This window comes from Roseovarius mucosus (assembly GCF_002080415.1).
Lineage (GTDB): Bacteria > Pseudomonadota > Alphaproteobacteria > Rhodobacterales > Rhodobacteraceae > Roseovarius > Roseovarius mucosus_A.
The window spans coordinates 1,226,986-1,281,516 of the sequence record NZ_CP020474.1 but is presented as its reverse complement, the minus strand read 5'-3'; the positions used below and the strand labels follow the sequence as shown (position 1 = coordinate 1,281,516).

The window sequence follows — 54,531 nt, the reverse complement described above, 5'->3', positions numbered from 1 at the left end:
GCAAAAGGATACTGTCCAGCTCTCCTTAAACGTGTCCGAATTGTGGCAAACCTGCGTCGCACTTGCTGGCGCAGCGTGCGCGCGCCTTGGTTTGCGCCCCGGCCCTTGCCCTGTTTCCCAAGGCGCAACATTACGCTGCGTCGCTTCCCTGGCTTGGCAACCAATACGTTATTTTTCCCCCTATCCCATAGGCAATGCGCCGGGTATCGAGTGGTTGTTTCGAGAGGCGATACAATTCGGCGTGCTGCCCCGCATGTGACCGGTGATCTGATGACCATTTGGCGGGACAGTTTGTGGTGAAAATGTGGCGTGATCTGGTCGCAGACGGACAAATTGGCTCAGGCGCATTGCGGCAAAACAAGGGCTATTGCCGGATGGCCTGTCGCTTTTGAACGGAAGTGTTGGAAGTGTAAAACACCCCTAAGTTGTATTTTTTTGGGGTTATTGACTTGGTTCTGGGCACGGTGCATCAACGTTTAAGTTAGCTTAATACTTAGTAAATCTGGAAACGACAGGCAGTGGGGGCATTGGCCGGTTGTATCCTTGGGGTAAGTTGCCCGACCGAAGTCATATGCGAAAAGTGACGCATTACGTGTGCCTAAGCCTGCCGAACTCTGGCGACAGTTACGCCATCTTTCGGACATAATTGCGGAGACGTGCCAGACGACCGGCGCATCCCGTGACAACGGGCCGGGCAGTATATGTGTAAACGGTTTTGGGGTTTCGAGATTCTGGGGAGTGCTGCCATGTCTTTGCGATCGGTTTCGGTGCCTTTGCACCGAGAGGACGCGAATTTGATTCAAAATCCGGCTGTCGGATTGAAATCGATTCAGGTCTACGGAAATTTTTTTAAACGCGTTCTGGACATCGTCATCGTCCTGCTTGCGGCTCCGGCCGTGATCTTGGTCGTGGCTGTGCTCAGCGTCTTGATTGCGCGCGATGGGGCCTCGCCCTTTTACGCGCAGAACCGGGTTGGCAAGAATGGCCGCATCTTCCGGATGTGGAAGCTGCGCAGCATGGTGCTGAATGCCGATGCTCAGCTTGAAAGCTATCTTGCCGCCAATCCTGCGCGCCGGCTGGAATGGGACGAGCATCAAAAGCTGCGCCATGATCCGCGCATCACCCGCATTGGTCGCCTCATCCGCAAAAGCTCGCTTGACGAGTTGCCGCAGCTTTGGAACGTGCTGATTGGGGATATGTCCATCGTCGGCCCGCGCCCGATGATGCCCTGCCAAACGCCGCTCTATCCCGGCCGCGACTATTACGCGCTGCGCCCCGGTATCACAGGCTTTTGGCAGATTTCCGTGCGGAACGAGAGCAGCTTTGCCGAACGCTCGGAATTCGATCGGAAATACTTGCGGGATCTGTCTTTCTGGACCGATCTGCGGGTGATGCTCTGCACGTTCCGCGTGGTGCTGACTGGAACAGGCTGCTAGGCGCTTGCGCCCATGGCCCGTGCGGAGATCCTCGTGCACGGGACAATCTGCCCCGGACTGGCACATTGATGCACCTTGCGGCCAAAATCCCGATCCGACGGTTTGAATTTGTTGAAATTTAGGGGTCTTGGCACTTAGGCTGACCCTGCCATCCGGCCTTTCCGGGCCGCGCCGCGCCCTGCGGCAAGACTGGCGAAACAGTCAAAGAGGTGCCCGGCGCGTCATGCCCAATGCCTTGGCCTATCTGATGCTGGCCGCTTGGCCGCTGATCACGCTGGTGATGTTCCGGCGCTGGCCCATTGAGCGCGCGCTGATCTGGTCCCTCTTGGGGGCCTATATGTTCCTGCCGCCGCCGCCTGCCGCCTTTGATTTCCCGCTCATGCCGCCCCTGACCAAGGAATCGCTGCCCAGCGTTGCCACGTTCGTCATTTGCCTCATCCACGCCAAGTCTCGCGCGCCGCTCTTGCCCCTGAGCCTGCCTGCCCGCGTCCTCATCGCGCTCTTCATCTTCAGCCCCATCGCCACGGTCCTTACTAATGGCGAGCCGGTCTTCTATTGGCGCATCGGCCTGCCCGCACTGGGCCTCAAGGACATGGTGGCCCTTGTCCTTTTGCAATCCATCCTGCTCTTGCCGTTTCTTTTGGCCCGGCAGCATCTGGCCACGCCCAAAGGTTTGCGCGAATTGGTCATGGCGCTGATGCTGGGCGGGCTGATCTATTCCCTGCCGATGCTTCTCGAGGTGCGCCTTTCACCGCAGCTTAACATCTGGATCTACGGCTATTTCCAACACAGTTTCGAACAGATGATGCGCTCGGGCGGGTTCCGCCCCATCGTTTTCATGTATCACGGTCTCTGGGTTGCCTTTTTCACTGTCATGGCCATAACCTGCGCCATCGCTCTGGCGCGCGAGGCCGATGTGCGGCGGCGCATCTTCTATCTTTTGGCGGCGCTCTACCTTGGGGCTGTGCTGGTGCTTTGTAAATCACTGGGCTCGCTCATGTATGGCGTCTACCTGGCACCGCTGGCACTCTTCCTGCCCACGCGGATGCAAATCCGCATCGCAGGGGTCATGGCGGTGGTGGCAATTTGCTATCCGGTGCTCAAGGGCGCAGGCCTGATCCCGGTCGACTGGATTCTTGAACAGGCCGCCAAGGTCGATCCCGACCGCGCCAATTCGCTGCGCTTCCGCTTGGATAACGAGGATATCCTGATGGAGCGCGCTCTGGAAAAGCCGCTTTTTGGCTGGGGCAGCTGGGGGCGCAACCATATCCTCAATCCCATCACCGGCGTGATCGAAACCGTAACTGACGGGCGCTGGATCATCCTGATCGGCATCTTCGGCTGGGTCGGGTATCTGGCCGAATTCGGCCTTGTCGCCCTGCCGGTCCTGATGCTTTGGGTCTATGCCCGCCGTCTGGGCGATGCCGCGCACATGCGCCTGATTGGCCCCGTCGCGCTTTTGCTGGCGATCAACCTGATTGACATGCTGCCCAATGCCACGCTCACGCCGCTTACATGGCTTTTTGCCGGGGCCGTGCTTGGGCTGGCCGAGGCCGCGCGCCATCAGCGCCCCGAGACATCCCGCCGCCGCCCTCTGGGCTGGCGCCCGATCATGTGAGACAGGCCCCATGACCCGCCCCCGCGTGCTGGCCATCGCCGAGGCCGCCAATCCCGAATGGGTCAGCGTGCCGCTGGTCGGCTGGTCACTGGCCACCGCCCTGCGCGAGGTGGCCGAGGTGCATATCGTCACCCAAATCCGCAACCGTGATGCGTTTTTGCGCGCGGGGCTGACCGAAGGCGTGGATTTCACCTCCATCGACTCCGAAGCGCTCGCGCGCCCGCTCTGGGCCTTGGGCGAGCGGTTGCGCATGGGGCAGGGCAAGGGCTGGACCACGCTGCAACTGATCAACGCCCTCAGCTATCCATGGTTCGAGCATCTGGTCTGGCGACAGTTCGGCGAGGCGATCCGCGCCGGGCGCTATGACATCGTCCACCGCATCACCCCCCTCAGCCCGACGATTTCCTCGTCCCTTTCTGCCAAATGCGCCCGCGCGGGCGTGCCCTTCGTCCTTGGGCCGCTCAATGGCGGCGTGCCATGGCCTGCAGGCTTTGATGCCGAGCGGCGGCGTGAACGTGAATACCTCAGCTATCTGCGCAGCGCCTACAAGGCGCTGCCGGGCCGCACCGCGACCCTGCGCCATAGCGCTGCGATCCTCGCAGGCTCTCGTCACACGATGGGCGAATTGCCCGGCTTTGCCCGTGCCAAAACCGTCTATCTGCCGGAAAACGCCATCGACCCGGCCCGCTTTTCCCGCATCGCCACACCGGCACCCGATGGTCCCCTGCGCGCGGCTTTCGTTGGGCGGCTGGTGCCCTACAAAGGTCCCGATATGCTGATCGAGGCTGCAGCCCCCCTGCTGCGCGCGGGGCGCCTGCATCTCGATCTGGTGGGTGACGGGCCCATGATGCCCGCCTTGCGCGCGCAGGCCGACGCCTTGGGCGTGGCCGCTCACATCACCTTTCACGGCTGGCTCGAACATGCCCATGTCCAGGACGTGCTGGCCACCTGTCATCTCTTCGCCTTTCCCTCGATCCGCGAATTCGGCGGCGGCGTGGTGCTCGAGGCGATGGCCCTGGCCGTGCCGCCCCTGATCGTCGATTACGCAGGCCCCGGCGAATTGGTCACCGCATCGCGCGGGGTCAAGGTGCCCTTGGGCAGCCGGGCCGAGATCATCGCAGGCTTTGCCGCGGCCCTGCAAAACCTCTCCCAAGACCGCGCCGCCCTCGCCGCCATGGGGCAGGCGGGCCGCGCTTGGGTGCTGGAACAGGCTACTTGGGCCGCCAAGGCCGGCCAAGTTCGCGCCGTCTATGATGCCCTGCTGGCCAAAGCCCCACTGCCCAAGGTCTTTGCCGCATGAGCGCCGCCGCCTATCGCCCAGAAATCGACGGGCTGCGCGCCATCGCGGTGCTGTCGGTGGTGCTCTATCACTTCGGGATGCCGGGCATCCCCGGCGGCTTTGTCGGGGTCGATATCTTCTTTGTCATCTCTGGCTTTCTGATCGGTGGCATCCTCTGGTCGGACCTGCGCGAAACGGGCCGCATCCGCCTTGCCCGCTTTTACCTGCGCCGCCTGCGCCGCTTGGCCCCTGCCTATTTCGCCATGGCGGCGGCCACATTGGTGATGGGCTGGCTCATTCTTTTGCCGTTCGAATACCGTGAATTCGGCAAGTCCCTCATCGCCGCCACCGTCTATCTCTCCAACATCCATTTCTACCGCGAAGCGGGCTATTTCGACGGCGCGTCCGAGGAAAAGTCGCTCTTGCACACATGGTCGCTGGCGGTTGAAGAACAGTTCTACATCGTTCTACCCTTCCTTCTTTTGGCCCTCGCCCGCTGGCGGCCCGCCCTGCCGATGATCCTTGCGGTCCTCGCCGCGCTCTCGCTCGCCGCTTGCCTCTGGCTCACGCCGCGCTCGCCCACGGCGGCGTTTTACCTCTTTCCCTTCCGCGCGTGGGAATTGCTGGCGGGCGTCTTGCTGGCCATCGCGGGCCAAGAACGAGGCTGGCGTTTCGCCCTTCACCCCGCGCTTTCCTGGGCTGGTCTGGCGCTGATCCTCGCCAGCATTACCCTGATCCGGGCCGAGGGCTTTCCCGGCTGGCAAGCGCTCTTGCCCGTGGCAGGCACGCTGCTCATCCTCGGGAATGGCCGCGATACCAACCCCGTCAACCGCGCGCTGATGCACCCTGCGCCGGTTTTCATCGGCCTCATCTCCTATTCGCTCTATCTCTGGCATTGGCCGGTTTTCGTTCTCTCGTCCTATTGGCGCGATGGCTATTCCGGCCCGATCGAAGCGGCTCTTTGGCTTTCGCTCGCCTTTGCCCTTGCCATCCTCTCGTGGCGCTATGTTGAACGCCCAGTGCGTCAGACACAGGGTGGCACCCGCGCGCTTGTATCGGGCACGGCGCTCGCGTCGCTGGCTCTCTTGGCGGTGGGCCTGCTCCTTTGGCGCGGTGATGGCCTGCCCACCCGCTTTGCCCCCGAATTGCGCACGCATATCGCCGCCTCTGGTAATTTCAATCAGGACTGGTCACGCTGCACCATCCCCGCCACCGGCCCGCTCGCGGGCGTGGAAACCTGCCCCATCGGCCCTGATGGGCCACCGCAAGTGCTGATCTGGGGCGATAGCCACCTGCGCGCCATGAAAGAGGGGCTAGAGGCCGCCGCCTTCGCCGCCAACCGCCCCGCGCTGATCCTGTGGCACGCGGGCTGCCCGCCGCTCTTTGACGTGGCCAAGACGGAAACCGCCGCTACCCCGGCGCAGGATGCCGCCTGCACCCGCGCCAATCAGACCATCCGCAGCGGCTTGACCCAAATTGAGAGCCTGCACACCCTGCTTCTGATAGGCCGCTGGTCCTATTACGCCGAAGGGCAGGGCGTCGGGCTGGACGCCCACAACCGCATCACCCTCACGCCCGAACCGGGCAGCCTCTTGCCCCAAGGCCCGCAACACACGCTTTTCAATGCCGCCCTCACCCGGACCCTTGCTGAACTCGCCCCGCAGTTTCCCCAAATCCACATCCTGCGCCAACCGCCCGAGGTGCCAGAGTACGATTCCCGCGCCGTGGCCCGCGCGCTCGTGCATGGCCGCATGAGCCCCGAAGACACAACCCGCCTCACCGTGCCCCGCGCCACGGCCCTTGCGCGCGCCGCCCATGCCGAGGCCCCGCTGATGGCCTTGGCGCAGTCTGGCGCGATCACCCTCATTGACCCGTGGCAGCGCCTCTGCGATGCCCGCACCTGCGGCGTGATGCAGGCGGGCCAAGCGTTCTATTTCGACAACAACCACCTCACCAACCGCGCCGCCATCGCGCTCAGCGATCTGTTCGCCCCCGTTTTCGAGGCCCCGCAATGACCGCCGCGATCCAAGAGGGCAAATGGGACGTGATCGTTATCGGCACCGGCATGGGCGGCGGCCTGATCGGGCGCAGGCTGGCCGAACGCGGCCTCAAGGTGCTTTTCGTCGAAAAGGGGCCCCAAGGCCACCGATCCGAGCGTCAGGGGCTCAATCCCGAAATCTTCGATCCCACCGCCCGCCAATTGCGGGGCTATTGGCCGGGGCCTATCCGCGCACAGATCAATGGCCGCGCATCGGAATTCTTCGGTCCCATCGGGGCCGGGGTGGGCGGGTCCTCGGTCTTCTACGCCGCCACGCTGGAACGCCCCGAGCGCCATGATCTTGAGGCGACAGAGACCCGCCCGCACCCCACCGGCGGTTGGCCCGGCGGCTTTGACGCGATGCGCGATTGGTATGCCGAGGCTGAAACCCTGCTGCATATCTGCGGCGATCCCGATCCGCTCTCGCCGGAACCGGTCACGCCCCTGCACCGCCCGCCGCCCCTCTCTGCCACGGATGCGGCGCTCATGCACAGCCTGCAATCGGAGGGGCTGCATCCCTATCGCCTCCATTCCGCGATCCGCCATCTGGCCGATTGCCATGAGTGTCTGGGTGTCAAATGCCCCAAACCCTGCAAGATGGATGGCCGCTCTGCCGGGGTGGAACCGGCCCTTGCCACTGGCAACGCGGCCCTCCTCGATCGTTGCACCGTGCGCCGCCTCTGCGGCACGGCCCACACCGTCACCCATATCGAGGTTACACGCGACGGCGAAACCTTCACGCTCACCGCGCCCCGGATCGTGTTGGCCGCAGGTGCGCTTGGCTCGCCCCGCTTGCTTCTGGCCTCCGCCTCCGAGCACTGGCCCGACGGCTGCGCCAATGGCTCGGGCCTCGTGGGCCGCAACCTCATGTTCCACCTCAACGAGATTTTTGCCCTCTGGCCGCCGCGCGGCACGCCCCAATCCGGCCCGACCAAAACGATCTCGCTCCGCGACTTCTATCACCGCGACGGGCAGCGCTTTGGCACGGTGCAGGCCATGGGCATCGCGGCGGGCTATGGCGAGATTGTGCATACTTTGAACGGCATGTTCGACCGCTCCGTGCTACGCCACATCCGTCCCTTGCGCCACCTCACCCGCCTGCCTGCGGCGCTCGCGGCGCGCATCCTGGGGCGGGCGCAGGTCTTTGTCGGGCTGATGGAGGATCTGGGATACCCCGAGAACCGCGTCACCTATGACCACAGGGCCCCCGATGCCATCGACATCAGCTATACGCTTCACCCCGAATTGCTCAGCCGCCGCCGCGCCTTTCGTCGCGCCCTGCGCGCGGGGCTGCGCGGGCATCGGCGGCTCTTTCTCACCCATACGCCAGAGTTGAACTTTGGCCATCCCTGCGGCACGCTGCGCTACGGCACCGATCCCGCGACCAGCGTTCTTGACCCCGAGTGCCGCGCGCATGGGGTGGACAATCTCTATGTCGTGGATGCGTCCTTCATGCCCTCGTCTATGGGGGTCAACCCAAGCCTGACCATCGCCGCCAATGCGCTGCGCGTGGCCGAGGGGATCGCGCAGCGCAGAAAGGCAGAGATATGAGGCTCTCGGATGGCATGGCGGTTGTCACCGGCGCAGGCGGCGGGCTAGGGCGCGCTCTGGCGCTCGAACTCGCGGCACGCGGTCAGCGCGTCGTGGCCCTTGGCCGCGCGCCCGAGGGGATTGCCGAGACCGCCGCGATGGACCCAAGCGGTCGGATCACGCCCCTCATCGCCGATGTCGCAGACCCGCAGGCGCTGCGCGCGGCCTTTGCCCAGATCACCCAAATCGCGCCGGTGACATTGCTGATCAACAACGCCGCCATCTATCCGCGCCGTGATTTTCTGGATGAAACACCCGAGAGTTTCGCGCAAACCATTGCGATCAATCTAGGCGGCACCGTCGCCTCTACCCGGCTTGCCTTGGACAGCATGGTCGAGACCGGCTTTGGCCGCATCCTCAACGTCTCGACCTTTGCCGATCTGTGGCCTTTGCCCGCCTCCTCGGCCTATGCGGTGTCCAAAGGGGCAGGGCGCATCCTGACGCGGGCGCTTGTGGCGGATCTTGCCGACCGCTTTCCGGGGATTGTCCTGACTGACTGGATGCCCGGCATGCTCGCCACCCGCATGGGCGTGCCCCATGGTCTTGACCCGGCGCAGGCGGCGCGCTGGGGGGCCGCGCTTGCGCTCTGGTATGACCCCACGCTCAATGGCGCAGTGTTCGAACAGGATCGCGAGATATTGCCGCCGCGGGGTCTCAAAGGCCGGATCAAGGATGCGCTCTTGTTGCGCCGCCGCACCGCACGCGTAATCCCTACCTGACCGTTACCGGCAATAGGGCCCGTTGCCATGTTTGGCCGTGTCGAAATGCAGATGGTCCAGATGGTGCCGGTCCGAATTCGGCCCCAGCACCGTGCCGAATGTTCCGCAGGCCTCGCCATGCACGCGCTTGAGAATGCGGCCCTTATGTCCGCTATTCCAATCCCGCAACACCGAAATTTCCGTGCCATCCTTCAGCAGCAACGCCGATACGTCGATGGCCTTGCCGCGCCCATGTTCGGAAATGCGTGCGCCGGGCTGGCTATTGCGCGTGCGGCAGACGTAATGCGCGGGCACCTGTAGCCCCGTCAAACCGCCGCCCATGCGCCCGACCGCCGGCTTGGCGCTCCGGTCCACCCATTTTCCCAACGCCCGCGCCGTCGGGCAATCCAGCGTCGCCGCTTGGCTCAGCCGCACGCCATGCACAGATTCAAGCCGCACCGCGCGCTCGATGCCACAGCCATTCACCTCATGAGGTTTGAACCCCGAGACAGACCCGATCAGCCCCGGATCACCACAAAGCCCGCCGCCCCGGCTGACCTCATCATTGTCGCTGCGCCCGCAACCCGAGGCGATCAGGCTCAGCCCCATCGCCATGCCCAGAACCGCCCGCCTCATGCCTTCTTGACCCGGCCAAAATCCGGCGCGGCGGTATCCTGCCCGGCTTCGATGATGCCCCGCCGAATGGCGCGGGTGCGGGTGAAATAGGCATGCAGATGCGCGCCGTCGCCAATGCGAATGGCGCGTTGCAGCGCAAACAACTCCTCGGTAAAGCGGCCCAGAATTTCCAATGTCGCCTCCTTGTTGTTGAGAAATACATCGCGCCACATGGTCGGATCAGACGCGGCAATCCGGGTGAAATCCCGGAACCCGGCAGCGGAATACTTGATCACTTCACTGTCCGTCACGCGGCGCAAATCGTCGGCCACACCGACCATCGTATAGGCAATCAGATGCGGCGCATGGCTTGTTACAGCCAGAACCAGATCGTGATGCTCGGCGTCCATCTCATCGGTGTTCGATCCAAGCGCCTGCCAGAACGCCTCCAGCCGCTCCACCGCTGCCCGGTCACTGCCAGCCTGCGGCACAATCAGGCACCAGCGATTGTCGAACAGCTCGGCAAAGCCCGCGCGCGGCCCCGAATGCTCGGTCCCTGCCAAGGGATGCGCAGGCACGAAATGCACGCCAGCCGGGATATGGGGCGCTACCGCCTCGATCACCGCCTTCTTCACCGATCCCACATCGCTGACCGTGGCACCGGGCTTGAGCGCCCCCGCGATGTCAGCGGCCACAGCCCCCATCGCGCCCACCGGCACGCAAAGCACCACCAGATCGGCACCCGTCGCCGCCTCTGCCGCGCTCTCGCAGACGCGATCACACAGCCCGATCTCGCGCGCCACTTCCCGCGTGTCAGATGAGCGCGCATAGCCCGTGATCTCGCCCACAACGCCCGCGCGGCGCATCGCATGCGCCATCGACGATGCAATCAGCCCCAGACCGATCAGCGCCACCCGGTCATAGATATGCGCCATCAGCGAACCCCCTTGAACAGGCCAATGACATGCGCCACCCGGCGACAGGCGGATTCCTCGCCCACCGTGATCCGCAACCCATTGGGAAAGCCATAGCCGCCCACCCGGCGCACGATGATCCCATCGGCGCGCAAAGCCGCATCACAGGCCGCCGCCTCGTCTTCGGACCCAAACCGCGCCAATACGAAATTGGCATGGCTCTCGTCCACCTCGACGCCGGTTTCTCGCAGCGCCTCGGTCAACCATGCGCGATTGCGCGCGGTGTCGCTGACCACTTTGGTCAACCACTCCTGATCGCGCATCGCCGCCTCTGCGGTGGCCAATTGCGTGGGCGACAGGTTAAAGGGCTGCCGGATACGGTTCAGCACTTCGATCATCGCCCCCTGCGCATAGCCCCAACCGATCCGCAGCCCGCCCAGACCATAGGCCTTGGAAAAGGTGCGCGTCATGATGACATTTTCGCGCGCCTCAACAAGGGCCACACCACCGTCATACCCATCGGCAAACTCGGTATAGGCCCCGTCCAGCACCAGAATGGCGCTCTCGGGCAGGCCCTCTGCCAACCGCGCCAACTCCGCCTCGGGCAGGATCGTGCCCGTGGGATTGCCGGGATTGGCGATAAAGACAATCCGCGTCCGCGCCGTGCAGGCGCTCAGGATCGCGTCCACATCCACCACACGGTCCCGCTCGGCCACACAGACCGGCGTGGCACCAACCGCATGCGCCAGAATGGGATACATGGCAAAGCCGTGCTCGGTATGGATCACCTCGTCGCCCGCCCCTGCATAGGCTTGGGCCACGAATTGCAACACCTCATCCGATCCCACGCCACAGATCACGCGCGCGGGGTCCAGCCCATGCACCTCGGCAATCGCGGCGCGCAAGTCGGCATGGTCGGTGCCGGGATAGCGGTGCAACGTCGCGGCAGAGCGGGCAAAGGCCGCCTTGGCCTTGTCCGAGGCCCCATAGGGGCTCTCATTCGCTGAGAGTTTCAGCGTCTCGGATTTGCCCGCGATCACGGCCTCCCCGCTCTTGTAAAGCGCGATTTCCATGATGCCCGGCTGCGGCGTGATCTTGGTCATGTCATTCCCCGTCTGTCGTCAGAGGTTCTAGCTTTGGTGCCCCGGCTTGACCAGCACCAAAAGAAAAAGGCCGCGGCGGTTCCCCGTCGCGGCCTCTTCGCTGAATTTCAGAACGCTTAGTTCTGCGCGTAGAATTCGATCACGAGGTTCGGTTCCATCATCACCGGATAAGGCACATCCGACAGGCCGGGCTGACGGACAAAGGTGGCCTTCATCTTGGAATGATCCGCCTCGATGTAATCGGGCACATCGCGCTCGGCCAGTTGCACGGCCTCAAGCAGAACAGTCATCTGCTTGGAACGGTCGCGAACCTCGATCACATCGCCCTCTTTCACACGGTAGGAGGGGATGTTGACCCGCTGGCCATTCACGGTGACATGGCCATGGTTCACGAACTGGCGTGCAGCAAACATGGTCACAACGAATTTGGCGCGGTAAACCACGGCATCCAGACGACGCTCCAGAAGGCCGATCAGGTTCTCGCCGGTGTCGCCCTTAAGACGCTCGGCCTCGGCATAGATGCGACGGAACTGCTTTTCGGTCAGGTCGCCGTAATAGCCCTTCAGTTTCTGCTTGGCGCGCAGCTGCAGGCCAAAGTCAGAAATCTTTGCCTTCCGGCGCTGACCGTGCTGGCCGGGGCCATATTCACGCTTGTTGACGGGGGATTTCGGGCGGCCCCAGATGTTTTCACCCATCCGGCGGTCAATTTTGTACTTGGCAGACGTGCGTTTGGTCACGGCTGATCTCCTTCACTTGAATCGAAGGGCGTTGTCCTCTGCGTCCCGGCACGTTCCGGTCAGCCGACAGGTCTCCCCTTGCAGGGTCCACCAACACCAATGAAGCCGCGCTTATACAGGCGCCCCAGCGGGTGTCAACAGGGGTCTTGCGCGTCCAAAGCCCGCCTCACCCCGCCTGCCGGATATGCGCCAGCAATGTCTCGGCATCCGACAGCTTGACCGGCACGCCCGCCGGATTGTCCTGCAACCCCGGCTCGGCAAAAAGAGCGGTGATGCTGCCATCCTCCACCAGCATGGAATAGCGCCAGCTGCGCTTGCCCATCCCTTGCCGCGAGCGATCCACAAGCATGCCGAGGCCTGCGGCGAAATCGCCATTGCCATCCGGCAGCATCATGGTCTTTTCGATCCCCTGCGCCTTGCCCCATTGAAACATGACAAAGGCATCGTTGACCGCAGTGCAGATCACCCGGTCAATCCCTGCGGCCAGAAAATCGTCATAAAGCCGCTCATAGCCGGGCAGGTGGCTTTCGGAACAGGCGGGCGTGAACGCGCCGGGCAGGCCAAAGACAACCACACGCTTGCCTGCAAAAATATCGGCAGTGCTCACATCCTTCCATTCAAACGGGTTGTCGCCCTCCAGCGCCGGATTGCGCACGCGGGTATGAAAGATGACATCAGGGACAGTTTTGGGGGTCACGTCGGGATCTCCGGTTCAGGCTTGAGCTATTGCCCGTCATAAACCACCCATGCCCGGGGTAAAGGTCGGAACGCAGCCAAAGCTGCGCCCGCGCGTTCATCTGGCCAAAAATACCTCGGGGGTCCGGGGGCAGCGCCCCCGCCCCTCAGGCCGCCTCATGCGCAAGGATCGCCGCCTCCGATCCGCTCAGACAGCGCCGGGCATAGCCCCCATAATGGTTGGGCTCATATTCGAGATTGGGATTGATCGCCAATAGCCGCGCGCGGTCACCTTCATCCAAGGTCGACAGCGCCGTGCTCGCGGGATGAAAGCTCTCGGTTTCCACGCCATTGGCCCAGATGATCTGATGGCGGGGTAAAAGCAGATGGATATAGGTCACCTCGCGCGATGCCAGATCGACCGCCACCGTGTCATTGTTGATCAGGTCCCGTGCCATCACCAGCACCTCGGGCGTGTTGAAAAGCGCGCGCGCCACATCGCCCCGCACCAGCATCCGGTGCTCGGGGCTGACCAGCAATTCGGCATCCGGCCGCCCAATCCCAAGCGCGCCGGCCCGCAACCGGATCGGCCGTAGCTTGGGCATGGCAAAAAGCCGCGCGCCGCTCATCCGGCGACTGCCGATCCATTGGATTTCCTCGGCCCCATTGTCGCGCGTCTGCACGTAGTCGCCCTCGCGCAACTCCTCGACAAGACGCGGGCCCTCGGGCGTCTCGATCCGCGTGCCGGGGGTGAAACAGATCACCCCCCCGCTTGCCGGTCCGGTAGATGCCCCGCGCATCCCCTCAAGCGAGTGATGCACGATCCACATCTCGCGCCCTCGCGGCGGAATCTCGTCATGAAACATCAAAAGCGGTGCCGCCTCGCTGCCCACTTCGATGATCGTGACCGTGTAACTGCGCGTGCCGTCGGTAACGACAAAGCCCAGATCCATCAGCGGTTCTTCCATCTCCGCCGGGATCAATTCGCGCGTGTTGTTCATCGCCGCGCCCACCAGACGCCGCACCATCCGTGCCGCACGTTTGCGGTTCACGGTTTCCCCATTCGCCCCTTCCAGGCGCAACAGTTGATTTGGCCCGTCGACCCGCACCGCATCGCCCCGCCAGGACCATGTTTGTCCTACCGAAAGCGACTGCACCGGTGCAGTCGACATCCCATCCAGTTCTGTTTGCGACCAGGAAATAACGAACGTGCCTCGAAAGCCCGTCCCCATAACCCTGACTGCCTGCCTCTTCGTTTCTTTTTTTATCGCTTATTATTATCGTTAAGGTAGCAAAGGCGAATCAGTCTGAAAAGCCCTTGATTGCATTTTTGTCAGAACCGAAGCCGGAACTGCACAGCGCCCAGAAATTGGCCTTCGCGCTGCTCGTCGAATTCCTCGCTCAGCCATGTCATTCCATAGAATAGCGACGCGCCGTTGTGGTTTTCCCAATGGATGCCCGCCCGCACGCGGGTGCGATCCTCGGTCAGGGTAACACCGCTGCGCGCGGGCAGGTAATCACTGTCATCGACATAGGCGATATCCGCGCCCAAAAGAAACGCCGTGCCCGCCTGTTCGGTCCTCACCACGCGGTAACGATGGCCGGTCACGGCATCCCGCACCAGCAATTCGCCGCGCCCAATGTCCCCAAAGGTGATGTCGGCCCCGGCCCGGATCAGATCCTCAACCCCAAGCCGCGCCTCGGCAAAGGGGCGCAACCGCGCGAACCCAAGCTCGAACTCACGGCTCGCCTCAAACACACCCGAAGGGCGGATCCCATCGTCGATCTGATTGCGCCTAACCCGGTTGCCAACGTCGCGCCCGCCCAGAAAGCCGTGCAAAAAGTCTTGAAAATCATCAAGCTGCGTCTGCGGCCCGGTCACGATCAGATCCGCCCCAAGCGCGTAATCCACCTGTGCTTTCTGAAAATGCGTATGCAGGCCAAAGCCAAGCGCGCCCACATAGGGCCGATCCAGCGCAGCGGGGCGGCTCAGGTTTTCGGGTGCGATGACCTCGCCGTGAAACCGGAATTCCAGCAGCTGTCCGATGCCCGAAGGCGCTTGGCCCTGCCATGTCGGCCCCCAAACCCGGCTCGACGTGATCGACCCGGTGCGCCAACGATCATCCGTGTCGCCCAGAACGTCATTGGTGAACAGCAGGCCATAGCCCAGACGTTGACGCCCCTCGGATTGCGCCGCGGCACTTGTGGTCAGGGCCGTCAGGCTCAGTATCGCGCTCAGGCTCACGCCAAGGGCGATGGTGAAAATCCGTGTCATCCGTCACGTTCCCCATTCTGCGCCCCCCGGCACGTTCTGAGTAGCAAAGCAATCCGTGGAATGACCAGCGAAACTTTCGCTTTTTCCGCCAAGCGTGGCGCAAATCCCATGGCCGCAGATGCGGTGGGCTCAGAGCGCGCGCATCCAGACTTGCAGATCATGCGCGCTCTCGCTTTCTGCGCCAATCTCCCGCCAGTTGAATGTGGCAATCGCTCCTGACAGCGGGGCATAGCCCCGTTTGCGCCAAAAAGCGTCAAGCGGCTGATATCCCTCGGGACGCGCCTGATGATCCTTGGGCCGCACAACCGAACAGAACGCCGCATATTCGCGCCCCAACTCTCGCGCCTGCGCCTCTCGCAGATCGAAAAACCGATGGCCAATGCCCTGCCCGCGATAGCTGGGCAGCAGCACGCTTTCGGCGCAGTAAAAGATCCGCTCCAAGGCGATGCCGCTCTCGGCAAAGGCCGCGCCGAAATCGCCTGCGTGATCTTCCATCGGCGCGCCCGTGGCGGCACCAATCAGCCGGTCGCCCTCATAGGCCCCCACCAGAATGGCATCGGCACTGTCGCGGTAAACCTGCAAATACCGCTCTTCATAGGCGGCATCGCCGTCATAGAGATAGGGGTAGGCGCGAAACACTTCGATCCGCAGGCGCGCCATATCCGGCAGCGCCTCACTCAGCGCCGCCCCCGTCAGCCGCGCGACCCGGATCATGCCGAAACCTGTTTCACCCAATCTGCAAGGTTGTAATAGGTCACGACGCGGGTGATCAGCCCATCCTTGAGCGTGAAAAACGACCCGGCGGGCAGGATATAGGTCTGGCCGTGTGCCTCTGGCAGGCCCGCATCGGTTTCCAGATAGGTGCCATTGACCACGAATTCCGCCGCCGCCCGTGTGCCGCCCTTGGCGTCAAAGATCACCATATCGGTCAACTCTTCGCGGTAACACCGGCTCATATGGTCGCAAAAGTCACGAAACAGGTCCTTGCCCGTCCGCACCTGCCCTTCGTTCACATGATGGCGCACATCATCGCTCAGACAGGCCAGCATCGCGGGCACATCGCCCCTGTTGAAGGCATCGAAATAGGCTTTGACGGTCTCGTTCATAAATCCTCCCGGGGGGTCCCCAACGGTCTTGCAAATGCCCGATGATCTGGTCTCGGGTCTGACGATAGCTATCCAACCGCGCCTCGCGCGTCTGTGCAAGGCCGGTCGGGTCCATGATCGGCCAATAAACGACATCGAGATGAAAAAAACGTGTCAGTTCCAGCGCCCGCCGCTGGCTGGCCGGGCTAAGTGCCACAATCAGGTCAAACGACGATAGATCGTCGCCCCATTGCTCCATCTGGTCAAAACTGCGGCTGCGGTGCCGCTCTAGCTCCACCCCCATCTCGCGGCAGACAGCGATACTGAACCCGTCGATCTCCATGTCATTCTTGACGCCGACCGATTGCACATAGGTCTCAGAGCCATAGAACTTTTTCATGATCCCCTCGGCCATGGGCGAGCGGACAGCGTTGTGATCGCAACAGAACAGCACCGACTGCGGCAGCGGTTCGTGCATTCGTCAGCCCCCGAAATGCAGCACGCAGATCAGCGTAAACAGGCGCCGCGCGGTGTCGTTGTCGATCTCGGCCTTGCCCTCCAAGCGTTCGGCCAACACCCGCGCGCCCTCGTTGTGAATCCCGCGCCGGGCCATGTCGATCGTTTCGATCTGGCTGGGGGGCATGTTCTTGACCGCGTCGAAATAGCTTTCGCAGATGGCCCAGTAATCCTTGACCACTTGCCGAAACGGGCTCAGCGACAGATGAAACTCGGCTGCGGGTTCGTCCGTGTCGGTGCGGATGTCAAACACCAGCCGCTTCTCGCGGATCGCCAGCCCCAGTCGATAGGGCCCCTCGGGCACAGCCCGGTCTTCGCGCATGGGCAGCGCAAAACTGTTTTCCTCAATAAGGTCATACATTGCCACCTTACGCTCCTGCTCGATTTCGGGCGTGGGCGGCGGAAGGTTGGCATCGTCCAACTCGATATGGCAAATCCGGCTCATGGGTCTTACTCGTGCTGCGTCCTAGTTTCGTCCCTAGCGCAGCGCGGCGGCTGGGGCAATCTCCGAGACCTCTTGACCTGTCGCTTGATGCGCGTGGCGTCACCCACTCGCCACGCCTGTCCGGAAATTGCCATGAAATCTTGGCATTTGATCACAATCTTGCCTTGTTGCCGTGGCAAATTGTTCCCAGATCGGCAATAATAATAAAAAGCAGGCTAAGCCGACCTTAAGACTATCCCGTTATAGTCGGGGAGAGCAGGTTTACCGGGGCGATTGAATGCTCGAGTTTGAGAATGTCAGCAAGTCCTTTTGGACAGGCACACAGCGCAAAGTCATCCTCGACCGGGTGTCGTTCCGCGTTGAGCTTGGCCATAGCCTTGGGATCCTCGCGCCCAATGGCACCGGCAAGACGACGCTGATCAACATGATGGCTGGGCTGGAAAAACCGGACGAGGGTGTGATCCGTCGTGGCTGCCGCATCTCCTTTCCTCTGGGCTTCATGGGGGGCGTTATCAATCGCCTCTCGGCGCTGGATAACTCGCGCTATATCGCGCGGCTCTACGGTCTCGATCCTGATTACATCGAGGCGTATTGCCGCTGGCTCTGTGGCTTGGGCGAATATTTCGACCAACCGCTCGGCACCTATTCTTCGGGCATGCGCGCGCGGTTCAGCTTCGCGCTCATGCTGGCCCTCGATTTCGATATCTATCTGATCGACGAGGGCATGCCCGGCTCGACCGATGTCGAGTTCAACCGCAAAGCTGGCGATATCCTTCAGGAACGCCTGCGCACCACCACCGTGATCATCGTCTCGCACGATCCCAAGGTGTTGGAGAAATTCGCCCGGTCCGCCGCAGTGCTGATGGGCGGTAAACTGTATATGTTCGACACCTTGGAAGAGGCAAAAGAGCTTTATGACTACGAAACCCAAGGCTAGAAAATTCCGCATCCGCCGGACTGCCGATCGCCTCGCGCCGCGCGTTGCCACCTCCGCTGACGCAGCCCCTGCGGCACCCGCCGCAGAGACACCCCCACCCCTGCAAGAGGGGCTGGTATCTTCGGCGCGCGAAACCGCGACCAGCCAGAATATCGACGATATCCGCCGCGAGGGTCTGACCGGGCGCGAATTGCGCATGGCCCGGCGTCTGGCGCAAAAATACGGGCTTGCCCCGACATCGGATTTCGACGCCGTGCGGCTCTTGCGCGCGCGCGGCATCGACCCGTTCCAGCGCGCTAATATCCTCGAACTTGTGGCCAGCGATGGGGGCGCCACCCCGCCACCGCCGCCGCCCACGGCTCGCGCCTCTGCGGCCACACCCCCGCCCGAAGGCCGGGTGCAATTGCCGCAAACCGTGCCCGTCGCGCGCCAAACCCTCCCCTCGACCGAGGTCAGCCCGGCCGACCGCCGCGCCAAGGAAATTCAAGAGATTCAGCGCGATATTGGCCGCCGCCGCCGCCGTCGCCTTTTGTTGCTCTTCTCGCGCCTTGCGGCGTTTGTTCTGCTGCCAACCATCGTGGTTGGCTATTATTTCTACGTGATCGCCACGCCGATGTATGCGACCAAATCCGCCTTTCTGATCCTCTCGGCGGATGGCGGCAGCAGCACGGGCGGTGGTCTTGGTGGCCTTATCCCCAGCCAATTCGCCACGGGTCAGGATGCCATCGCAACCCAAGAATATCTGGAATCCAAAGACGCGATGCTGCGCCTCGACGAGGAACTCGGCTTTCGCGCGCATTTCAGCGATCCCTTGATCGACCCGCTCCAACGGCTTGATCCCGATGCCAGCCACGAAACCGCCTATAAACTCTACCGCAAATACGTGAAACTCGGGTACGACCCGACCGAAGGCGTCATCCGGATGGAGGTTTCGACCGCCGATCCAACCCTCAGCGCCACGTTCTCGGAACGGCTCATCAAATATGCCGAAGAACGAGTGGACGACCTCAGCCGCCAGAAACGCGACGATGCGGTCAGCACCGCCGCCGACAGCCTCGAGCAGGCCAAGGCCGACCGCCGCGCCGCTCAGCAAATGCTGGTGGCCCTGCAAGAGGGCAGCATCCTTGATCCCGAGGGCGAGATTGCCAGCATCCGCAGCCTTGTGAACACTGTCGAACTCCAGCTTCAGGAAAAGGAACTGGCGCTTAATATTCAGCTCAACAACGCCCGCCCCAATCCCGCGCGCGTCGAGGCACTCCAGAGCGAGATCGAGATTCTCAGCGCCGAACTTGCCCGCCAGAAAAGCCGCCTGACCGAGGCCACCGCTGGCGAAAGCTCGCTCGCCTCCAAAACTGCCGCCATTCAGATGGCACAGGCCGACCTCGCCACCGCCGATCTCGTGCTGCAATCCGCACTCGAGGCAAAGCGCCAATCCGAGATCGAGGCCAACAAGCAGGTTCGCTATCTGACAGTCAGCGTGCGGCCCCTCGCATCGCAAGATTCCTCCTATCCGCGCGCCTTTGAGAATACGATACTGGCCTTCCTGATCTTTTCTGGTATCTACCTGCTCATCTCGCTTACAGCGTCCATTCTGCGTGAACAGGTGTCTTCCTGATATGAAACATATCGACCTCAACGGGTGGGCCATCGGCAATGACCGCCCCCTGACCCTCATCGCCGGGCCTTGCCAGCTCGAATCCGCCGATCACGCCCAGATGATCGCGGGCACCCTGCAAGAGGCCTGCGCCGCCCATGGCGCGGGGCTGATCTTCAAGGGCAGCTTTGACAAGGCGAACCGCACCTCGCTTTCGGGCAAGCGCGGTCTTGGGGTCGATGAAGGGCTCAAAGTGCTGCAATCGGTCAAGGATACGCTTGGCCTGCCGGTGCTGACCGATATCCACACCGCCGACCAATGCGCGCCGGTGGCCGAGGTGGCCGATGTGCTGCAAATCCCCGCGTTTCTCTGCCGCCAGACCGATCTTTTGATCGCAGCGGGCGAAACCGGCGCGGTGATCAATGTGAAAAAGGGCCAGTTTCTCGCCCCTTGGGACATGCCCAATGTCATCTCCAAGATCGAAAGCACCGGCAACACCCGCATCCTACTGACCGAACGCGGCACGTCTTTTGGCTATAACACGCTTGTCGCCGATATGCGCAGCCTGCCGCAGATGGCCGCAACCGGCTATCCGGTGGTGATGGATGCCACCCATTCGGTGCAACAGCCCGGCGGGCGCGGCGGCAGCAGCGGCGGGCAGCGCGAATTCGCCCCCGTCATGGCCCGTGCGGCGGTCGCCTTGGGCGTGGCCTGCGTATTCATCGAAACCCACGAAGACCCGGATAACGCGCCCTCTGATGGGCCGAACATGATCCCGCTCACGCAAATGTCAGCCCTCATCGACACGCTGATGCAGTTCGACCGTCTGGCCAAGGCCAATCCGATCCACCTCTGACCGACAAAGTGCTTTCATGACCAAACCCTTGCCGACCGTCACGCCGAACACGTGGGAATTTCTGCGCGACCCGATGATCGCCCCTACCGGCTTTCGCGAATATGACGCGCGTTGGAAATATCCCGACCAGATCAATCTGCCGGGCATTACCGCGCTTGGTCTCGGTCTTGGCACGCAAATGCACGCGCGCGGCATCGCGCCGGTGATCGCGGTTGGCAATGACTATCGTGACTACTCGCTTTCGATCAAGAACGCGCTGATCCTTGGCCTTATGCAGGCCGGAATTCAGGTCAAGGATATCGGCCCCTGCCTTTCGCCCATGGCCTATTTTGCGCAATTCCACCTCGATGTGCCCGCCGTCGCCATGGTCACCGCCTCGCATAATCCAAACGGCTGGACCGGGGTCAAGATGGGCTTTGACCGCCCGCTAACCCATGGCCCGGATGAAATGGCCGAACTGCGCGATATCGTGCTTGAGGGTCGCGGCGAGCCGCGCCCCGGCGGCGCATACGCCTTTGTCCCCGGCGTGCGCGAGGCCTATCTTGATGATCTCGTGGGTGATTTCCGCATGACCCGCAAACTCCGCGTCGTCTGCGCCACCGGCAACGGCACCGCCTCCGCCTTCGCGCCTGAATTGTTCGAACGCTTGGGGGTCGAGGTGATCCCCTCCCACAACACGCTCGATTACACCTTTCCGCATTACAATCCCAATCCCGAAGCCATGGAAATGCTGCATGACATGGCCGAAACCGTGCGCGCCACGGGGGCCGATTTCGCGCTTGGCTTTGATGGCGACGGCGACCGCTGCGGCGTTGTGGATGACGAGGGCGAGGAAATCTTTGCCGACAAGGTGGGCGTCATCATGGCGCGCGACCTGTCCAAGATTTACCCCAACGCCACTTTCGTGGCCGATGTGAAATCTACTGGCCTTTTTGCGTCTGACCCTGAACTCATAAAGAACGGCGTCACCGCCGATTACTGGAAAACCGGCCATAGCCATATGAAACGCCGGGTCAAGCAATTGGGCGCGCTCGCAGGCTTTGAGAAGTCCGGCCACTACTTTCTCGCCGAACCCATCGGGCGCGGCTACGATTGCGGCATGCGCGTCGCCGTCGAGATTTGTAAACTGATGGACCGCAACCCAGATATGTCGATGTCCGACCTGCGCCGTGCGCTGCCCGTGACCTATTCGACCCCCACCATGTCGCCCTATTGCGCCGATACCGAGAAATACGCCGTGCTGGATCGCATCGTCGCGCGCCTTGTCGCGCGCCATGCCGCAGGCGAACCGCTCGCCGGGCGCACCATCAAAGAGGTCGTGACCGTCAATGGCGCCCGCGTCATTCTCGATAACGGCTCTTGGGGCCTTGTGCGCGCCTCCTCCAACACGCCCAACCTTGTTGTCGTCTGCGAAAGCAGCGTGAGCGACGCCGAAATGCACGCCATCTTCGCCGATCTTGATGCCGTCATCCGCACCGAGCCCGGCGTGGGCGACTACGATCAGACGATCTAAAACCGGGGTTCATCTGGCCCGAAATACCTCGGGGGAGTCCCGGATTTTATCCGGGACGGGGGCAGCGCCCCCAATCCCCGCTTTGACCTTACATAATCACCTGTCAAACCTTACAGAGCTTACACCGCTCACGCCGCAAGCCCGCGTCCTTTGAGCAGCGCTGCCACCCCCGGCGTCCGCCCGCGGAATTTTAAATAGAGCGTTTCAGCATCCTCTGACCCACCGCGCGAAAGAATGTGCGATTCCAAGGCCTTGGCCCGCTCCACATCAAATGCCCCGCCCGCTTCCTCGAAACTGGCAAAGGCATCCGCATCCATCACCTCGGACCACATATAGCTGTAATAGCCGCTGGAATAGCCATCCCCAGAGAACACATGCGCGAAATGCGGGCTGGCGTGGCGCATGGTTATGGCTCTTGGCATTCCAAGATTATCTAATATTTCCAATTGCTTGGTCATAATGTCGGCGGGCGCTTCGCCCTCATGAAAGGCCAGATCGACAAGGGCAGAGGCGACATATTCCACCGTCTGAAACCCTTGGTCAAAATTCGCCGCCTTCAGCAATTTGTCCAACAATTCCCGAGGCATAGCCTCGCCCGTCGTCACATGCGTCGCATAGCGCTCCAGCACCTCGGGCACTTCCAGCCAATGCTCATAGAGCTGTGAGGGCAGTTCAACAAAGTCCCGAGCCACGGAAGTCCCTGAAATACTTTCATAATTTACATCTGACAGCATCTGGTGCAGGGCATGACCAAACTCATGAAAGAGCGTGCGCGCGTCGTCATAACTCAAAAGCGCCGGATCCCCCTTTGCGAAGTTGCACACATTGATCACCACCGGGCCCTGAACCGCTGGCCGCTTCGCCTGACCGCGCATCGCAGAACACCAAGCGCCCGATCTCTTGGACCCGCGCGCAAAGTAATCTCCAATGAAAACAGCTACATGACTGCCATTGCGCGTCACCTCCCAAGCCCGGCAATCGGGGTGGTAGAGGGCCACATCCAGTGCGCGAAACTCCAACCCGAATAGCCGATTGGCACAGCCAAACGCCGCCGCGATCATCCCCTCCAGCGACAGATAGGGTTTGAGCGCCGCCTCCTCCAGATCATGCTCGGCCTGCCGCCGTTTCTCGGCATAGTAACGCCAATCCCACGGCTCTAATTCTCCATTGATTCCATCGGCTTGCATCATTTCCGTAAGCCGCGCCGCGTCCCGTTCCGCCTGCGCCTTGGCCGGTTCCCAAACCGCCATCAACAGGTCGCGCACCGCCTCCGGCGTCTTGGCCATCTCGGTTTCCAGCTTGTAGGCGGCAAAGCTCTCATAGCCCAACAACGCGGCCCGCTCCGCGCGCAGGCGCAAAATCTCGGCGGCCACCTCGCGATTGTCAGTTTCACCGCCCATGGCACCACGCGAAACCCATGATTCATATGCCTTTTTCCGCAAGTCGCGGCGCGGCGAAAATTGCAGGAACGGCACGATCAACGACCGTGACAAGGTGATCACCGGCTGCTCTAACCCCTTTTCACGCCCCGCCGAACGGGCGGCATCGACCAGAAAGTCGGGCAATCCCTCCAGATCCGCCTCCGCCAATTCCATATGCCACCCGGCCTCATCCGCCAGAAGGTTCTGCGTGAACGCCGTTCCCAATTCCGCCAATCGCGCCATGATTTGGCGCATCCGGGCTTCTTCATCCCCGGTCAATGCCGCGCCAGAGCGGCGAAATCCCCGGTGGGTCAGCATCAGCAAACGCGCTTCTTCCGGTGTCAGATCGAGCGTATCCCGTGCCGCCCAAAGGCTCTCAATTCGCGCAAAAAGCGCTTTGTTTCCATAGAGTTCCGACGAATAAGCTGCGAGCTTTGGGGCAAATTCGCGCTGCAATTCCTGCCGCTTGGGATTGCTGTCCGCGCCCGCCAATGTGTAAAACACCGACAGCACGCGGTCCAATCCCTTTCCTGACGCTTCTAGCGCCTCAATCGTATTGGCAAAGCTGGGAGGGGCCGAGTTTTCCGCGATGGCCATCACCTCGGCGCGCGCTTGGGCGAGGGCGGTGTCGAACGCGGGCGCAAAATCCGCGTCTGAAATCGCATCGAACGGGGCGAGATCAAACGTCGTATTCCAATCAGCCAGCAACATGTTGGTCATTCTTCTCTCCTCTTCCCCCACATATGGGGCAATTTTCTCGGCGGCTTAGCCCGATCTTGCGGCTTTCGCCATAAAGCGCGTCATAGATCAGCATCTCGCCGCGCAGCGCCTGCCCCGCGCCGGTGATCACCTTGATAGCCTCTGCTGCCATCATCGCACCGACTACGCCGGGCAGGGGCCCCAATACGCCCGCCTCAGAACAAGAGGGGGCAAGACCGGGGGCAGGGGTCTCTGGGAAAATGCATTGATAGCAGGGGGTGCCATTGGCCGGATCGAACACGCTCAACTGTCCTTCCCATTGCGACAAAGCGCCGGAAATCAGTGGCTTAGATGTCTTGACCGCAGCTGCATTGGCGAGGTAGCGCGTGGTGAAATTGTCAGTTCCGTCAAGGATCAGATCATAGTCCGCAAAGAGGTCTGCGGCAATCTCGGGCGTTAGCCGCCGCTGATATGGGCGCACCACGACATGCGGATTTTGCGCCTGCATCGCCGCCATGGCCGATTGCACTTTGGGCAGGCCAATGTCTGCGTCGCGGTGGATCACCTGCCGCTGCAAGTTGGAATTGTCTACCGTGTCATCGTCGATGACCCCAATGGTGCCCACACCCGCCGCCGCCAGATAGAGCAGCGCCGGAGAGCCAAGACCGCCCGCGCCAATCACCAGAACGCGGGCCTGTTTGAGCGATTTTTGCCCCGGTCCGCCAATTTCCCTGAGCACGATGTGACGCGCATAGCGTCCAAGCTCTGTCTCTGAAAACAAGGGCTTAGCTGTGTCTCGTGGTGTTTCGCCCCGCACTGAGCGGGCGCGCAAGCGCCGCAATCCTTGGCGGTACACCAGCCCGATTGCCACCGCCCCGCCGATCATCAGCCAGAGCGCCGGGCTCTCTCCCGTGGCCATGCGTAGCGGGTGGCCAGCAGGCAGTACAAAATGCGCCAGAACGACCCCCGCCCATAGCCCTGCGATCATCCCCCACCGAAGCCGCCGCGGTGTTCCCAATGCAGCACCGATGCCCCAGAGCACCGCCGCCATGACCCCCACCAGCAGCATCACTCAACCCCCGTCGAACCGAACCCACCCGCGCCGCGCGCGGTCGGCTTCAGCGTTTCGACCAGGTCAAACCGCGCCTGCAGAACAGGGGCCACCACCATCTGAGCGATCCGCATTCCATGTGTGATTTCAAAGGCTTCTGTTCCGGCATTCAGTACAATCACGCCCAACGGCCCGCGATAATCGCTGTCGATGGTGCCGGGGCTATTGGGGAGTGTGATCCCGTGTTTCAGGGCAAGGCCAGAGCGGGGCCGCAGCTGCACCTCATACCCCGTTGGAATGGCCAGTCGCAGCCCTGTGGGCACCAGCACCCGCGCGCCGGGCGCAAGGGTAACTGCCCCGCGATCTTGGAAATTCGCGCGCAGATCGGCCCCCGCCGCGCCGGCGGTTTCATAGGTAGGCAGGCCAAAGGCCCGGTCGGCGCCCTCCTCCCATTGAACCGCGACGGTCAGCATGGGCCCCTCTTCATCGTTTTGAAAATACGCATGATTTCAGGTCAGCACCGTTGCAATCCGAGCAGCCAGCAACTCTGCCACCTGATGCTTTCCCATGCGCGGCCATTCCTCGGCCCCGTCTGCGGTGATCAGCGTCACGGCATTCTCGGTGCCGCCCATGATGCCCGTAGAGGGGCGCACATCATTGGCGACGATCCAATCACAGCCTTTGCGCACCCGTTTGGCGGTGGCGTTGTCGATGACGTCATCGGTTTCCGCGGCAAAGCCTACAACCAGCCGTGGTCTGCTTTCCGCTCTTTGACTGAGCGTCGCCAGAATGTCGGGGTTCTCGGCAAATTCCAGCACCGGCAGACCGCTCTTGGTTTTCTTGATCTTGCTCTCGCTGGCACTGGTCACGCGCCAATCCGCGACGGCAGCGGCACAAATAGCGGCCTCGACCGGCAGGGCCTGTTCAACTGCCGCGAGCATCTCTTGCGCTGTCTCGACGCGGATCACTGTTACCCCATCGGGTGGCGGCACCGTGCTTGGGCCAGTGACAAAGATCACCTGCGCCCCGAGCGCGGCCAACGCGCCGGCAATTGCCGTGCCCTGCGCCCCTGACGAGCGGTTGGCGATATAACGCACCGGGTCGATGGGCTCATGCGTGGGGCCGGAGGTTACAAGCACGCGGCGTCCGCGCAAGGGGCCGTTGCCAAGCGCCGTCTCGATAGCGCTTAGGATTTCCGGCACTTCGGCCATGCGGCCCGGACCGTGCTCACCGCAGGCCATATCGCCCGCATTGGGGCCAACAAAGGCAATGCCATCCCCTTTGAGCGTGGCGATATTGCGCTCTGTGGCAGGGTGTTGCCACATCCGCACGTTCATTGCAGGGGCAATCAGCACGGGCGTATCCGTGGCGAGTAGAACCGTCGAGGCAAGATCATCCGCCCGCCCCGTCGCCATTTTGGCCATGAGGTCAGCGGTGGCCGGGGCCACCACGATCAGATCGGCAGAGCGGCTAAGTTGGATATGGCCCATCTCTGCCTCATCGGTGAGGTCGAACAGGTCTGAGAAGACTTTGCGCCCAGCCAAGGCCGAGACTGACAAAGGTGTCACAAATTCCGCCCCGGCGCGCGTCAGTACCGGCGTTACCATGGCCCCGCGTTCGCGCAGACGCCGGATGAGGTCAAGCGTCTTGTAGGCCGCGATACCGCCACCGATGATCAAAAGAATGCGTTTCGAGCCGAGCATGGGGGTTCCCTGTGACATGTGCCCTGACACTAGGGCCGGGGCAGAGGCCGCGCAAGGGTGCGGCAGATCACTGAAAGGCCGCGCAGGGATCGGGCCGCTCGACCGCAGGCGCGCTTGTGACCATGTCAAACCCACCGTCAAGCGGGCTGTCATCTTCGGTTTGGCCCAAAACCCAGATGTCGAGATCGGGCGCGACCTTGGTCAGATAGGCGGGCACGCCCCAATCGCGGCGGGCGTGGCCATTGCCGGTGATCACCGCCACTGGGCCGCCGGTTTCGTTTAGGGCCTCGACCGTTGTACGGGCTAAAACCGCATCGCGCAGGCGTTGGATAGCAACCATACCGGGCAGCATCTCTGGGGGCAGGGCGTTGCAATGCGCCTCCATCTGGAGTGTTTCCCGCGCGGTCTGTTCCTCTGGGGGCAGGTCGCGGTCAAGGCCGTAGCGTGCGGCCTCTGGGCCAAAAGAGGCGGCAGGCCCTGTTGACAGCGCCGATCTTGCGGCCTCACGAGGGACCTGCGCGCCATAAATACGCGCCTCTGGTGCGGCGCTGAAGATCGGGTAATACATGGCAAAATCGGGCCAGCCGCTTTCATCCCATGCAAGGGCTTCGGCCAATTTTGCTTGATCCCCGCGCAGCTCGGGTGTCACCTTTGATGCCTGCTCCTCGGTCAGCATCTCGAACACGATCGCCTTGGGTTGCAATTCAAGCACCCGCGCTGCCTGTTCGGCATGATGCGCGGGGTTGTCATGCACCTCGCCCAAGATCACCACATCCTGCGATAGGGCGGGTCCGGCTATCAAAAGGCCAGTAAAGAGGGCAAGCGCGCGCAGGATCATGCGAGCAGGTTTTGCACCTCGCCCCCATGCTTTTCAAGATGTTTGCGCATTTTCTGGAAGGCTGCTGCCTCAAGCTGTCGCACGCGCTCTTTGCTAAGGTTCAATTCCTCACCAAGGCTTTCGAGGGTGCGTGGATCATCGCGCAGCTTGCGTTCGCGCACGATAAAGCGTTCGCGGTCGTTCAACCGAGACAGCGCATCGGCCAACCATGTGCGCAGGGCATGCATGTCGTGGTCGCGTTCCACGATCTCATCACCACGCGCGCCGTCATCCTCAAGCGTGTCGATCCACTGGCGGCCTTCATCCTCTGACGATTGCGTTGCGTTCAATGAAAAATCAGACCCCGAGAGCCGACCTTCCATCATCTCAACATCGCGCAGTGGAACACCCACCTCATGGGCAATCATTTCGCGCAATTGATAGCCGTCAAGCTGCTCGCCATTGGCAAGCGCCTCACGTTCCAGCCGCGCTTGCACCCGGCGCATATTGAAAAACAACGACTTTTGCGATGAGGTTGACCCGGTGCGCACCATCGACCAATTGCGCATCACATAGTCCTGAATGCTGGCCTTGATCCACCAGACCGCATAGGTCGAAAAGCGTACGCCGCGATCAGGGTCAAATTTGTCAGCAGCCTTCATCAAGCCGAGGCCAGCCTCTTGGATGAGGTCATTCATCGGCGCACCGTAGCGGCGGAATTTCGACGCCATCGAAATCGCGAGCCGCATGTAGGCGTTGATGAGGCGATGCAAAGCCTCTTCGTCGCGCTGATCGCGCCAGGCGTAGGCGAGCGCCAATTCGGTTTCGGCATCCAGCATTTCCGCTTTCATGGCGGTGCGAGACATGGACCTTTGCTGCGGTGCGTCGAGTGGCATCGGATTTCCCCCTATCGGCGGCGTGACTTCGTTGCGCCCTTTTTCCTCTTGTCGCAAAGTGCTACGCAGCGCAGGCGTGACCGGATTAAAAAAAGGAGTGCGCGTGTCGAACCATCCACGACTGAGCCTTGTTCTAGGTGGGGCCGCTTCGGGCAAGTCGGGCTTTGCCGAGGCGCTTGTCACCAGCACGGGCCTTAACCGCGTTTATCTTGCGACGGCACAGGCCTTTGACGATGAAATGCAGGCCAAGTTGGTGCGTCATCGGGTGATGCGCGGCCCGGATTGGCGCACGATTGAGGCGCCACTTGATCTGGCGCCCGCGCTTCAACAGGCGGCGGCGGACGATATCGTGCTGCTTGATTGTATCACGATGTGGCTCAGCAATCACCTCTTGGCGGAACATGATCTTGAGGCGGCTCAATCGGCGCTCCTCGCGGCGCTGGATGCCTGTGCTGCGCCGGTTGTTATGGTCTCGAACGAGGTGGGCCTGTCGGTCGTGCCGGATAACGCGCTTGCCCGCCGATTCCGCGACGCGCAGGGGCGGGTCAATCAGGTTTTGGCGGCGCGGTCTGAACTGGTGGTGCATGTTATTGCGGGCCTGCCGCAGGTGCTCAAGGGCACGCTACCTTGAGCCGCTTTTTCTGGGTGCGCCACGGCCCTACCCATGCCAAATCCATGGTAGGTTGGTCGGACATCCCTGCAGATTTGAGCGATGCGGCGCGGCTGGCACGGGTGGCTTCGCATTTGCCCAGCAATGCCATAGTGATTTCGTCGGACCTGAGCCGCGCGCGCACAACCGCTGACGCCATTTCAGGTGGGCGTGAAAGGCTGCCCGATGATCCTGACCTACGCGAAATCCACTTTGGTGCCTGGGAGTTACAGGCCTTTGACACGGTGCCCGAACAACCCCTTTTGCGCGCCTTCTGGGAGCAACCGGGCGATATCCGCGCGCCCGGAGGCGAAAGCTGGCATGAGGTATCGGCGCGCGTCTCTCGGGCCGCAGAGCGGCTGCGCATGGCCTATCCGGGGCGCGACATCGTAGCCGTGGCTCATATGGGCGCAATCCTGACCCAAGTCCAAGCGGCGCTTGGCGTCACGGCCTATGAAGTATTTGGGCATCGGATCGACAACCTTTCAGTGACGGAATTGCACTGGCTTAATGGGGGCTGGCGCGCAGAGGTGATCAATCATCATCCGTGATGTCGAGACGCACAAAATCGCGCTAGGAACCAGCCACAGCCAGAGATAGCATCGCGCCATGACCTATGATCTCATCCTTGGCGATTACGCCTATTCCTCTTGGTCCCTGCGCGGGTGGCTCTTGCTGGCGCGCTTTGGAGTGCCGTATCGCGTGCGCTTGCTCGATTTTGATGCCGAAGCAAGCGTGGCGCAGCAATTGGCGGATCTGGCCCCGGCGCGCACAGTGCCTGTGCTGGTCACCCCCGAAGGTGTGGCGGTGTCAGGCAGTTTCGCCATGGCCGAGGAACTGGCCAGCCGCCATCCCGAGGCGGGGATATGGCCCAAGGATGCGCGTGCCCGCGCCACGGCGCGAACGCTTGTAGCCGAAATGCACGCGGGCTTTGGCGCGCTGCGCGGCGATTGCCCGATGAACCTTCGCACTGCCTATTCCGGTGTGACACCTTCGGCGGCGGTGCTGGCTGATCTGGCGCGGATCGAAACCCTATGGCAGCACGCCCGCGCCACCTGCGCGCCGACCGGCCCTTGGCTTTGTGGTGATTATAGTGCGGCAGATGCGTTCTTTGCCCCAGTGGCGGCACGGATTGCTGGCTACGGCCTTTCGGTGTCCGAGGAGGCCCGTGCCTATGTCGCCGCTCATCTGGCCGACCCCGCGTTCCGCCGTTGGCGGGCGATGGGGCTGGTGCGCGGTGCGACGCTTGCCCGCTATGCCAAACCCTATGCCGCAGTGCCTTGGCCCGGGCCGGTGCCGCGACCGGCGCGCGCTGTGGCCGAGGGCACGCCTGAGAACATGGCTTGCCCTTATTCCGGCGATCCGGTGACCGACCTCATGGAAAGCGAAGGCCGGATCTTTGGCTTTTGCAATCCCTTTTGCCGGGACAAGACCGTGGCGGACCCGGATGCTTGGCCCGCGTTTGTTGCTCTGCGCGACGGCGTTTGATCCTATCTCAGTCGCAGAACTGGCGCAGGGCCTATCGGGATAGGGCCAAGCTGGATACGACCGTTGCGAAACGTCAGCGGTACATCCAGCGTTTCGGGATTGCCCGACATTTGCGCCATAAGGGAAAATCCGTTTTCCAGTGTCCCCAGCATGCTCTCAGGCACCGCACCGGTTTCAGCGGCGATGCGCAGCATGTCGCGCCAGTTGCGCGCCTTGAGCGTGATCTCGCCCTCTGGCCAGCCTTCAGGCGTTACTGTCACCTCACCTGCCGCCTGCAGATGCAACTGTCCCCATTTGGCATCCGCCAGCTTTAATTTGATCTCGGTCGGCTGTGGCCGTGCGTCCTCAACCGCGCTGCGGTCCCAGACCCGGTCAAAACGCACCGTCAAATCCGCATGCAGCCCGGAAATCTGGCGGGGCAGGCGGCCTTGCGGATCAAGTCGCGCCTGCCAGGGTGCGGCGAGCGTCAGACCTTCGGCCGATAGGCCCAGACGGTACTCTGTCTCTTGTTGGCGTTCGGCAGCCAATGTCAGACTGGTCAGAGCGGTCGCCTCGTCTGGCCGGGCCTCGGGCGTGATCTGCAGGAATTCCGCCGTCAGCGTGGCGCGTTCCGGTGCCAAACGCGTGTCGGGCGCAATCCGCAGGCTGGCGCGCATATCCTCGCTCTCGACCAAGAACTTCTCCTGTGGTGTGGCGATCAACTGCTGATCTGGCCAAACAGCGATCAGATGATTTGGCTGATAGCTGAGCGCCAGGATCTGAAAGAACTCCGCCTCCCACGCCAGCCCCGTCTCGGGATCGGCGAGCACAAGGTCAGTGAAGCCCGTGTCAAAGCGGTTTGGAAATCCCTGCACCGTAATGTCCGAGGCTTCGGCAACCCAACCGTCGGCGCGCCGGGATTCGAACCAAGCGGCAAACCCACGGTTCAACCCGCTTTGCCCGATAAACCAATAACCGGACCAGCCCGATGCGGCGATCACGATCACGGCAAGCAGAAATCTCATGATGCGCGCCCCTTTCATGCCTATCAAGAGCTGTTTATAGGGGGTAGGACGCAAGGAACAGAGGCAAAGGCGATGTGGGTTTTCGGATACGGATCGTTGGTGTGGAACCCCGGCTTTAACGCGGTAGAGCGCGTGATTGCCCGTCTGCCCGATTATCATCGCAGCTTTTGTATGCGCAGCATTCACCATCGTGGAACCGATGACCTGCCCGGTCTGGTGCTGGCGCTCGATGCCAGCCCCGGCGCGCTCTGTCAGGGAGTCGCGCTCCGGGCTGATCCAGCAGAGGCCGAAGACGTGCTGGCCTATTTGCGCGAACGCGAGCTGATTTCCTCGGCCTATCTGGAGCGGATGCTAGAGATTGATCTAACCGATGGGCGCCGGGTCGAGGCTGTGACCTATGTGATCGACCCTGACCACGTCCAGTATTGCGGCGGCCTTGATCTTGAGGAGCAGGCGGGCATCATCGCCCGCGCGGTGGGGGGGCGCGGCCCCAATACCGAATATCTCTTCAACACTGCCGATCATTTGCGCCAGTTGGGCATCCATGACAAAGAGCTAGACTGGCTGGTGCGGCGGGTACGCCATATCTGTGGATAAATCCTTGGCTTAGGCGTTCAAGCCGCGTAGGGTTGGGCCAAGAAATCCAAGTGTCGGGAGCGTCCAGATGGACCAGCCGGACCGTGAGGTCGAGCCGCAGTTTTCATATCCCTACCGCCAGATATTCTTGATGCTGGTGGTGCTCGGGCTAACCGCTCTTGGTGCTTTCCTGGCGCTTCCCAGAGTGCTGCCGGTGTTCGAGGCCAATCTCTGGCTCAACGGGTTCATTTTCTTTGTCTTCGTGCTGGGGGTGATCGCCACCTTTTGGCAGGTGCTACAACTGATCGGTTCTGCCCGTTGGATTGATGGCTTTGCTGCGCAACTGCCCGGGCATGAGATGACGCAGCCGCCCTCGATGCTGGCGCCCTTGGCCACATTGTTGCGATCGCGTGGCAAGCGGATGCAGATCGCCTCTACCTCGGCACGCTCGATCCTAGACTCGGTCGCGCAACGGATCGACGAGGCGCGCGAGATCACTCGCTACATCGTCAGCCTCTTGATTTTCCTGGGACTTTTGGGCACGTTTTATGGCTTGGCCACGACGGTGCCTGCTGTTGTCGACACGATCCGCAGCCTTGCCCCGCAAGAGGGAGAAGAAGGCATTGCCGTTTTCAATCGCTTGATGAGCGGTCTTGAGGCGCAATTGGGTGGCATGGGTGTGGCCTTTTCCTCGTCGCTTCTGGGGCTTGCTGGATCGCTGGTGGTGGGGTTGCTGGAGCTATTTGCCGGGCACGGGCAAAATCGGTTCTACCGCGAGCTTGAGGAATGGATGTCCACGATCACGCGGGTGGGTTTTGCCAGTAGTGACGGCGAGGGTGGTGACGGGGGCGGTGGCGCTGTGACGCATCTGCTCGATCACATGGCCGAGCAGATGGATGCGCTGCAATCCATGCTCAGTCAGTCAGACATGAGCCGTGCGATGGTCGATCAGAAACTTGGGGTTTTGGCGGATTCCATCGAGCGTCTGACCCATCGGATGAGCGATCAGAACCCCGTGCAATTGGCACTTTTGCGTCTGGCTGAGGGGCAGGAACGATTGATTGCCACACTTGAGGCGCGCGAAACGACCCCACATGAGGGGATTGATGCGGAAAGCCGGATGCGACTTCGGTCAATCGATGTGCAGATGCTGCGTATTCTTGAAGAAATCAGCGCCGGACGACAGGAAACCATGACCGAATTGCGCACCGATCTGGCGGCCCTGACGCGGGTTCTGGGGCAGGCGCGCCCGGCGACTACGCCGCGTCCGACACGCCCGGTCGTGCCACGCTCCGATCCGGATCAGGCTGAGGAGGGCTGAGCATGGCCCTCTCGCGGCGCAGTGGCGCGCGGTTGCAATCGTCGATTTGGCCAGGTTTTGTCGATGCCATGACTGGCCTCTTGCTGGTGCTGATGTTTGTGCTTACGATCTTCATGATGGTGCAATTCGTTCTGCGCGAGGAAATCAGCGGTCAAGCGACAAAACTTGATGCGCTCTCGGCGGAGGTGGCAGCGCTGTCGCTGGCGCTTGGACTGGAACAGGATCGCAGCGCGGGGTTGGAAAGCCGGGTTGGCACCTTGACCGCAACGCTTGACGACGCCCGCACCCGAGAGGCTGCACAGGCCGAAGCGCTGCGAGTGGCGCAGGGGCGCATTGCCAGCTTTGAGGAACAGGTCGCGGGCCTTTTGGCGGAACGCGAGACTGCACAGGGGCGTATCTCCGATCTTGAGACCGCGCGCGCAGAGTTGCTGAGCGAGCAAGAGCAGTTGCAACTGGCCCTTGCGGGTTTGCGCGACGAGGTGGATGCTCAGGCAGAGGCCGCGCGCCTAGCTGCCGCCCGACGTGAGGCGCTTGAGGCGCTCGCGGCGGACCTGCGGCAGCGCAACGCCGATGCGGCTCAGACGCAGGCTGTTCTTGAACAGAGATTGAGCGCCGAAGAACAGGCGCGTTTGGCTGAGGCCGCTGCAGCCGAAGCTCTGCGTGCGCGTTTAACTGAGGCGGATGCGGAACTGACCGCGATGACGCTGGCACTGGAAGAACAACGCAAGCGCGCCGAGGAAACGCTGACGCTACTTGCGGCGGCGGAAACGGCGCGGGCGGATTTGAACAGCCAATTGGCACAGGCGCTCTTGGATGCGGAGCAGGGTGCCGCAGCACAAGAGGCGGATATCGCGCGGCTGCGTGGCGAGTTGGACGAGACCCGCGATGTGGCGGCGCAAAGCGCGCAAGAGGCGCAGGCTGTGCGGGATCAATTGGTAGCCGCCCTTGCCGCGCAACGCGCTGCCGAAGCTGCCGCTGCCACGCAGATGACTGAGGCCGAAACACGCGCTTCGCTATTGGCCGAGGCGCGCTCGAAGCTATCCGAAGAGGCGGCGCAGGCCACCGAGGCACAAAAGCAGCAGGCTTTGCTCAATCAGCAGGTGGCCGCCCTGCGCCAACAACTTTCAGGTCTTCAGGCGCTGTTGGACGAATCCAAGGCCCGTGAGGCGGAGACCGAAGTGCAGTTGCAGTCGCTTGGCAATGAGTTGAACACCGCCCTCGCCCGTGTGGCCGCCGAAGAGCGGCGGCGGCGGATCGCGGAAGAAGAGCGCGCACGTCTTCTGGAAGCCGAGAAAGAGGATCTGGAAAAATACCGCTCGGAATTCTTTGGCCGCCTGCGTGATGTGTTGGGTCAGCAGCAAGGCGTTCAAATCGTCGGCGACCGGTTCGTGTTCTCGTCCGAGGTGCTCTTTGCTCCGGGCGAGGCGGATTTGTCAGCCGCAGGGCAAAGCGAGATTGCCAAGGTTGCAGGCATCTTGCGCAATGTGATTGGAGATATTCCCGAGGGGATCGACTGGGTGCTTCAGGTCGATGGGCATACGGATAATGTGCCGATCATCGAGGGCGCGCGGTTTGCCGATAACTGGGCGCTGAGCCAAGCGCGCGCGCTTTCGGTTGTACGCTACCTTACGGGGGCTCTTGGTTTTCCGGCAGGGCGGCTCTCGGCCAATGGCTATGGCGAGTTTCAGCCTGTCAATCCAGAGGATACGCCCGCCGCTCGGGCACAAAACCGGCGCATCGAGTTGAAGCTGACAACCCGATAACCTGCGCGTTAGGGTGCGATGGTGATATCAGCGTGCCGGACTGCAAGAATAGTCTCGCCGCGCGTCAGGCGCACATAGCCACGATAATCGCCCGGCTCCCATCCGCCCTCCGGCGCCTTGCGCCCAAAGGCACGAAAGAGTTGGGCTTGCGGGGCGTCGAGCGTGATCTCGTGGGTGAAAATCTCGCCCTGCGGTCCCTCTGCGGTCAGAGTTAAAAGGTCGCCCGGTTGCGCATAAAAGACATGGCCATAAAGGACTATTGGCTGATCGGGTTGCGCGGTGCTGGCACGCGCAGCGCCGGAGCGCACCGCCTCAAACTCTGGTACAGCGGTCGAGAAGCCGGCGGTGAACAGCCCGGCCGGATCATAGGGCAGCGCGATTTCCCACAGGCTCTGATCGAGGGGCGCACCGCAGGTATCACGCGCGTCGGGCGCAAAGGGATCCACAATCTGCCCGTCCCGCAAGACACCCAAATGCACATGGGGGGCATTGGTTAACCCGCTAAGACCGACCTGACCCAGCACATCTCCTGCCTTTACCATGTCGCCTTGACGAACGCTGAGAGAGCCTTGTTTCATGTGGCAATAGAGCGTTTGCCAGCCGTCGCCATGATCAACGCGCACCGCATTGCCGCATTCCTGCCCTCGGATGGCATCGCGGGTTTCGGCTGTGACAGCGGTGTCGGCCATGCCGTCGCGCGTGGCGGCAACGGTGCCCGAGGCGGCCGCAAGAACATTGACGCCTGCCTCCATGTCGTCGAAGGATAAAAGCATGAAATCAATGCCGCGATGATCATCCCGGCTTTTGATGCCACAGGTGTAGTCACGTTGTCCGGGTCCCGGATCGGTATCAACGTAATCTTCAATATAGCATGTTCGCCCGATGTCGCAGTCTAGCGGCAGGCTCAACTTAGGTGGTTGGGCGGTGGCCGGAAGGGCCACCGCCAGTGTCAGGATCGCAAGTGCCGTTCCAAGCCTAGCCGTCATTCGGCTGTCAGCAAGGGTGGCTTTTTCTTGCCGGTAAGGCGGCGCGTCACAGGGCCTTCGACCACGAGGTCGATCTTGTTGTCTTTGACCCCAACGGTCACCACACCGCCCTTGAGAAGTTTGCCAAACAGCAGCTCCTCGGCCAGCGGCTTCTTGATGTGCTCCTGAATGACACGGGCCAAGGGGCGTGCGCCCATCTTGTCGTCATACCCTTTGTCCGCCAGCCATTCCGCCGCCGCCTGTGTCAGTTCGATGGTCACATCGCGATCCATCAACTGGGCCTCAAGCTGCAACACGAATTTCTCGACCACCTTGAGGATCACCGACTTCGGCAGTGCGCCAAACGAGATAACAGCATCCAGGCGATTGCGGAATTCGGGCGTAAACGTCCGCTCGATGGCGGCAGTATCCTCGCCCTCGCGCCGGTCACGGCCAAAGCCGATGGCGGATTTCGCCTGTTCGGCAGCCCCTGCGTTTGAGGTCATGATCAGAACCACATTGCGGAAGTCCACCTTGCGGCCATTGTGATCGGTCAGCGTGCCGTGGTCCATCACCTGCAACAGGATGTTGAAGACATCGGGATGCGCCTTTTCGATCTCGTCGAGCAAGAGAACGCAATGCGGATGTTGATCGACGCCGTCGGTCAGCAGGCCGCCTTGATCAAAGCCGACATAGCCCGGAGGTGCCCCGATCAGGCGCGAAACCGCGTGTTTCTCCATGTATTCCGACATGTCGAACCGCAAGAGTTCCACGCCCAGAGTATCGGCCAATTGCTTGGCCACCTCGGTCTTGCCAACGCCAGTTGGGCCGGCAAACAAGTAGTTGCCAATCGGTTTTTCCGGCTCGCGCAGGCCAGCACGTGCCAGTTTGATCGCAGAGCTGAGTGCCTCGATAGCGGCGTCCTGGCCAAAAACCACACGCTTGAGCGTGCCTTCAAGGTCCTTGAGAACTTCGGCATCGTTCTTGGATACGTTTTTCGGTGGAATACGGGCGATCTTGGCCACCACCTCTTCGATTTCCTTGACCCCGATACTCTTGCGCCGCTTGGAGGCTGCCAGCAAATGCTGGGCGGCTCCGGCCTCGTCAATCACGTCGATGGCCTTGTCGGGCAGTTTGCGATCATTGATGTAGCGCGCCGAGAGGTCGACCGCAGAGCGGATCGCCTCATTGGTATATTTCACACTATGGTGATCCTCGAAATACGGTTTAAGACCTTTAAGGATCTTGACCGCATCCTCAACCGTCGGTTCTGCCACGTCGATTTTCTGGAACCGGCGGGCAAGCGCGCGATCCTTTTCGAAATGCTGGCGGAACTCCTTGTAGGTGGTTGAGCCCATGCAACGCAGTTTACCGCCCTGCAAGGCAGGCTTCAGGAGGTTTGAGGCATCCATCGCCCCACCCGAGGTGGCACCAGCCCCGATCACTGTGTGAATCTCGTCGATAAACAGAACCGCATCGGGGTGTTTTTCAAGCTCGGTCACGACCGCCTTGAGGCGCTCTTCGAAATCGCCCCGATAGCGAGTACCCGCGAGCAGGGCACCCATATCAAGCGAATAGATCGTGGTGCGCGACAGGACGCGCGGGGTTTCCCCCTGCACGATCTTATGCGCCAAGCCTTCGGCGATGGCGGTTTTGCCTACGCCGGGGTCACCCACCAAAAGCGGGTTGTTCTTGCGGCGGCGGCAGAGCACCTGAATGCAGCGCTCAACCTCCGCATCGCGGCCGATCAGTGGGTCGATGTCACCCTTGCGGGCCTTTTCGTTGAGGTCGACACAGTATTTCGCAAGCGCCGAGTCGCCCGCCTCGACCGCATCGGTTTCTGTCGATTTGGCAGCCCCATCACCCTCTTGGCTGGAAGCGCCGGTAACGGGGCGAGATTCGCCATAGGCCGGGTCCTTGGCCACGCCATGGGCGATGAAATTCACCGCATCATACCGCGTCATATCCTGTTCTTGCAGGAAATAGGCGGCGTTCGACTCGCGCTCTGCAAAGATCGCGACGAGCACGTTGGCCCCGGTCACTTCGGTGCGGCCCGAAGATTGGACATGGATTGCCGCGCGCTGGATCACGCGCTGGAATGCCGCTGTTGGCACCGCCTCTGACCCTTCGATGTCAGTCACCAGATTGGCGAGGTCATCATCGATGAATTCCACCAGAGTGGTGCGCAATTCCTCTGTATTGACGCTACACGCCTTCAAGACGCGGGCGGCGTCGGGTTCGTCGACAAGGGCGAGCAGAAGGTGCTCGAGTGTCGCGAATTCGTGCTGACGTGCATTGGCAAGAGCCAATGCCGCATGGATTGCCTGTTCGAGCGTGTTCGAGAATGAAGGCACGGTCGTGCTCCTTCTGATCTTGGCCGGGGCGGGCTGCCCACTAACCTTGGCCTCATAATCTTAAAGTTTGGTCGATAGTGGCCAGTCTTCAAGGATTATTTCATCAAACTGGCTCACATTTCGTGTGACCAGCGTTGTTTTCATCACGCCCCGCTTAGAAACGGTCCTTGCGGGCGCGGATTTCGGCAAAGACATCAACCGGAGCGCGACCGGACATGCCCAAGTGTGCCTGCACGCTCGCGTTTTCAGCGCGCAGAAACGGGTTAGTGGCCAATTCCTCGGCCAGGGTTGAGGGGACAGTGGGCCGACCTGCGGCGCGGGCGGCGCTGATCTCTTTGACCCTTGATATAAGGGCGGGGTTGTCGGGGTCAACGGTCAGTGCGAATTTCGCGTTGCTTTGCGTGTATTCGTGACCGGAACAAACCAGCGTCTCAGGCGGGAGATTGGCAAGTTTCCCAAGGCTTTCAAACATTTGCGGCATTGTGCCTTCGAATACGCGCCCGCAGCCCATGGCCATCAGGCTGTCGGCGGTGAAGACCACAGCGCTTGTGGGGAAGTGAAACGCGATATGTCCGAGCGTGTGGCCAGAGACATCGAGGACGCGCCCCTCTTCCGATCCGATCTTGATCAGGTCGCCTTCGGTGACGCGATGATCAAGGGGGGGCAGACGGTGTGCGTCAGCGGCGGCACCGATCACCGATACGGAATGCCGCGCGCGCAACGCATCAAGGCCCTGAACATGGTCGGCGTGGTGGTGGGTAAGCAGCACCAAAGAGGCGGACCAACCTTTTTTATCAAGGGCTTGCAGGATCGGTTCGGCCTCTGGCACGTCGATCACCGCGGTCACCCCCGTGGCCGGATCATGCGCGAGATAGGCATAGTTGTCGGCCAGGCAGGGAACAGTAAGGATTTGCAAAACCATGGTATTTTCCCGATTGCCGGTTAGTGTTAGGGTCGAGAGTGACTGATCTTTGGCCGGGCTGCAATGCATCTGGACGTTCAAGACCTGCGAAATTTTTACTACCGCAGCACATTGGGGCGCGCGGTGCAGAAAACCTTGCGCGCGCAGGTTGCGGAGTTCTGGCCCGAGGCACAAGGCCAGACCGTGGTGGGCTATGGATTCGCTGTGCCGTTTCTGCGCCCCTATCTTGCCGATGCGCGTCGGGTGATCGGATTAATGCCTGCACCTCAAGGGGTTATCGGATGGCCGCAGGGGATGCCGAACATCTCGGTGCTTTGTGAAGAGACGTTTTGGCCTGTGGAAACGGGGCATGTCGACAAGCTCTTGGTTGTGCATGGGCTGGAGACTTCGGAGCAGCCGGGCGCGGTGCTGGAGGAATGCTGGCGGGTCTTGGGTCCGGGAGGGTCGGCGCTGTTTATTGTGCCGAACCGGGCTGGTCTGTGGTCGCGATCGGATCGCACGCCGTTTGGTTTTGGACGGCCCTACAGCCAGACGCAGCTGGAAAGCCAATTGAAATCGCAGAACTTTTTGCCCGAGCGCCATGCGACGGCTCTTTATCAGCCACCGTCAGAGCGCCCGTTCTGGCGCAAGACGGCGGGCATGTGGGAGCGGATGGGGGGCAAGCTATCGGTCGTTGTCTCGGGCGGGGTGCTGATGGTTGAGGCCACAAAACGGGTGCAGGCCCCAAGCGGTCCGGGGTTGCGGGACAAAGTGCGCAAACCGCTGTCGGTGCTGAACCCGCAGCCAGAGGCCAAGCCGGTCTAAGACCTTACAGACCTTAAGGAATCAGGGTCGATTATGTAAGGTCGCGACATCCGCAATCGGTGGCCGCTGGTCGAGTGCGATGTCGGCTAATGTGCTGCGATCGAGATCGTCGAGAAAGGCGCGCTCTGCCGCCTTCAAACGCGCCTTGAGTCGGCAGCGCCCGTCGAGGGAACATTCCCCCGCATCTGCCCCAAAGCAGACCACAAGTGCCTGACCGGATTCGAGATGGCGGATCACATCCCCCAAACGAATCTCTGATGGAGGGCGGGCGAGGATCGCACCGCCGCCGCCGCCACGCTTTGTGTCGATCAGGCCAGCCTGTGACAGCCGTTGCATGATCTTGGCGAGGTGGTGGCGCGAGAGGTCAAACTCGGCTGCCAACTCGGCACTGGAAAAGGCGCGGTCGGGGGCGCTGGCCATCCGCATGAGCATCCGCAGGCCGAAATCGGTAAAGGAGGTGAGGCGCATGGTCGCTGGGGTTCCGCTTTAATCGGCATTTACAATACCTATTAGCAGGGTTAGACGAGAATGCAAAGCGGGATTGGTGCCGCGTGCCCGTCCCGGACCACGGAAAGGACCGCGATATGTCCGATACCTCGAAGCCGGGCACATATGCCTCACCACCCTGTATGGCGGGGGAGGTGGACCCAGCCTATTTCGACCCTCTTGTCACCGATCCGGCGCAGGCGCGCGATGTCGCGCGGTGGCGCAAGGCCGAGCGTCAGCGTCTCAGACGCTTGCGCGATGCCTTGAGTGTTACGGCGCGGCAAGAGGTTGGGCGGAGCTTGGCGGATCATCTGCGCACGGTGGTGCAAGAGAGGTTCAACGGGGCGCGGGGCAAGGTGCTGTCCTGCTACTGGCCCATCAAAGGCGAGCCGGATCTGCGTGATCTGATGGCGGAGTGGCATTCAAGCGGGGTGCGGATTGCGTTGCCCATCGTCGAGGTCAAGGCCGCGCCGCTGGTCTTTCGTCGCTGGACGCCAGAGACCAAGATGGTGCGGGGCGATTGGAATATCCCAGTGCCGCCGCCCGAGGCGGAGCAGGTGACGCCCGAGATCACCCTTGCGCCGATGATTGGCTGGACGGCGGAGTGTTACCGGCTGGGCTATGGCGGCGGCTATTTCGATCGCACGCTGGCGGCGCTTGACCCACGCCCGGTGAGCATCGGCATTGCGCTGAGCTCGGCGCAGATCGAGACCATCTATCCGCAGCCGCATGACATTCCGCTCGACATGGTCGTGACGGACACGGGCCTAGGGGCCGAAAGGAACAAGAGATGACGAGCACGGCGGAACAAATGCGGAGCTGGCGCGGGCCTGCGGTCCTGAGTTTCGGGTTTCGGCCCTTTTTCCTAGGGGCGGGCCTTTGGGCGGCGGGGGTCATGGCGCTTTGGGTGCTGATGCTGACGGGGGCGCTGAGCCTGCCGACAGGCTTTGACCCGGTGAGTTGGCATGCGCATGAGTTTCTATTTGGCTATCTGGCGGCGGTGATTGCCGGATTCATGCTGACGGCGGTGCCGAATTGGACGGGGCGTTTGCCCATTGTCGGCTGGCCGCTGGCGAGTTTGGCGGCGCTGTGGCTGTTGGGGCGCGTGGCGGTCCTAGTGTCTGCCGGGGTGCCACCTATGGCGGTGGCGCTGATGGATCTGGCGATGCCGGTTGTTCTGGGCGCGGTCATGCTGCGCGAGATCGTGGCGGGCAAGAACTGGCGCAATCTGATTGTGCTGGTGATGCTGGCGGTCTTTGCGCTGGGCAATGGCCTGTTTCATTGGGAGGCGGCGCGGGGCAATTATGCCGGGCAGGGCTATGGGCTGCGGGTGGGGCTGGCGGCGGTGGTGATGATGATCGCGGTCATTGGTGGGCGGATCATTCCGTCGTTTACGCGCAACTGGCTGGCGCGGCGGGGGCCTGGGCGGCTGCCCGTGACGCCGATGCAGCGGTTCGACAAGCTGGCGCTCTTGCTGCTGTTGGGGGCGCTGGGGATGTGGGTGGTCCGGCCTGATGGATTGGCCACGGGCGGGGCGCTGGTGGTGGCCGGTGTATGCCACGCAATGCGTCTGGCGCGCTGGGCAGGGGATCGCACCGGGGCAGAGCCGCTGGTTTGGGTTTTGCATCTGGCCTATGCCTTTGTGCCGCTGGGGGCGTTTGCCATTGGGCTTGAGGGGCTGAGTTCGGGCATATTCGGCATGGCTGCGGTGCAACACCTGTGGATGGCCGGGGCGGCAGGGCTGATGACGCTGGCGGTGATGACGCGGGCGACACTGGGCCATACGGGTCGGCCATTGACGGCAGGGGGCGGCACGGTGGCGATTTACCTCGTGCTGGTGGTGTCTGTGCTGGCACGACTGGCGGCGGGGGTTTTGCCTGCGGAGGCGGGTATGTTGCATGCGCTGTCGGGTGCCGCGTGGATCGGGGCCTTTGGCGGGTTTGCGGTGCTGTACGGGCCGCTGATGCTGCGACAGAAACCGGCAAAGACGATCCCGGCGGCGTGATGGGCTGGGCGGAATTCATCGCGGCGTTTGGCGGGTTTTTCCTGAGCCATTCGGTGCCGGTGCGCCCCAAGGTCAAGGCATGGCTGGTGGAGCGGTTGGGGCCTAGGGGATTCACCCTTGGCTATTCGCTTTTGTCACTGGGCGTCTTGGCATGGGTCATTGGTGCGGCGGGGCGCGCGCCGTTTGTGCCGCTCTGGGATTGGGCGCCGTGGCAAGGTTACGTGACGCTGGGCGTGATGCTGGCGGTCTGCATAATTCTGGCGCTGGCCATTGGCAGGCCCAATCCGTTTTCCTTTGGCGGGGCGAACAACGCGCGGTTCGATCCCGAGCGGCCGGGGATCGTGCGGGTGACGCGGCATCCGATGCTGGTGGCGCTGGCGCTTTGGGCCTTGGGGCATTTGCTCGCCAATGGGGATCTGGCGCATGTGATCCTGTTTGGCAGTTTCGCGGGCTTTGCCATCTTGGGGGCGGCGCTGATCGACCGGCGCAAGCGGCGGATCATGGGGGCAGAATGGCTGCGGCTCGACCATGCCCGGCGGCGGGCGGGAATGGCACCGCAGAGCGGGGGCGCGGCGCTGATGCGGGGCATCTTGGGCCTGTTTCTATACGCCGCGCTTTTGGTGGCGCATCCGCATTTCTTTGGTGTCTCGCCGCTGGGCTAAGGGCCCTATTGCGGCCTTGGCGGCGTTTGGCCGATGGCGCAAAAATCGCGCGACGCCTTTCAAAAACACTGATAGCGTTAACGCTTGACCATGCTTTGGGCGGGGCATTCGTGAGGGGAATCGCCATTTCGTAGTAAAAAGTGAAACTTTTTGAAGATTAAAATGCGCGCAATAGGTCGCACCTGAGTTAAGTCTTTGAAATTGCGTTGTATTCATTAGTATACAATAGTTTTCAAGCGGCTTGCCCGCTTGGGAAGGCTCTGCTACACCGCAGCCGAATTTGGGTGCGTCGTTGGGCGCAACCTATGCCAACGTCCCCGGATGTGACCCCGCGTCACGCCTGACCAACCGGGGCCAGATTATCGGAAGGGTGGACGTGTCCGAACCAGCTTCGATCTCTACTGGCATTGCCGCGCGCTATGCCACTGCGATATTCGAGCTTGTGAGAGAGGCCAAAGGCTTGGCCAAACTCGAAAGCAATCTCACTGATCTGGCACAGGCGCTGAATGACAGCGACGACCTGCGTGCGATGATCGCCTCGCCGGTTCTGAGCCGGGATGTGCAGGGTGCTGCGATGTCCGCCGTGGCGGCCAAGATGAAGCTGCTGCCCGAGCTGCAGAATGGTCTGGCGCTGATGGGCCAGAAGCGGCGGCTGTTTGTGCTGCCGCAACTGATTACGCAGCTCAACGCTATGATTGCCGAAGACAAGGGCGAAGTAAGCGCCGACGTGACCAGTGCCAAGGCGCTGACCAAGGCGCAGTCCGACAAGCTGGCCAAAGCGCTGAAGGCGCGCGTGGGCAAGGATGTCAAGATCAATGCGACCGTTGATGAAAGCCTCATCGGCGGTCTAGTCGTCAAGATGGGCTCGAAGATGATCGACACGTCGATCCGCTCCAAGCTCGATTCCCTCCAGAATTCAATGAAAGAGGTCGGATAAATGGGTATCCAAGCAGCAGAGATTTCTGCGATCCTGAAGGACCAGATCAAGAACTTTGGCCAAGACGCCGAAGTTGCAGAGATCGGCCGGGTTCTCTCGGTGGGTGACGGGATCGCACGGGTTCACGGGCTGGACAATGTTCAGGCTGGCGAGCTTGTCGAGTTTCCGGGCTCGATCATGGGCATGGCGCTGAACCTTGAGAGCGACAACGTCGGTGTCGTGATCTTCGGGTCGGACCGTGACATCAAGGAAGGCGACACCGTCAAGCGCACCAAGTCCATCGTGGACGTGCCGATTGGCGACGAGCTGTTGGGCCGCGTTGTGGACGGTCTGGGCAACCCGCTGGATGGCAAGGGCCCGATCAAGACCAAGACCCGCGGTCTGGCTGACGTCAAAGCCCCCGGCATTATTCCGCGTAAATCGGTGCACGAGCCGATGGCGACTGGCCTCAAATCCGTAGACGCCATGATCCCGATCGGTCGCGGTCAGCGCGAGCTGATCATTGGTGACCGTCAGACCGGCAAGACTGCCGTGGCGCTGGACGCGATCCTGAACCAAAAGATCTATAACGAAGCGGCGGGCGACGACGAGAGCAAGAAGCTCTATTGCGTTTACGTCGCTGTGGGCCAGAAGCGCTCGACCGTGGCGCAGCTGGTGAAAAAGCTCGAAGAGAGCGGCGCGATCAAGTATTCGATCGTCGTGGCCGCCACCGCGTCGGACCCCGCGCCGATGCAGTTCCTGGCACCCTATTCCGCAACCGCGATGGCCGAGCATTTCCGCGACAATGGCCGTCACGCGCTGATCGTGTACGATGACCTTTCCAAGCAGGCTGTGGCCTATCGCCAGATGTCGCTGTTGCTGCGTCGTCCGCCCGGTCGTGAAGCCTATCCGGGGGACGTGTTCTATCTTCACTCCCGTCTGCTGGAGCGTTCGGCCAAGCTGAACAGTGACAATGGTTCGGGCTCGCTTACTGCGCTGCCGATCATTGAAACCCAAGGTGGCGACGTGTCGGCGTTTATTCCGACCAACGTGATCTCGATCACCGACGGCCAGATCTTCCTTGAGACGGAACTGTTCTATCAGGGTATCCGTCCGGCTGTGAACACCGGTCTGTCGGTGTCGCGTGTGGGCTCTTCTGCTCAGACCAATGCGATGAAGTCGGTCGCGGGTCCGGTGAAGCTGGAACTGGCGCAGTATCGCGAGATGGCGGCCTTTGCTCAGTTCGGGTCCGACCTTGACGCGGCAACGCAGCAGTTGCTGAACCGTGGTGCGCGTCTGACCGAGTTGATGAAGCAGCCGCAGTATTCGCCGCTGACCAATGCCGAGATCGTCTGCGTGATCTATGCGGGCACCAAGGGTTATCTGGACAAGATCCCGGTAAGCCAAGTGGGCCGCTATGAGCAAGGTCTGCTCAAGCACCTGCGCGGCAAACATGCCGATCTGCTGGCATACATCACCAAGGAAGACCCCAAGATCAAGGGTGAGGCCGAGGACCGTATCAAAGCTGCGCTGGACGAATTCGCCGCTGACTTCGCATAAGGGGGAGATAAGGCAATGCCGAATCTCAAGGACCTGAAAAACAGGATCGCGTCGGTCAAATCGACCCGCAAGATCACCAAGGCCATGCAGATGGTTGCCGCGGCGAAACTTCGCCGCGCTCAGGATGCTGCCGAGCAGGCCCGCCCCTATACCGAGCGTTTCAACGCGGTAATGGGCAAGCTTGCGGCCTCTGTCGGGGATGCGGCCAATGCGCCGCGTCTTTTGGCGGGCACGGGTGAGGACAAGGTGCATCTCTTGGTGGTGATGACTGCCGAGAGGGGCCTTTGCGGTGGCTTCAACGCGAACATCGCCAAGCTGGCCAAAACCCATGCCGCCGAGTTGTTGGCCAAGGGCAAGACGGTCAAGATCTTGACCGTTGGCAAGAAGGGCCGTGACGCGATGAAGCGCGACTTTGGCCAATATTCCGTGGGTCACGTCGACATGAGCGAGGTCAAGCGCCTTGGGTATGCCGATGCCCAAGGGATCGCGGCCGAAGTGCTCAAGCGGTTCGACGGGGGCGAGTTCGATGTCGCGAAGATTTTCTTTTCGCGGTTCGAGAACGTGGTCAGCCAGATCCCGAGCATGCAGCAGGTGATCCCGTTCGACGTGGACACCACGGCGGGCAAGGTCGATACCGACAGCTTCTATGATTACGAGCCCGACGAGCAGGCGATCCTTGCCGATCTCTTGCCGCGTGGGGTGGCGACCGCGATCTTTGCCGCGCTGTTGGAAAATGGTGCCTCTGAGCAGGGTGCGCGTATGTCCGCGATGGACAATGCGACGCGCAACGCTGGCGATATGATCGACAGGTTGACGATTGAATACAACCGTTCGCGTCAGGCCGTGATCACCAACGAGCTAATTGAAATCATTTCCGGCGCGGAAGCGCTGTAAGAGAACCGGAGACGAAACATGGCAAATGCAAAAGGCAAGGTGACGCAGGTCATTGGCGCCGTTGTGGACGTTCAATTTGACGGCGATCTGCCAGCCATTCTGAACGCGCTGCAGACCGACAACCACGGCAAGAAGCTGATCCTCGAAGTGGCGCAGCATCTGGGCGAGAACACCGTGCGCACCATCGCGATGGACGCGACCGAAGGCCTCGTGCGCGGTCAGGCCGTGAGCGATACCGGTGCGCCGATTTCGGTGCCGGTGGGCAACGCAACCTTGGGCCGCATCCTGAACGTCATCGGTGAGCCGGTGGACGAGGGCGCGCCGATCAAGGCCACGGAATACCGGTCTATCCACCAGCCTGCGCCGGAGTTTTCCGAGCAGTCGACCGCATCCGAGATCCTCGTGACCGGCATCAAGGTTGTGGACCTTCTGGCCCCCTATGCCAAGGGCGGCAAAATTGGCCTCTTCGGCGGTGCCGGTGTGGGCAAGACGGTTCTCATCATGGAACTGATCAACAACATCGCCAAGGTGCACTCGGGCTATTCGGTGTTTGCCGGTGTGGGTGAGCGGACCCGTGAAGGGAACGACCTGTATCACGAGATGATCGAATCCAACGTGATCAAGCCCGACAATCTAGAAGAAAGCCAAGTGGCCCTTGTCTATGGTCAGATGAACGAGCCTCCGGGGGCGCGTGCGCGTGTGGCGCTGACCGGCCTGACGCTGGCCGAGCAGTTCCGCGATCAGTCCGGGTCGGACGTGTTGTTCTTTGTCGACAACATCTTCCGCTTTACGCAAGCAGGGTCCGAGGTGTCGGCGCTGTTGGGTCGTATCCCGTCTGCCGTGGGCTATCAGCCGACGCTGGCCACCGACATGGGTGCCATGCAGGAGCGCATTACCTCGACCAAGCAGGGGTCTATCACGTCCATTCAGGCCGTTTACGTGCCTGCGGACGACTTGACCGACCCGGCACCTGCCACGACATTCGCCCACCTTGACGCAACGACCGTTCTTAGCCGTGCGATTTCCGAGCTTGGTATTTACCCGGCTGTGGACCCGCTCGACTCGAACTCGCGTCTGATGGACCCGCAGATCGTGGGCGAGGAGCATTATCAGGTTGCGCGTGACGTGCAGGGGATTTTGCAGCGTTACAAATCGCTTCAGGACATCATCGCCATTCTGGGCATGGACGAACTGAGCGAAGAGGACAAGTTGACCGTGGCGCGTGCCCGGAAAATCCAGCGTTTCCTCAGCCAGCCGTTCGACGTGGCCAAGGTGTTCACTGGCTCTGACGGGGTTCAGGTGCCGCTGGAAGAAACGATCAAATCGTTCAAGGCCGTGGTCGCGGGCGAGTATGATCACCTGCCCGAAGGTGCCTTCTACATGGTGGGCGGCATCGACGACGTGCTCGCCAAAGCCGAACGTATGGCTGCTGACGCGGCCTGATCAACGCCTGTCACGGTCCTGCGCGGGTGATCCCCGCGCGGGCCTGACACCATGAGGGAGGCCGAGATGGCTGAAACAGTGCAATTCGATCTGGTGAGCCCCGAGCGGCTTTTGGCCTCGGTTGCTGCCCATGAGGTGAGCATTCCGGGGGCTGAGGGCGATCTGACCGCCATGGCCGATCACGCCCCGCTCATCACCACGCTGCGGCCCGGTATCCTGCGGGTGTCGGGGCCGTCGGGCGAAAAGGAATATGTTGTGACCGGCGGTTTCGCCGAGATCAGCGGCAAGAGCGTGTCCGTTCTTGCGGAGCAGGCCGTTGCGCGTGAGGATATGACGCGCGAAGCGTTCAAGGCGATGGTGGATGCGGCGACCGACAAGTTGGCGCATGCACAGGAAAAATTCGTGAATGAGCCCGGCCCTGTCGACGAGATGGCCAAGCTCTTGGCGGATATGGTGGCTGTAGGCGACCATATCGGGTTGTCTTCCAACTGAGGTTGCGGCGGATTCCGCTATCAAAGGGGCCGTTCTGCGGCCCTTTTTTCTTTTTTTTGCTCTCAATTTTGCCGGAAAATCGGTGTAGGCTCGCCAGAGTTTCGGAAGGCATCGTATGAAATTCTTGATCAATCAAGCTATTGGGATCGAACAGGGGGATGATGTCCTCTTTTCAGATTTTGCTGATGGGGGCGAAATGTGGACCGGATCAGGCGCGCGTGAGCGGCGCAAGTTGATCACCTTTGCCAGCCCGTTCAAGTCCGAACCTGCGGTGCATGTGGCCCTGTCGCTTTGGGATATGGACAGCGCCACCAATGCCCGTGCCGATGTGACAGCGGAAAAGATCACGCCAAATGGGTTTGAGATCGTGTTCCGCACTTGGGCGGATACGCGGGTGGCCCGGGTGCGGGTGCGTTGGATGGCGCTTGGTGAGGTGTTCCACGAGGATGACTGGCAAGACGTTTACTGAGGCGGAGAGCGTTGGGATGGACATGCGATTGCGTCCGGGCGAGGAGACCACGGTGCTGCCAGAGGGGCAGGATGCCGCGCTACATTTCATTGGGCGGATCAACACCCCATGGACCCGGCGTGAAGAGTGCCCGCGGCAGGGGCAGCTGGAAGGACCAGAATGCCGGATTGAGGTGTTTGCACCTTGGGTCGCGGCGCTGGAGGGAATCGCGGCCTATAAGCATCTTGAAATTCTGTATTGGTTGGACCGGTCCCGGCGGGATCTGGTGCGGCAGAACCCGAAAGGGGATGGTACGCGCTATTTTGGCACCTTTGCCCTGCGCTCGCCGCAGCGGCCCAATCCCATTGGCACGTCGCAGGTGCGCCTGATCGGGGTAGAGGGGGCGGTGTTGATCGTTCGGGGGCTGGACTGTCTGGATGGCACGCCTTTGGTGGACATCAAGCCCGATCGTTGCGAGTTTACCCCACAGGCCCCGGCAAAGCCGCTATAACCGTTTGATTTACCGCTATTTTGGAGAGAGTAACCTATCGACGCTCTTTGAAATTCGTTTCGATCACGATCAAACCCGCAGGGGTTTTACGCCCATGTCGGATGAAATTTTCCCGCAGGCGAGAGGGTGAAAATCTCGGCGCCGGTGGCGGTCACGCCGATGGAATGCTCGAATTGCGCCGACAGAGATTTGTCGCGGGTGACGGCGGTCCAGTCATCGGCCAGCACTTTGGTTTCGGGGCGCCCGAGATTGACCATCGGCTCGATGGTGAAGAACATGCCTTCTTCCAGACGCGGCCCGCTGCCTGCCCGCCCGTAATGCAGCACATTGGGTGGTGAATGGAACACGCGGCCCAAGCCGTGCCCGCAGAAATCACGCACCACCGACATGCGATGCGCCTCGACGTAAGATTGGATCGCGTGGCCGATATCGCCAAAGGTGGCACCGGGGCGCACGGCTTCGATCCCCTTCATCAGGGCGTCATGTGTGACCTGGATTAGCCGTTCGGATTTGCGGCTGAGTTTGCCTGCTACATACATCCGGCTCGTGTCGCCAAACCAACCATCCACGATCACCGTCACATCGACGTTCAGAATGTCACCATCCTTGAGCACCTTGTCGCCGGGAATGCCATGGCAGACCACGTGATTGACGCTGATGCAGCTGGCGTGCTGATAGCCCTTATACCCGATGGTGGCGGATTTCGCGCCAGAGGCGTTAACCTTGTCCTCGATCAGCTTGTCGATGGCGGCGGTGGTTTGTCCGACAAAGACATGCTCTGCGATTTCGTCGAGGATTTGCGCGGCAAGTGCCCCGGCCCGGTGCATACCAGCAAAATCCGCAGTCTCATGGATGCGGATGCCCTCGCGCGTCAATCGTCCTCGATGTGTTTCGTTCACGTCCGGCCTCGTATGGTGTGCATTTTCCGTTTATCTAGGGCTATTTGCGCGAAAGGACCAGAGGGGGGTCGTTTGCAAGGGGCAGGCCATGACCAATTGTGATCTCTTGCGGGGTGATATTGGCACGATATGACAGCACTGTGACCCCTGCCGCGCGGGCGCGCTGCAGGGCGTTGGCATAGGTGGGGTCGATGTCTTGGGCCACGGTCACGGCCTGTGCATCGCTGCGTTGCACCAGATAAAAGAGCACGGCGCGATGCCCGGCGCGGGCCATTTCGGCCAGATCCCCCAAGTGCCGCGCGCCGCGTGCGGTGACGCTGTCGGGGAATTCGGCCAAACCGGGCGTGCGTGACAGGGTCACGGATTTTACCTCGACATAGGCATCGGGCAGGCCCGCGCCTGAAAGCAGGAAATCCACCCGGCTGGCAGTGCCGTAGGCTTGTTCGGGGCGCACCCGGTCATAGGCGGCCAGTTCCGGGATTCTCCGCGCCTCAAGCGCGGTCCTGACGATCCGGTTGGCAAGACCCGTATCGACACAGACGAAATCCCCGCCCGAACGCTCCAGCAGCCGCCAGCCGAATTTGAGTTTCTTGCGCGGATCGTCATTGGGTTCGACCCAGATGGTTGCCCCCGGATCGGCCAGCCCCATCATGCTGCCGGGGTTGGCGCAATGCGCCGTAACCTCGCGCCCATCCATCAGGCGGATGTCGGCGAGAAAGCGTTTGTAGCGGCGCAGCAGCACAGCCTGCACAAGAGGGGTTTGAAAGCGCATGACCTGCGCCTATACCGGGTTTGTCCCCGGATCAAGGAGTCTGCCATGCCCAACCCGACCGCTGCCATGCTTGTCATCGGAGACGAAATCCTGTCGGGGCGCACGCGCGATGCCAACATGCATTATCTGGCGGGTGAGGTGACGAAGGTCGGCATCGACCTTAGGGAAGTGCGCGTGGTCAGCGACGATCCCGGCGCTATTGTTGCGGCGGTGCAGGCGCTGAGTGCGGGGTATGACCATGTGTTCACCTCGGGCGGTATTGGTCCCACCCATGACGATATCACCGCCGAGAATGTGGCTGCGGCCTTTGATCGGCCGATTTCGGTGCGCGACGACGCGCGCGCCATTCTGGCCGCGCATTACGACGCGCGCGGGCAGGAATTGAACGCGGCGCGTTTGCGCATGGCGCGTATTCCGGACGGGGCCACACTCATTGATAACCCGATCAGCGCCGCGCCGGGGTTTACCATCGAGAATGTGCATGTGATGGCCGGGGTGCCGTCGATCTTTCAGGCGATGCTGGCCTCTGTGCTGCCCCAACTGACGGGCGGTGCGCCGATCCTGTCGCAGGCGCTGGAAATCCGGCGCGGCGAAGGCGATATTGCGGGGCCTCTTTCCGATCTGGCGGAGAGGTATCCTGACCTCAGCATCGGCTCTTACCCGTTTATCCGCGATGGGTGTTACGGGGCGCAGATTGTGATGCGTGGGCAGGATGGTGCACGGCTTGAGGCTGCGATGTCTGAATTGGCGGAGATGTTTCCGGCATGAGCCCTGATGTGCAGACGCTTTATGCGGTGACCGAGGCCACGTGGCCGCCTGCGCGCTGCGAACAGCTTGGTCCTGTGACCCTGCGCGAGGGCAAGGGAGGTGGCAAGCGCGTGTCTGCCGCCACAGTTGCGGGGCCGATCACGGGCGCGGAACTGGTCGCCGCCGAGATGGCAATGCGCGCGCTCGGGCAAAGCCCGCTCTTTCAGGTGCGCGAGGGGGATGGCGCGCTGGATGCGCTTTTGGCCTCTGAGGGATATGAGGTGGTTGACCCGGTCAACCTCTATGTCGTGCCGGTTGCGGCGTTGACAGGCGAAAAGCCGCCGCGTGTCAGCACCTTTGCGGTTTGGGAGCCTCTTGAAATCATGCGCGAAATCTGGGCTGATGGGGGTATTGGCCCGGCGCGTATTGCGGTGATGGAGCGTGTTACCGGCCCCAAGACCGGGCTTTTTGGCAGGCATAAGGATCAGCCCGCCGCCACCGGCTTTGCCGCGATTCACGTGGGCGTGGCCATGGTGCATGCGCTGGAGGTTCACGCCCGCCACCGCCGCGCCGGGATGGGGCGGCTGATGATGCTACAGGCGGCGCTTTGGGCGCAGGCAGAGGGTGCGCAGTATCTGTCGGTGATCTGCACCAAGAGCAATCAGGGGGCCAATGGGCTATATACGGCGATGGGGTTTGCCCATGTTGGCGACTACCATTACCGGCAAAAGGAGTGAGACATGACCAAGCCATCCGAGCCCACAGCGCTTGATTTGCCGATGCTTGACCCGTTGCCAGAGGCGACACAGAAGTATTTCGACATCTGCGCCGAGAAACTGGGCATGATCCCCAATGTGCTGCGGGCCTATGCCTTTGACATCGACAAGCTGAATGCCTTTACCACGCTCTACAACAACCTAATGCTGGCCGAGAGCGGGTTGAGCAAGCTGGAGCGCGAGATGATCGCGGTCGTGGTCAGTTCGATCAACCGGTGCTGGTATTGTCAGGTGGCGCATGGCGCGGCGGTGCGGCAACTCTCTGGTGATCCGGCGCTTGGTGAGGCGATGGTGATGAACTGGCGCGCGGCAAAGCTGGATGCGCGGCAGAGTGCGATGCTGGGCTTTGCCGAAAAGATCACGCGCGCCTCGTCTGAGATTACTGAAGCCGATCGTCAGGCGCTGCGCGATCAGGGTTTGAGCGCGCGCGATATCTGGGATATCGCCAATGTTGCGGGGTTCTTCAACATGACCAATCGCGTGGCCTCGGCGACGGGCATGCAGCCCAATCCCGAGTATCACGCGCAGGCGCGCTAAGGTCTGATGCGGCGCGTTATCCCTTTTTTGCTATGGAGTTTTCTGGCGGGCGGCCCGGCGGTTGCGGTTGATCTGACCCTGCCTGCGGGGGCCAGCCAGACGCGCGAGGTGATCCGAGAGGCGGATACGGTGCGCCTGCCGACGGGGCCGCATTCGGGGACCGATGTGCCAAACTTGCGGCTTGAGGGGCGTATTGTCAGCCGGGCTTGGCGGATGCCGGTGCAGGGGGTCACGACGCTGCAACTTTTGACGCCGTTGCGCGATCAGTTGGAGGGCGCGGGCTGGGAGGCGGTGTTTGCGTGCGAAGCTCTGGACTGTGGCGGCTTTGATTTCCGCTTTGCCCTGCCAACACTGCCCGCGCCGGACATGTTTCTTGATCTCTTCGACTATCGCTATCTGTTGATGCGACGGGGCATGGGCGCGACGCAGGAGCATGCCGCACTTATCGTCAGTCAGAGTGGGCGCACAGGCTATGTGCAAGTTCTGCATGTGACAACGCTGGCCGAAGGCTACACCATCCAGCCCATTCCGGCGGAGGAGCGCGAAGCGTTGCCGCGCGCTGATCTTGTGCAGGCGTTGCAAACGCAGGGGCATGCAGTGCTGGAGGGTTTGGATTTTGGCCTGGGGGACAATGCGCTTGGGGCTGGTCCCTATCGCAGTCTTGTGACCTTGGCGGAGTTTTTGACGGCGTCGCCAGAGACACGGGTGGCCCTAGTCGGGCATAGCGATAGCATTGGGGGGCTGGAGCAGAACAGCGCCCTGTCGCGCGCCCGCGCCGAGGCGGTTTTGAACCTTTTGGTCGAGCAACATGGCGTGGCCCCGGCGCAGGTTGAAGCGCATGGGATCGGCTATCTGTCTCCGATTGCCTCAAACACCAGCCCAGAGGGGCGTGAACGCAATCGCCGGGTTGAGGTTGTGCTATTGGACGCGGAGCCGCAGTAAGCGCGCTGCTCAGCGCCACCAAGCCGCATGTGAGGCGAGCGCGCCTTGCAGCTTGGCGAGCAAGCGGTTGGCCGGGCCGGGCCG

General features: G+C 61.8%; 55 protein-coding genes and 1 pseudogene (1 of these 56 only partly in view). 31 read left to right on the top strand and 25 right to left on the bottom strand.

What is annotated here, in order from left to right; genetic code table 11:
• The first annotated feature begins 746 nt into the window (after window positions 1–746).
• From ROSMUCSMR3_RS06250 to ROSMUCSMR3_RS06225, 6 genes are all read left to right on the top strand, one after another.
• Window positions 747–1,436: a sugar transferase gene (locus ROSMUCSMR3_RS06250; protein WP_008280766.1), complete on the top strand. Its 690-nt coding sequence runs from the start codon at window positions 747–749 to the stop codon at window positions 1,434–1,436.
• A 223-nt stretch (window positions 1,437–1,659) separates the two neighbouring features.
• The gene (locus tag ROSMUCSMR3_RS06245; protein ID WP_081506781.1) at window positions 1,660–3,054 is read left to right on the top strand and encodes a hypothetical protein; all 1,395 of its coding nucleotides are present in this window, start codon (window positions 1,660–1,662) and stop codon (window positions 3,052–3,054) included.
• A gap of 10 nt (window positions 3,055–3,064) precedes the next feature.
• Window positions 3,065–4,354 carry a glycosyltransferase family 4 protein gene (locus ROSMUCSMR3_RS06240; protein ID WP_081506780.1) on the top strand — a complete coding sequence of 430 codons (1,290 nt, stop codon included), beginning with the start codon at window positions 3,065–3,067 and terminating at the stop codon, window positions 4,352–4,354.
• Window positions 4,351–6,348, top strand: coding sequence for an acyltransferase family protein (locus ROSMUCSMR3_RS06235; protein ID WP_081506779.1), 1,998 nt, complete (start codon window positions 4,351–4,353; stop codon window positions 6,346–6,348). Before ROSMUCSMR3_RS06240 ends, ROSMUCSMR3_RS06235 begins: the two co-directional genes overlap by 4 nt.
• Window positions 6,345–7,922 carry a GMC oxidoreductase gene (locus ROSMUCSMR3_RS06230; protein ID WP_081506778.1) on the top strand — a complete coding sequence of 526 codons (1,578 nt, stop codon included), beginning with the start codon at window positions 6,345–6,347 and terminating at the stop codon, window positions 7,920–7,922. Before ROSMUCSMR3_RS06235 ends, ROSMUCSMR3_RS06230 begins: the two co-directional genes overlap by 4 nt.
• Window positions 7,919–8,680: an SDR family oxidoreductase gene (locus ROSMUCSMR3_RS06225; RefSeq protein WP_081506777.1), complete on the top strand. Its 762-nt coding sequence runs from the start codon at window positions 7,919–7,921 to the stop codon at window positions 8,678–8,680. Before ROSMUCSMR3_RS06230 ends, ROSMUCSMR3_RS06225 begins: the two co-directional genes overlap by 4 nt.
• Before the next feature lie 3 nt (window positions 8,681–8,683).
• Here ROSMUCSMR3_RS06225 and ROSMUCSMR3_RS06220 read toward each other — a convergent pair whose 3' ends face one another.
• The 11 genes and pseudogenes from ROSMUCSMR3_RS06220 to ROSMUCSMR3_RS06170 all read right to left on the bottom strand — a co-directional run bounded on the left by ROSMUCSMR3_RS06220 (window position 8,684) and on the right by ROSMUCSMR3_RS06170 (window position 17,024).
• Window positions 8,684–9,295: an extensin family protein gene (locus ROSMUCSMR3_RS06220; protein ID WP_008280760.1), complete on the bottom strand. Its 612-nt coding sequence runs from the start codon at window positions 9,293–9,295 to the stop codon at window positions 8,684–8,686.
• Entirely contained in the window at window positions 9,292–10,209 is a 918-nt protein-coding gene (locus ROSMUCSMR3_RS06215; RefSeq protein WP_198385583.1) for a prephenate/arogenate dehydrogenase family protein, read from the bottom strand. The genes ROSMUCSMR3_RS06220 and ROSMUCSMR3_RS06215 overlap by 4 nt, the downstream gene beginning before the upstream one ends.
• Entirely contained in the window at window positions 10,209–11,291 is a 1,083-nt protein-coding gene (hisC, locus tag ROSMUCSMR3_RS06210; RefSeq protein WP_081506775.1) for a histidinol-phosphate transaminase, read from the bottom strand. The genes ROSMUCSMR3_RS06215 and hisC overlap by 1 nt, the downstream gene beginning before the upstream one ends.
• Before the next feature lie 116 nt (window positions 11,292–11,407).
• Window positions 11,408–12,028 (bottom strand): 30S ribosomal protein S4, encoded by a 621-nt coding sequence (rpsD, locus tag ROSMUCSMR3_RS06205; RefSeq protein WP_008280757.1) that lies wholly within the window; start codon window positions 12,026–12,028, stop codon window positions 11,408–11,410.
• 166 nt (window positions 12,029–12,194) lie between these two features.
• A complete protein-coding gene (locus tag ROSMUCSMR3_RS06200; RefSeq protein WP_081506774.1) occupies window positions 12,195–12,725 on the bottom strand; it encodes a peroxiredoxin in 531 nt (176 codons plus the stop codon).
• A gap of 145 nt (window positions 12,726–12,870) precedes the next feature.
• Window positions 12,871–13,935 carry a Hint domain-containing protein gene (locus ROSMUCSMR3_RS06195; RefSeq protein ID WP_198385582.1) on the bottom strand — a complete coding sequence of 355 codons (1,065 nt, stop codon included), beginning with the start codon at window positions 13,933–13,935 and terminating at the stop codon, window positions 12,871–12,873.
• Window positions 13,936–14,036: 101 nt separating this feature from the next.
• Entirely contained in the window at window positions 14,037–14,978 is a 942-nt protein-coding gene (locus tag ROSMUCSMR3_RS06190) for a lipid A-modifier LpxR family protein (protein ID WP_008280754.1), read from the bottom strand.
• 129 nt (window positions 14,979–15,107) lie between these two features.
• Complete coding sequence (locus ROSMUCSMR3_RS06185) at window positions 15,108–15,692, bottom strand: GNAT family N-acetyltransferase (protein WP_081506773.1); 585 nt, start codon at window positions 15,690–15,692, stop codon at window positions 15,108–15,110.
• Entirely contained in the window at window positions 15,689–16,084 is a 396-nt protein-coding gene (locus ROSMUCSMR3_RS06180; protein WP_008280752.1) for a ketosteroid isomerase-related protein, read from the bottom strand. Before ROSMUCSMR3_RS06180 ends, ROSMUCSMR3_RS06185 begins: the two co-directional genes overlap by 4 nt.
• Before the next feature lie 10 nt (window positions 16,085–16,094).
• Window positions 16,095–16,541, bottom strand: a pseudogene (locus ROSMUCSMR3_RS06175) (low molecular weight phosphatase family protein); the annotation flags it as partial.
• A gap of 3 nt (window positions 16,542–16,544) precedes the next feature.
• Window positions 16,545–17,024, bottom strand: coding sequence for a UPF0262 family protein (locus ROSMUCSMR3_RS06170; RefSeq protein ID WP_008280750.1), 480 nt, complete (start codon window positions 17,022–17,024; stop codon window positions 16,545–16,547).
• Window positions 17,025–17,301: 277 nt separating this feature from the next.
• On the opposite strand from ROSMUCSMR3_RS06170, the gene ROSMUCSMR3_RS06165 reads away from it, so the two are divergent.
• Genes ROSMUCSMR3_RS06165 through ROSMUCSMR3_RS06150 form a run of 4 tightly spaced genes read left to right on the top strand, consistent with a single transcriptional unit; the run spans window position 17,302 to window position 21,924 of the window.
• Window positions 17,302–17,961 (top strand): ABC transporter ATP-binding protein, encoded by a 660-nt coding sequence (locus tag ROSMUCSMR3_RS06165; protein WP_008280749.1) that lies wholly within the window; start codon window positions 17,302–17,304, stop codon window positions 17,959–17,961.
• Window positions 17,939–19,576 (top strand): capsule biosynthesis protein, encoded by a 1,638-nt coding sequence (locus ROSMUCSMR3_RS06160; RefSeq protein WP_081506772.1) that lies wholly within the window; start codon window positions 17,939–17,941, stop codon window positions 19,574–19,576. Before ROSMUCSMR3_RS06165 ends, ROSMUCSMR3_RS06160 begins: the two co-directional genes overlap by 23 nt.
• Window position 19,577: 1 nt before the next feature.
• Window positions 19,578–20,411, top strand: a complete 834-nt coding sequence (kdsA, locus tag ROSMUCSMR3_RS06155; RefSeq protein WP_008280747.1) for a 3-deoxy-8-phosphooctulonate synthase — start codon at window positions 19,578–19,580, stop codon at window positions 20,409–20,411.
• A gap of 16 nt (window positions 20,412–20,427) precedes the next feature.
• Complete coding sequence (locus ROSMUCSMR3_RS06150; protein WP_081506771.1) at window positions 20,428–21,924, top strand: phosphomannomutase/phosphoglucomutase; 1,497 nt, start codon at window positions 20,428–20,430, stop codon at window positions 21,922–21,924.
• 128 nt (window positions 21,925–22,052) lie between these two features.
• On the opposite strand, the gene ROSMUCSMR3_RS06145 is transcribed toward ROSMUCSMR3_RS06150, so the two are convergent.
• The 6 genes from ROSMUCSMR3_RS06145 to ROSMUCSMR3_RS06120 all read right to left on the bottom strand — a co-directional run bounded on the left by ROSMUCSMR3_RS06145 (window position 22,053) and on the right by ROSMUCSMR3_RS06120 (window position 28,466).
• The gene (locus tag ROSMUCSMR3_RS06145) at window positions 22,053–24,065 is read right to left on the bottom strand and encodes a M3 family metallopeptidase (RefSeq protein ID WP_081506770.1); all 2,013 of its coding nucleotides are present in this window, start codon (window positions 24,063–24,065) and stop codon (window positions 22,053–22,055) included.
• Window positions 24,043–25,113: a HesA/MoeB/ThiF family protein gene (locus tag ROSMUCSMR3_RS06140; protein WP_081506769.1), complete on the bottom strand. Its 1,071-nt coding sequence runs from the start codon at window positions 25,111–25,113 to the stop codon at window positions 24,043–24,045. Before ROSMUCSMR3_RS06140 ends, ROSMUCSMR3_RS06145 begins: the two co-directional genes overlap by 23 nt.
• A complete protein-coding gene (dut, locus tag ROSMUCSMR3_RS06135; RefSeq protein WP_081506768.1) occupies window positions 25,113–25,568 on the bottom strand; it encodes a dUTP diphosphatase in 456 nt (151 codons plus the stop codon). The genes ROSMUCSMR3_RS06140 and dut overlap by 1 nt, the downstream gene beginning before the upstream one ends.
• Window positions 25,569–25,604: 36 nt before the next feature.
• Window positions 25,605–26,798 (bottom strand): bifunctional phosphopantothenoylcysteine decarboxylase/phosphopantothenate--cysteine ligase CoaBC, encoded by a 1,194-nt coding sequence (gene coaBC / locus ROSMUCSMR3_RS06130; protein ID WP_008280742.1) that lies wholly within the window; start codon window positions 26,796–26,798, stop codon window positions 25,605–25,607.
• 67 nt (window positions 26,799–26,865) lie between these two features.
• Window positions 26,866–27,636: a ChaN family lipoprotein gene (locus tag ROSMUCSMR3_RS06125; RefSeq protein WP_081506767.1), complete on the bottom strand. Its 771-nt coding sequence runs from the start codon at window positions 27,634–27,636 to the stop codon at window positions 26,866–26,868.
• Window positions 27,633–28,466, bottom strand: a complete 834-nt coding sequence (locus ROSMUCSMR3_RS06120; RefSeq protein ID WP_008280740.1) for an RNA polymerase factor sigma-32 — start codon at window positions 28,464–28,466, stop codon at window positions 27,633–27,635. The genes ROSMUCSMR3_RS06125 and ROSMUCSMR3_RS06120 overlap by 4 nt, the downstream gene beginning before the upstream one ends.
• Window positions 28,467–28,608: 142 nt before the next feature.
• Here ROSMUCSMR3_RS06120 and cobU point away from each other — a divergent pair, with 142 nt between their 5' ends.
• The 3 genes from cobU to ROSMUCSMR3_RS06105 are packed head-to-tail and all read left to right on the top strand — an operon-like array spanning window position 28,609 to window position 30,648.
• Window positions 28,609–29,142 carry a bifunctional adenosylcobinamide kinase/adenosylcobinamide-phosphate guanylyltransferase gene (gene cobU / locus ROSMUCSMR3_RS06115; protein WP_081506765.1) on the top strand — a complete coding sequence of 178 codons (534 nt, stop codon included), beginning with the start codon at window positions 28,609–28,611 and terminating at the stop codon, window positions 29,140–29,142.
• Window positions 29,139–29,711 (top strand): histidine phosphatase family protein, encoded by a 573-nt coding sequence (locus ROSMUCSMR3_RS06110; RefSeq protein WP_081506764.1) that lies wholly within the window; start codon window positions 29,139–29,141, stop codon window positions 29,709–29,711. The genes cobU and ROSMUCSMR3_RS06110 overlap by 4 nt, the downstream gene beginning before the upstream one ends.
• Before the next feature lie 58 nt (window positions 29,712–29,769).
• Window positions 29,770–30,648 (top strand): glutathione S-transferase, encoded by an 879-nt coding sequence (locus ROSMUCSMR3_RS06105; protein ID WP_081506763.1) that lies wholly within the window; start codon window positions 29,770–29,772, stop codon window positions 30,646–30,648.
• Window positions 30,649–30,650: 2 nt separating this feature from the next.
• On the opposite strand, the gene ROSMUCSMR3_RS06100 is transcribed toward ROSMUCSMR3_RS06105, so the two are convergent.
• Entirely contained in the window at window positions 30,651–31,652 is a 1,002-nt protein-coding gene (locus tag ROSMUCSMR3_RS06100) for a DUF2125 domain-containing protein (protein WP_237183541.1), read from the bottom strand.
• 72 nt (window positions 31,653–31,724) lie between these two features.
• Between ROSMUCSMR3_RS06100 and ROSMUCSMR3_RS06095 the strand changes: the two genes are divergently transcribed.
• The 3 genes from ROSMUCSMR3_RS06095 to ROSMUCSMR3_RS06085 all read left to right on the top strand — a co-directional run bounded on the left by ROSMUCSMR3_RS06095 (window position 31,725) and on the right by ROSMUCSMR3_RS06085 (window position 35,312).
• Window positions 31,725–32,249 carry a gamma-glutamylcyclotransferase gene (locus ROSMUCSMR3_RS06095; protein ID WP_081506761.1) on the top strand — a complete coding sequence of 175 codons (525 nt, stop codon included), beginning with the start codon at window positions 31,725–31,727 and terminating at the stop codon, window positions 32,247–32,249.
• Window positions 32,250–32,316: 67 nt separating this feature from the next.
• On the top strand, window positions 32,317–33,549 hold the full coding sequence (locus tag ROSMUCSMR3_RS06090; protein WP_008280734.1) for a hypothetical protein: 1,233 nt from the start codon (window positions 32,317–32,319) through the stop codon (window positions 33,547–33,549).
• A 2-nt stretch (window positions 33,550–33,551) separates the two neighbouring features.
• Complete coding sequence (locus tag ROSMUCSMR3_RS06085; protein ID WP_081506760.1) at window positions 33,552–35,312, top strand: peptidoglycan -binding protein; 1,761 nt, start codon at window positions 33,552–33,554, stop codon at window positions 35,310–35,312.
• A gap of 8 nt (window positions 35,313–35,320) precedes the next feature.
• Here the strand turns inward: ROSMUCSMR3_RS06085 and ROSMUCSMR3_RS06080 are convergent, their stop codons facing one another.
• The 3 genes from ROSMUCSMR3_RS06080 to gloB all read right to left on the bottom strand — a co-directional run bounded on the left by ROSMUCSMR3_RS06080 (window position 35,321) and on the right by gloB (window position 39,553).
• Entirely contained in the window at window positions 35,321–36,298 is a 978-nt protein-coding gene (locus ROSMUCSMR3_RS06080; protein WP_081506759.1) for a M23 family metallopeptidase, read from the bottom strand.
• The gene (clpA, locus tag ROSMUCSMR3_RS06075) at window positions 36,295–38,631 is read right to left on the bottom strand and encodes an ATP-dependent Clp protease ATP-binding subunit ClpA (protein WP_037297487.1); all 2,337 of its coding nucleotides are present in this window, start codon (window positions 38,629–38,631) and stop codon (window positions 36,295–36,297) included. Before clpA ends, ROSMUCSMR3_RS06080 begins: the two co-directional genes overlap by 4 nt.
• A 154-nt stretch (window positions 38,632–38,785) precedes the next feature.
• Window positions 38,786–39,553, bottom strand: coding sequence for a hydroxyacylglutathione hydrolase (gloB, locus tag ROSMUCSMR3_RS06070; protein WP_037297486.1), 768 nt, complete (start codon window positions 39,551–39,553; stop codon window positions 38,786–38,788).
• 63 nt (window positions 39,554–39,616) lie between these two features.
• Between gloB and ROSMUCSMR3_RS06065 the strand changes: the two genes are divergently transcribed.
• Entirely contained in the window at window positions 39,617–40,357 is a 741-nt protein-coding gene (locus ROSMUCSMR3_RS06065) for a methyltransferase domain-containing protein (protein WP_008280729.1), read from the top strand.
• A 21-nt stretch (window positions 40,358–40,378) separates the two neighbouring features.
• On the opposite strand, the gene ROSMUCSMR3_RS06060 is transcribed toward ROSMUCSMR3_RS06065, so the two are convergent.
• Window positions 40,379–40,825 carry an RrF2 family transcriptional regulator gene (locus ROSMUCSMR3_RS06060; protein WP_081506758.1) on the bottom strand — a complete coding sequence of 149 codons (447 nt, stop codon included), beginning with the start codon at window positions 40,823–40,825 and terminating at the stop codon, window positions 40,379–40,381.
• A 116-nt stretch (window positions 40,826–40,941) separates the two neighbouring features.
• Here ROSMUCSMR3_RS06060 and ROSMUCSMR3_RS06055 point away from each other — a divergent pair, with 116 nt between their 5' ends.
• The 10 genes from ROSMUCSMR3_RS06055 to tsaA all read left to right on the top strand — a co-directional run bounded on the left by ROSMUCSMR3_RS06055 (window position 40,942) and on the right by tsaA (window position 49,774).
• A complete protein-coding gene (locus ROSMUCSMR3_RS06055; RefSeq protein ID WP_198385581.1) occupies window positions 40,942–41,637 on the top strand; it encodes a 5-formyltetrahydrofolate cyclo-ligase in 696 nt (231 codons plus the stop codon).
• On the top strand, window positions 41,634–42,848 hold the full coding sequence (locus tag ROSMUCSMR3_RS06050; RefSeq protein ID WP_081506757.1) for an NnrS family protein: 1,215 nt from the start codon (window positions 41,634–41,636) through the stop codon (window positions 42,846–42,848). Before ROSMUCSMR3_RS06055 ends, ROSMUCSMR3_RS06050 begins: the two co-directional genes overlap by 4 nt.
• A complete protein-coding gene (locus tag ROSMUCSMR3_RS06045; RefSeq protein WP_081506756.1) occupies window positions 42,848–43,510 on the top strand; it encodes an NnrU family protein in 663 nt (220 codons plus the stop codon). Before ROSMUCSMR3_RS06050 ends, ROSMUCSMR3_RS06045 begins: the two co-directional genes overlap by 1 nt.
• Window positions 43,511–43,880: 370 nt before the next feature.
• Window positions 43,881–44,447 (top strand): F0F1 ATP synthase subunit delta, encoded by a 567-nt coding sequence (locus ROSMUCSMR3_RS06040; RefSeq protein WP_198133580.1) that lies wholly within the window; start codon window positions 43,881–43,883, stop codon window positions 44,445–44,447.
• Window positions 44,448–45,986: a F0F1 ATP synthase subunit alpha gene (atpA, locus tag ROSMUCSMR3_RS06035; protein WP_008280722.1), complete on the top strand. Its 1,539-nt coding sequence runs from the start codon at window positions 44,448–44,450 to the stop codon at window positions 45,984–45,986.
• A 15-nt stretch (window positions 45,987–46,001) separates the two neighbouring features.
• Window positions 46,002–46,880, top strand: a complete 879-nt coding sequence (locus ROSMUCSMR3_RS06030) for a F0F1 ATP synthase subunit gamma (RefSeq protein WP_008280721.1) — start codon at window positions 46,002–46,004, stop codon at window positions 46,878–46,880.
• Between the two features lie 18 nt (window positions 46,881–46,898).
• Window positions 46,899–48,323 carry a F0F1 ATP synthase subunit beta gene (gene atpD / locus ROSMUCSMR3_RS06025; protein WP_008280720.1) on the top strand — a complete coding sequence of 475 codons (1,425 nt, stop codon included), beginning with the start codon at window positions 46,899–46,901 and terminating at the stop codon, window positions 48,321–48,323.
• Between the two features lie 66 nt (window positions 48,324–48,389).
• On the top strand, window positions 48,390–48,815 hold the full coding sequence (locus ROSMUCSMR3_RS06020) for a F0F1 ATP synthase subunit epsilon (protein WP_037297481.1): 426 nt from the start codon (window positions 48,390–48,392) through the stop codon (window positions 48,813–48,815).
• Window positions 48,816–48,930: 115 nt separating this feature from the next.
• Entirely contained in the window at window positions 48,931–49,284 is a 354-nt protein-coding gene (locus ROSMUCSMR3_RS06015) for an H-type lectin domain-containing protein (protein ID WP_008280718.1), read from the top strand.
• A 16-nt stretch (window positions 49,285–49,300) separates the two neighbouring features.
• Window positions 49,301–49,774: a tRNA (N6-threonylcarbamoyladenosine(37)-N6)-methyltransferase TrmO gene (tsaA, locus tag ROSMUCSMR3_RS06010; protein ID WP_081506755.1), complete on the top strand. Its 474-nt coding sequence runs from the start codon at window positions 49,301–49,303 to the stop codon at window positions 49,772–49,774.
• 86 nt (window positions 49,775–49,860) lie between these two features.
• Here the strand turns inward: tsaA and map are convergent, their stop codons facing one another.
• Window positions 49,861–50,673 carry a type I methionyl aminopeptidase gene (gene map, locus ROSMUCSMR3_RS06005; protein WP_037297480.1) on the bottom strand — a complete coding sequence of 271 codons (813 nt, stop codon included), beginning with the start codon at window positions 50,671–50,673 and terminating at the stop codon, window positions 49,861–49,863.
• 40 nt (window positions 50,674–50,713) lie between these two features.
• Complete coding sequence (gene sfsA, locus ROSMUCSMR3_RS06000; protein ID WP_081506754.1) at window positions 50,714–51,445, bottom strand: DNA/RNA nuclease SfsA; 732 nt, start codon at window positions 51,443–51,445, stop codon at window positions 50,714–50,716.
• A gap of 45 nt (window positions 51,446–51,490) precedes the next feature.
• Between sfsA and ROSMUCSMR3_RS05995 the strand changes: the two genes are divergently transcribed.
• Genes ROSMUCSMR3_RS05995 through ROSMUCSMR3_RS05980 form a run of 4 tightly spaced genes read left to right on the top strand, consistent with a single transcriptional unit; the run spans window position 51,491 to window position 54,447 of the window.
• Complete coding sequence (locus tag ROSMUCSMR3_RS05995) at window positions 51,491–52,213, top strand: competence/damage-inducible protein A (RefSeq protein ID WP_081506753.1); 723 nt, start codon at window positions 51,491–51,493, stop codon at window positions 52,211–52,213.
• Window positions 52,210–52,929 carry a GNAT family N-acetyltransferase gene (locus tag ROSMUCSMR3_RS05990; protein WP_081506752.1) on the top strand — a complete coding sequence of 240 codons (720 nt, stop codon included), beginning with the start codon at window positions 52,210–52,212 and terminating at the stop codon, window positions 52,927–52,929. Before ROSMUCSMR3_RS05995 ends, ROSMUCSMR3_RS05990 begins: the two co-directional genes overlap by 4 nt.
• A gap of 3 nt (window positions 52,930–52,932) precedes the next feature.
• Window positions 52,933–53,505, top strand: a complete 573-nt coding sequence (locus ROSMUCSMR3_RS05985) for a peroxidase-related enzyme (protein ID WP_008280711.1) — start codon at window positions 52,933–52,935, stop codon at window positions 53,503–53,505.
• A 6-nt stretch (window positions 53,506–53,511) separates the two neighbouring features.
• Complete coding sequence (locus tag ROSMUCSMR3_RS05980) at window positions 53,512–54,447, top strand: OmpA family protein (RefSeq protein WP_081506751.1); 936 nt, start codon at window positions 53,512–53,514, stop codon at window positions 54,445–54,447.
• Between the two features lie 9 nt (window positions 54,448–54,456).
• On the opposite strand, the gene ROSMUCSMR3_RS05975 is transcribed toward ROSMUCSMR3_RS05980, so the two are convergent.
• A protein-coding gene (locus ROSMUCSMR3_RS05975) for a capsular polysaccharide biosynthesis protein (protein WP_081506750.1) crosses the window boundary here: on the bottom strand, window positions 54,457–54,531 show its final stretch. 1,947 nt of this gene lie beyond the right edge of the window; 75 of the gene's 2,022 nt are visible here — the last part of the coding sequence; its start codon lies beyond the right edge, outside the window — the gene reads right to left on this strand; it ends in the stop codon at window positions 54,457–54,459.

Excerpts from the sequence above, each read along its gene's own strand:
- ROSMUCSMR3_RS06250 (WP_008280766.1), top strand. The coding sequence starts at position 747 with ATGTCTTTGCGATCGGTTTCGGTGCCTTTGCACCGAGAGGACGCGAAT.
- ROSMUCSMR3_RS06245 (WP_081506781.1), top strand. The coding sequence starts at position 1,660 with ATGCCCAATGCCTTGGCCTATCTGATGCTGGCCGCTTGGCCGCTGATC.
- ROSMUCSMR3_RS06240 (WP_081506780.1), top strand. The coding sequence starts at position 3,065 with ATGACCCGCCCCCGCGTGCTGGCCATCGCCGAGGCCGCCAATCCCGAA.
- ROSMUCSMR3_RS06235 (WP_081506779.1), top strand. The coding sequence starts at position 4,351 with ATGAGCGCCGCCGCCTATCGCCCAGAAATCGACGGGCTGCGCGCCATC.
- ROSMUCSMR3_RS06230 (WP_081506778.1), top strand. The coding sequence starts at position 6,345 with ATGACCGCCGCGATCCAAGAGGGCAAATGGGACGTGATCGTTATCGGC.
- ROSMUCSMR3_RS06225 (WP_081506777.1), top strand. The coding sequence starts at position 7,919 with ATGAGGCTCTCGGATGGCATGGCGGTTGTCACCGGCGCAGGCGGCGGG.
- ROSMUCSMR3_RS06220 (WP_008280760.1), bottom strand. The coding sequence starts at position 9,295 with ATGAGGCGGGCGGTTCTGGGCATGGCGATGGGGCTGAGCCTGATCGCC.
- ROSMUCSMR3_RS06215 (WP_198385583.1), bottom strand. The coding sequence starts at position 10,209 with ATGGCGCATATCTATGACCGGGTGGCGCTGATCGGTCTGGGGCTGATT.
- hisC (WP_081506775.1), bottom strand. The coding sequence starts at position 11,291 with ATGACCAAGATCACGCCGCAGCCGGGCATCATGGAAATCGCGCTTTAC.
- ROSMUCSMR3_RS06195 (WP_198385582.1), bottom strand. The coding sequence starts at position 13,935 with ATGGGGACGGGCTTTCGAGGCACGTTCGTTATTTCCTGGTCGCAAACA.
- ROSMUCSMR3_RS06190 (WP_008280754.1), bottom strand. The coding sequence starts at position 14,978 with ATGACACGGATTTTCACCATCGCCCTTGGCGTGAGCCTGAGCGCGATA.
- ROSMUCSMR3_RS06185 (WP_081506773.1), bottom strand. The coding sequence starts at position 15,692 with ATGATCCGGGTCGCGCGGCTGACGGGGGCGGCGCTGAGTGAGGCGCTG.
- ROSMUCSMR3_RS06180 (WP_008280752.1), bottom strand. The coding sequence starts at position 16,084 with ATGAACGAGACCGTCAAAGCCTATTTCGATGCCTTCAACAGGGGCGAT.
- ROSMUCSMR3_RS06170 (WP_008280750.1), bottom strand. The coding sequence starts at position 17,024 with ATGAGCCGGATTTGCCATATCGAGTTGGACGATGCCAACCTTCCGCCG.
- ROSMUCSMR3_RS06165 (WP_008280749.1), top strand. The coding sequence starts at position 17,302 with ATGCTCGAGTTTGAGAATGTCAGCAAGTCCTTTTGGACAGGCACACAG.
- ROSMUCSMR3_RS06160 (WP_081506772.1), top strand. The coding sequence starts at position 17,939 with ATGACTACGAAACCCAAGGCTAGAAAATTCCGCATCCGCCGGACTGCC.
- kdsA (WP_008280747.1), top strand. The coding sequence starts at position 19,578 with ATGAAACATATCGACCTCAACGGGTGGGCCATCGGCAATGACCGCCCC.
- ROSMUCSMR3_RS06150 (WP_081506771.1), top strand. The coding sequence starts at position 20,428 with ATGACCAAACCCTTGCCGACCGTCACGCCGAACACGTGGGAATTTCTG.
- ROSMUCSMR3_RS06145 (WP_081506770.1), bottom strand. The coding sequence starts at position 24,065 with ATGACCAACATGTTGCTGGCTGATTGGAATACGACGTTTGATCTCGCC.
- ROSMUCSMR3_RS06140 (WP_081506769.1), bottom strand. The coding sequence starts at position 25,113 with ATGCTGCTGGTGGGGGTCATGGCGGCGGTGCTCTGGGGCATCGGTGCT.
- dut (WP_081506768.1), bottom strand. The coding sequence starts at position 25,568 with ATGCTGACCGTCGCGGTTCAATGGGAGGAGGGCGCCGACCGGGCCTTT.
- coaBC (WP_008280742.1), bottom strand. The coding sequence starts at position 26,798 with ATGCTCGGCTCGAAACGCATTCTTTTGATCATCGGTGGCGGTATCGCG.
- ROSMUCSMR3_RS06125 (WP_081506767.1), bottom strand. The coding sequence starts at position 27,636 with ATGATCCTGCGCGCGCTTGCCCTCTTTACTGGCCTTTTGATAGCCGGA.
- ROSMUCSMR3_RS06120 (WP_008280740.1), bottom strand. The coding sequence starts at position 28,466 with ATGAAAGCGGAAATGCTGGATGCCGAAACCGAATTGGCGCTCGCCTAC.
- ROSMUCSMR3_RS06105 (WP_081506763.1), top strand. The coding sequence starts at position 29,770 with ATGACCTATGATCTCATCCTTGGCGATTACGCCTATTCCTCTTGGTCC.
- ROSMUCSMR3_RS06100 (WP_237183541.1), bottom strand. The coding sequence starts at position 31,652 with ATGAGATTTCTGCTTGCCGTGATCGTGATCGCCGCATCGGGCTGGTCC.
- ROSMUCSMR3_RS06095 (WP_081506761.1), top strand. The coding sequence starts at position 31,725 with ATGTGGGTTTTCGGATACGGATCGTTGGTGTGGAACCCCGGCTTTAAC.
- ROSMUCSMR3_RS06090 (WP_008280734.1), top strand. The coding sequence starts at position 32,317 with ATGGACCAGCCGGACCGTGAGGTCGAGCCGCAGTTTTCATATCCCTAC.
- ROSMUCSMR3_RS06085 (WP_081506760.1), top strand. The coding sequence starts at position 33,552 with ATGGCCCTCTCGCGGCGCAGTGGCGCGCGGTTGCAATCGTCGATTTGG.
- ROSMUCSMR3_RS06080 (WP_081506759.1), bottom strand. The coding sequence starts at position 36,298 with ATGACGGCTAGGCTTGGAACGGCACTTGCGATCCTGACACTGGCGGTG.
- gloB (WP_037297486.1), bottom strand. The coding sequence starts at position 39,553 with ATGGTTTTGCAAATCCTTACTGTTCCCTGCCTGGCCGACAACTATGCC.
- ROSMUCSMR3_RS06065 (WP_008280729.1), top strand. The coding sequence starts at position 39,617 with ATGCATCTGGACGTTCAAGACCTGCGAAATTTTTACTACCGCAGCACA.
- ROSMUCSMR3_RS06060 (WP_081506758.1), bottom strand. The coding sequence starts at position 40,825 with ATGCGCCTCACCTCCTTTACCGATTTCGGCCTGCGGATGCTCATGCGG.
- ROSMUCSMR3_RS06055 (WP_198385581.1), top strand. The coding sequence starts at position 40,942 with ATGTCCGATACCTCGAAGCCGGGCACATATGCCTCACCACCCTGTATG.
- ROSMUCSMR3_RS06050 (WP_081506757.1), top strand. The coding sequence starts at position 41,634 with ATGACGAGCACGGCGGAACAAATGCGGAGCTGGCGCGGGCCTGCGGTC.
- ROSMUCSMR3_RS06045 (WP_081506756.1), top strand. The coding sequence starts at position 42,848 with ATGGGCTGGGCGGAATTCATCGCGGCGTTTGGCGGGTTTTTCCTGAGC.
- atpA (WP_008280722.1), top strand. The coding sequence starts at position 44,448 with ATGGGTATCCAAGCAGCAGAGATTTCTGCGATCCTGAAGGACCAGATC.
- ROSMUCSMR3_RS06030 (WP_008280721.1), top strand. The coding sequence starts at position 46,002 with ATGCCGAATCTCAAGGACCTGAAAAACAGGATCGCGTCGGTCAAATCG.
- atpD (WP_008280720.1), top strand. The coding sequence starts at position 46,899 with ATGGCAAATGCAAAAGGCAAGGTGACGCAGGTCATTGGCGCCGTTGTG.
- ROSMUCSMR3_RS06020 (WP_037297481.1), top strand. The coding sequence starts at position 48,390 with ATGGCTGAAACAGTGCAATTCGATCTGGTGAGCCCCGAGCGGCTTTTG.
- ROSMUCSMR3_RS06015 (WP_008280718.1), top strand. The coding sequence starts at position 48,931 with ATGAAATTCTTGATCAATCAAGCTATTGGGATCGAACAGGGGGATGAT.
- tsaA (WP_081506755.1), top strand. The coding sequence starts at position 49,301 with ATGGACATGCGATTGCGTCCGGGCGAGGAGACCACGGTGCTGCCAGAG.
- sfsA (WP_081506754.1), bottom strand. The coding sequence starts at position 51,445 with ATGCGCTTTCAAACCCCTCTTGTGCAGGCTGTGCTGCTGCGCCGCTAC.
- ROSMUCSMR3_RS05995 (WP_081506753.1), top strand. The coding sequence starts at position 51,491 with ATGCCCAACCCGACCGCTGCCATGCTTGTCATCGGAGACGAAATCCTG.
- ROSMUCSMR3_RS05990 (WP_081506752.1), top strand. The coding sequence starts at position 52,210 with ATGAGCCCTGATGTGCAGACGCTTTATGCGGTGACCGAGGCCACGTGG.
- ROSMUCSMR3_RS05985 (WP_008280711.1), top strand. The coding sequence starts at position 52,933 with ATGACCAAGCCATCCGAGCCCACAGCGCTTGATTTGCCGATGCTTGAC.
- ROSMUCSMR3_RS05980 (WP_081506751.1), top strand. The coding sequence starts at position 53,512 with ATGCGGCGCGTTATCCCTTTTTTGCTATGGAGTTTTCTGGCGGGCGGC.